The sequence below is a fragment of the Pseudomonas sp. LABIM340 genome (assembly GCF_040017195.2).
GTDB lineage: Bacteria > Pseudomonadota > Gammaproteobacteria > Pseudomonadales > Pseudomonadaceae > Pseudomonas.
On the sequence record NZ_CM200227.1, the window covers coordinates 1 to 56,446 of the forward strand.

The following is a 56,446-nucleotide window of genomic DNA, read 5'->3' on the forward strand; positions in this document are numbered from 1 at the left end:
GTGTCCGTGGAACTTTGGCAGCAGTGCGTGGAGCTTCTGCGCGACGAGCTGCCGTCCCAGCAATTCAACACCTGGATCCGACCTTTGCAGGTCGAGGCCGAGGGTGAGGAGCTGCGCGTCTACGCACCCAACCGCTTCGTACTCGACTGGGTCAATGAGAAGTACATGGGGCGCCTGCTCGAATTGCTGAGTGAGCGTGGCAATGGCCAGATTCCGGCGATTTCGCTGCTGATTGGCAGCCGACGCAGCCGTACACCGCGCCCTGCCCTGGTTCCGACGCCGCAGGTCAATGTCCAGCCGGCTCCCGTTGCCGCTGCGCCTGCACCAGTGACCGCGCCTGCGCCGGTGGCTCTCTCCATGCCCGAGCCGCAGCCGATCCAGGTCGCGCCGGTGCAGGCCATCGTTGATCTCGACGAATCCAGCCCGGGTATCGATCCGATGGCGGCCGCCATGCCGGCCGCGGCAGTGCGTACTGAGCGCAACGTGCAGGTAGAAGGTGCGCTCAAGCACACCAGCTATCTCAACCGCACCTTCACCTTCGAGAACTTCGTCGAAGGTAAATCCAACCAGCTGGCCCGCGCAGCCGCCTGGCAGGTGGCGGATAACCTCAAGCACGGCTACAACCCGCTCTTCCTATATGGTGGCGTCGGCCTGGGTAAAACCCACCTGATGCACGCTGTGGGTAACCACCTGCTGAAGAAGAACCCCAATGCGAAGGTCGTGTACCTGCATTCGGAGCGATTCGTCGCGGACATGGTGAAGGCGCTGCAGCTGAATGCTATCAACGAGTTCAAGCGCTTCTATCGTTCGGTGGACGCACTGCTGATCGACGACATCCAGTTCTTCGCCCGCAAGGAGCGTTCCCAGGAAGAGTTCTTCCACACCTTCAACGCCCTTCTCGAAGGCGGCCAGCAGGTCATCCTGACCAGCGACCGCTACCCGAAGGAAATCGAAGGCCTAGAAGAACGCCTGAAGTCTCGCTTCGGCTGGGGCCTGACGGTGGCCGTGGAGCCGCCGGAGCTGGAAACCCGTGTGGCAATCCTGATGAAGAAGGCCGAGCAGGCCAAGGTCGAGCTGCCACACGACGCCGCGTTCTTCATCGCCCAGCGCATCCGCTCCAACGTGCGTGAGCTGGAAGGCGCGCTGAAGCGCGTGATCGCCCACTCCCACTTCATGGGCAGGCCGATCACCATCGAGCTGATCCGCGAGTCGCTGAAGGACCTGTTGGCTCTGCAGGACAAGCTGGTCAGCATCGACAACATCCAGCGCACCGTCGCCGAGTACTACAAGATCAAGATCGCCGACCTGCTGTCCAAGCGCCGCTCGCGCTCGGTGGCACGTCCGCGTCAGGTTGCCATGGCACTCTCCAAGGAACTGACCAACCACAGCCTGCCTGAGATCGGCGTGGCCTTCGGCGGTCGGGATCACACCACGGTGCTGCACGCCTGTCGTAAGATCGCTCAACTCAAGGAATCCGACGCGGATATCCGCGAGGACTACAAGAACCTGCTGCGTACTCTGACCACCTGACGCAGCCTCACGAGGCAAGGGACTAGACCATGCATTTCACTATTCAACGCGAAGCTCTGTTGAAACCCCTGCAACTGGTCGCTGGCGTTGTCGAGCGCCGCCAGACGCTGCCGGTTCTTTCCAACGTCCTGCTGGTCGTCGAAGGCCAGCAACTGTCGCTGACCGGCACCGACCTGGAAGTCGAGCTGGTAGGTCGCGTCGCCCTGGAAGATGCTGCCGAGCCGGGCGAAATCACCGTGCCGGCGCGCAAGCTGATGGATATCTGCAAGAGCCTGCCCAGCGACGCCGTGATCGACATCCGCGTTGACGAGCAGAAGCTCCTGGTGAAGGCCGGCCGCAGCCGTTTCACCCTCTCCACCCTGCCGGCCAACGACTTCCCTACCGTGGAAGAAGGCCCGGGTTCGCTGACCTTCAGCCTGGTGCAGAGCAAGCTGCGTCGCCTGATCGACCGCACCAGCTTCGCCATGGCGCAGCAGGACGTCCGCTATTACCTCAACGGCATGCTGCTGGAAGTGGGGGGCGGTACCCTGCGTGCCGTGGCCACCGACGGTCACCGCCTGGCCATGTGCTCGCTGAGCAACGGGGTTCCGGAAGCGCAGGATCGCCACCAAGTGATCGTACCGCGTAAAGGCATCCTCGAACTGGCTCGCCTGCTCACCGAGCAGGACGGCGAAGTATCCATCGTCCTCGGTCAGCACCATATCCGTGCGACTACCGGCGAGTTCACCTTCACCTCCAAGCTGGTGGACGGCAAGTTCCCGGATTACGAGCGCGTACTGCCCAAGGGCGGTGACAAGCTGGTCATCGGTGACCGCCAGGTGCTGCGCGAAGCGTTCAGCCGTACCGCGATCCTGTCCAACGAGAAGTACCGTGGCATTCGCCTGCAGCTTTCCAACGGCCTCCTGAAAATCCAGGCGAACAACCCGGAGCAGGAAGAGGCGGAAGAAGAAGTGCAAGTCGACTACAACGGCGGCAGCCTGGAAATCGGCTTCAACGTCAGCTATCTGCTGGACGTCCTGGGTGTCATGGGTACCGAGCAGGTGCGCATGATCCTCTCCGACTCCAACAGCAGTGCGCTGCTGCAGGAAGCGGACAACGACGATTCTGCCTACGTCGTCATGCCGATGCGCCTCTGACGCGTATCGATGTCCCTTACCCGCCTTTCGGTCACCGCGGTGCGCAACCTGCACCCGGTGACCTTCTCCCCCTCCCCCCGCATCAACATCCTCTACGGCGAAAACGGCAGCGGCAAGACCAGTGTGCTGGAAGCCATCTACCTGCTCGGTCTCGCCCGCTCCTTCCGCAGCATGCGCCTGCAACCTGTCATCCAGTACGAAGAACCGGCTTGCACGGTGTTCGGACAGGTACGTCTGGGCAATGGTTTCGATAGCAGCCTGGGGGTTTCACGAGATCGTCAGGGCGAGTTCCAGATTCGCATCGACGGCCAGAATGCGCGCAGCGCCGCTCAGCTTGCCGAGACCTTGCCGCTCCAGTTGATCAACCCGGACAGTTTCCGCCTGCTGGAAGGGGCGCCGAAGATTCGCCGGCAGTTCCTCGACTGGGGAGTGTTCCACGTGGAACAACGCTTCATGGCCGCCTGGCAGCGACTGCAGAAGGCGCTGCGGCAGCGGAACTCGTGGCTCCGGCATGGTAAACTGGACGGTGCTTCGCAGGCTGCGTGGGACCGGGAATTGTGCTCGGCGAGCGACGAAATCGACGCGTATCGGCGGTCCTATATTCAGGCCCTCAAGCCCCAGTTCGAGCGGACCCTGGCCGAGCTGATCCAGATCGATGACCTGACGCTCAGCTATTACCGGGGATGGGACAAGGAGCGCGACCTGAGCGAAGTGCTGTCTTCCAGCTTGCTGCGCGATCAGCAGATGGGGCACACCCAGGCCGGACCGCAACGGGCGGACCTACGAATTCGCCTGGGGGGACACAATGCCGCGGAGATACTTTCCCGTGGCCAACAGAAACTGGTGGTCTGCGCTTTGCGGATCGCCCAGGGGCACTTGATCAACCAGGCCAAGCGCGGGCAATGCGTCTACCTGGTGGATGACCTCCCCTCCGAATTGGATGAGAAGCATCGGCTGTCTTTGTGCCGGCTTCTCGAAGATCTGGGTTGCCAGGTATTCATCACCTGCGTCGATCCGCACTTATTGAAAGACGGCTGGCAAACGGAAACGCCGGTGTCGATGTTCCACGTGGAACATGGGCGCGTCTCTCAGGACACTACCATCGGGAGTGAAGAATGAGCGAGAACACCTACGACTCTTCCAGTATCAAGGTACTGAAGGGACTGGATGCCGTACGTAAGCGTCCGGGCATGTACATCGGTGATACCGACGACGGCACTGGCCTGCACCACATGGTCTTCGAGGTCGTGGACAACTCGATCGACGAAGCGCTGGCGGGCTACTGCAGCGAGATCAGCATCACCATTCACACCGATGAATCCATCACCGTGCGCGACAACGGTCGCGGCATTCCGGTGGATATCCACAAGGAAGAAGGGGTCTCCGCGGCCGAGGTCATCATGACCGTCCTTCACGCCGGCGGTAAGTTCGACGACAACAGCTACAAGGTCTCCGGCGGTCTGCACGGCGTGGGTGTGTCGGTGGTGAACGCCCTCTCCCACGAACTGCGCCTGACCATCCGCCGTGAAGGCAAGGTCTGGGAGCAGGTCTACCACCACGGCGTCCCGCAGTTCCCGCTGCGCCCGGTGGGTGACACCGATGGCTCTGGTACCGAGGTGCACTTCAAGCCGTCCCCGGAAACCTTCCACAACATCCACTTCAGCTGGGACATCCTGGCCAAGCGGATCCGTGAGCTGTCCTTCCTGAACTCCGGCGTCGGCATCGTCCTGCGCGACGAGCGTGCCGGCAAGGAAGAGCTGTTCAAGTACGAGGGTGGCCTGCGCGCTTTCGTTGAGTACCTGAACACCAACAAGACTGCGGTGAACCAGGTCTTCCACTTCAACTGCCAGCGCGAAGAAGACGGCGTCGGCGTGGAAGTCGCCCTGCAGTGGAACGACAGCTTCAACGAGAACATCCTCTGCTTCACCAACAACATTCCCCAGCGTGACGGTGGTACCCACCTGGCGGGCTTCCGCTCGGCCCTCACCCGTCACCTGAACAACTACATCGAGCAGGAAGGCCTGGCGAAGAAGTTCAAGATCGCCACCACCGGCGACGACGCCCGTGAAGGTCTGACCGCGATCATCTCGGTGAAGGTGCCGGATCCGAAATTCAGCTCGCAGACCAAGGACAAGCTGGTTTCCTCGGAGGTGAAGACCGCCGTGGAACAGGAAATGGGCAAGTACTTCGCCGACTTCCTGCTGGAGAACCCGAACGAAGCCAAGGCCGTGGTCGGCAAGATGATCGACGCCGCCCGTGCCCGTGAGGCCGCGCGCAAAGCTCGTGAGATGACCCGCCGCAAGGGCGCTCTGGATATTGCCGGTCTGCCGGGCAAGCTCGCCGACTGCCAGGAGAAGGACCCCGCCCTCTCTGAACTGTACATCGTGGAAGGTGACTCCGCGGGCGGTTCTGCGAAGCAGGGCCGTAACCGCAAGACCCAGGCGATCCTGCCGCTCAAGGGCAAGATCCTCAACGTCGAGAAGGCTCGCTTCGACAAGATGCTGTCTTCCCAGGAGGTCGGCACGCTGATCACCGCGCTGGGCTGTGGTATCGGTCGCGAGGAGTACAACATCGACAAGCTGCGTTACCACAACATCATCATCATGACCGATGCTGACGTCGACGGTTCGCACATCCGTACCCTGCTGCTGACCTTCTTTTTCCGTCAGCTGCCGGAGCTGGTCGAGCGTGGCTACATCTATATCGCCCAGCCGCCGCTGTACAAGGTGAAGCGCGGCAAGCAGGAGCAGTACATCAAGGACGACGTGGCCATGGAGGAATACATGACCCAGTCGGCCCTCGAGGAAGCCAGCGTACACGTCAACGAAAGCGCTCCGGGCCTGTCCGGCGAAGCGCTGGAGAAGCTGGTCAACGAGTACCGCGGTGTCATGCGTACTCTCTCCCGCCTGTCCCGTCTGTACCCGCAGGACCTGACCGAGCACTTCATCTATCTGCCGCGCATCGAAGCTGAAAAGCTGGGCGACGAGGCCACCATGCAGTCCTGGATCGAGCAGTTCCAGGCGCGCTTGAAGGCCGTCGAGAAATCCGGCCTGACCTACAAGGTCAGCCTGCGCGAAGACCGCGAGCGTCACCTGTGGCTGCCGGAAGTCGAGATGGTTGCCCACGGTCTGTCGAACTACGTCACCTTCAACCGCGACTTCTTCGCCAGTAACGATTACCGCGCGGTAACCGAGCTGGGCAGCAAGTTGAACAGTCTGCTGGAAGACGGCGCCTACGTGCAGAAGGGCGAGCGCAAGAAGTCGGTCAGTACCTTCAAGGAAGCCCTCGACTGGCTGATGACCGAAGGCACCAAGCGCCACAGCATCCAGCGATACAAAGGTCTGGGCGAGATGAACCCGGATCAGCTGTGGGAAACCACCATGGACCCGAACGTGCGCCGCATGCTGAAGGTAACCATCGAGGACGCCATCGCGGCCGACCAGCTGTTCAACACCCTGATGGGCGATGCCGTGGAGCCGCGCCGCGACTTCATCGAAAGCAACGCCCTGGCAGTGTCGAACCTGGACGTCTGATCCGGAAAAGCTGCAGGCAAAAAGAAAGGGCCCTTCGGGGCCCTTTTCTTTTGTCTGCGGGAAGGCGCTGTGTCAGGACGCCTCGGCCACCGATTGAGGCGTGGCGTCGGCCGGCAGCTCACCCATGTCGCGCAGGGTCTGGGTGACCCAGTTCTCGGCGCGCTGGTTCAGCTCGGTGATTGCGCGTGCGCCCTCCCCTTCGGCGTACATGGCCGGGCCGATCACTACCTGGATGGTGCCGGGGTATTTCGCCCAGCCGTTCTTCGGCCAGCAGTGGCCTGCGTTGTGGGCGATCGGCAGTACCGGCAGGTTGGCGTTGACCGCCAGGGAGGCGCCGCCGCGGGAGAACTTGCCGATCTGGCCGGTGGGAACGCGGGTGCCTTCCGGGAAGATCAGGACCCATGCGCCCTTCTTGAGGCACTCATCGCCCTGCTTGGCGATCTGCTTGAGGGCCACCTTGGGCTGCTCGCGGTTGATGGCGATAGGCTTGAGCAGTGCCATCGCCCAGCCGAAGAACGGCACGAACAGCAGCTCGCGTTTGAGCACCAGCGCCAGCGGCTCGAAGTAGCCAGTGAGGAAGAAGGTTTCCCAGGTGCTCTGGTGTTTGGCGAGGATCACGCAGGGCTGGTCGGGGATGTTCTCCGCGCCCTTGAGTTCGTAGCGCACGCCGACCACCCAGCTGGCAAGCCAGACGGCGAATTTGCACCAGGCCTGGGCAATGAAACGATAGCGCGCGCGGTACGGCAGGACGGGCGCAATGAGCAGGCTGAGGGTGCCCCAGACGAAAGCGCTGAACGACAGCAGCAGGTAGAAGAGTACGGTTCTGATGGCCTGCACTATCGACATGGGGGATGGGTCCTCAGGAAAGAAGTTGGTCGGCTACTGCCGCCAGATCGTCGAATACCAGCGTGCCTTCGGGCAACGGCTTGGTCAGGGTTCGCTCGCCTTTGCCGGTCTTTACCAACACTGGCTGACAATCGACGGCCAGCGCGGCGTCCAGGTCACCCCGGCTGTCACCCACGAACCAGGTGCCGTGTAATTCCACGCCATAGTGCTGGGCGATCTGCTGCAGCATACCGGGTTTCGGCTTGCGGCAGTCGCAGCCCTCGTCGGGGCCATGGGGGCAGTAAACGACCAGGCCGAGTTCACCACCCTGCTCTGCCACCAGTTCGCGCAGGCGCTGGTGCATGCTTTCCAGGGTGGCCAGATCGTAATAGCCGCGGGCGATGCCCGACTGGTTGGTGGCCACGGCCACGGTCCAGCCGGCCTTGCTCAGGCGGGCGATGGCGGTGATCGCGCTGGGGATCGGAATCCACTCGTCGAGGGATTTGATGTAGGCGTCGGAGTCCTGGTTGATGACACCGTCGCGGTCGAGGATCAGTAGCTTCATGGGTGATTCGGCAAGTCAGACGCTTTCGATAAGTCGGAAATGAAAAAGCCGGGAGTCCGTCACGGCGAACCGTTGCGAACTCCCGGCTTTCAGGCGGGCATCAACCCAGCAGCGAGATGTCGGCGACGCCGAGGAACAACCCGCGCAGCTTCGCCAGCAGCGCGTAGCGGTTGGCCTTCACGGCGTTGTCGTCGGCATTGACCAGGACTTCCTCGAAGAAGGCGTCCACCGGCGCGCGCAGGGCCGCCAGGCGGGCCAGGGCGGCGCGATAGTCGCGGGCCGCAGCCAGCGGAGCTACTTCGCTCTCGGCAGCTGCCACGGCGCTGCCAAGGGCCTTCTCGGCGGTCTCGGTGAGCAGGCTGGCGTTGACGGAAGCAGGCACGTCACCTTCGGCCTTGGCCAGGATGTTCGACACACGCTTGTTGGCGGCGGCCAGGGCCTCGGCTTCGGCCAGCTGACGGAAGGCCTGCACGGCCTGCACGCGTTGGTCGAAGTCCAGTGGAGCGGTTGGCTTGAGCGCGCGCACGGCCTGGTACACGGCCACGTTGACGCCTTCGTCTTCGTAACGGGCACGCAGACGGTCAAAGACGAAGTCCTGCACCTGTTCCGACAGACCCTCGGCCTTCACCTTGTCGCCGTATTGGGCCACGGCCACGCCAATGGCGTCGACCAGGTCCAGGTCCAGCTGCTTCTCGATGAGGATGCGCAGCACGCCCAGGGCGGCGCGACGCAGGGCGTATGGGTCCTTGCTGCCGGTGGGCAGCATGCCGATGCCGAAGATGCCGACCAGGGTGTCGAGCTTGTCGGCCACGGCCACCGCAGCACCGGTCAGGGTACCCGGCAGCTCGGCGCCAGCGCCGCGCGGCATGTACTGCTCGTTCAGCGCCAGGGCGACGTCCTTGGCTTCGCCACCGGCAGTGGCGTAGTAGTAACCGGCGATGCCCTGCATCTCCGGGAACTCGCCGACCATCTCGGTGGCTAGGTCGCACTTGGAGAGGATGCCGGCGCGGGCAGCGTTGGTGGCATCACCACCGATGCGTGCGGCGATGTAGGCGGCCAGCTTCGAGACGCGCTCGGCCTTCTCGTAGACGGTGCCCAACTGGGCCTGGAACACCACGTTTTTCAGACGGGCGTTGAAGGCTTCCAGCGGTTGCTTCTGGTCCTGCTTGAAGAAGAACTCGGCGTCGGTCAGGCGTGGGCGCACGACCTTCTCGTTGCCGGAGACGATGTGCTCCGGCGCCTTGCTCTCGACGTTGGCCACGGTGATGAAGCGCGGCAGCAGCTTGCCGTTGGCGTCCAGCAGGCAGAAATACTTCTGGTTGTCCTGCATGGTGGTGATCAGGGCTTCCTGCGGCACCGCGAGGAAGCGCTCCTCGAAGGAGCACACCAGCGGCACCGGCCACTCGACCAGCGCGGTCACTTCGTCCAGCAGGTCGGCCGGGACGATGGCGCTGCCCTTCTGCTCGGCAGCCAGTTCGGCAACGCGCTTGGAGATGATCTCGCGGCGCTCGGCGAAGTCCGCCAGCACGTTGGCGCTGCGCAGGTCTTCCAGGTAGTTGGCCGGTGCCGAGATGCGCACGTTGGCCGGGTTGTGGAAGCGGTGGCCGCGGGATTCGCGACCGGCCTTCTTGGTCAGGATCTCGCAGTCGACGACGTCGTCGCCGAACAGCATCACCAGCCATTGAGTCGGGCGCACGAACTCTTCACGGCGGGCCGCCCAGCGCATGCGCTTGGGAATCGGCAGCTCGTTCAGCGAGGCTTCGACGATGCCCGGCAGCAGGCCAACGGCGGGCTGGCCGGCGATGGTCTGGCTGAACTTGAGTTTCGGGCCGCTCTTGTCGATCAACTCCAGGTCCACGCCACACTTCTTGGCGAAGCCGAGGGCGGCCTGGGTCGGGTTGCCGTTGGCGTCGAAGGCAGCCTGCAGCGGCGGGCCGTCGAGGTTCACGGTGCGGTCCGGCTGTTGCACGGCGAGCTGGTCGATCTGCACGGCCAGGCGGCGCGGCGCGGCGTAGCAGCGCGCGGCGGCGTAGGTCAGGCCAGCGGCCTTGAGGCCCTTCTCGATGCCGGCCAGGAAGGCTTCACCGAGGCTTTTCAGTGCCTTGGGTGGCAGCTCTTCGGTGCCCAGTTCGACGAGGAAATCCTTCGCGCTCATTATTCGGCCTCCTTCAGCTTGGCCAGTACTTCGTCACGCAATGCGGGGGCGGCCATCGGGAAGCCGAGGCGGGCGCGGGCCTGCAGGTAGCTCTGCGCCACGGCGCGGGCCAGGGTGCGCACGCGCAGGATGTAGCGCTGACGCTCGGTCACCGAGATGGCGCGGCGGGCGTCCAGCAGGTTGAAGGTGTGCGAGGCCTTGAGGACCATCTCGTAGGTCGGCAGCGGCAGCTGCAGCTCGATCAGGCGGTTGGCTTCGCTTTCGTAGAAGTCGAACAGCTCGAACAGCTTCTCGACGTTGGCGTGTTCGAAGTTGTAGGTCGACTGTTCCACCTCGTTCTGGTGGAACACGTCGCCGTAGGTGACCTTGCCGAACGGACCATCGGCCCAGACCAGGTCGTACACCGAGTCGACGCCCTGGATGTACATGGCCAGGCGTTCCAGGCCGTAGGTGATTTCACCGGTGACCGGGTAGCACTCGATGCCACCGACCTGCTGGAAGTAGGTGAACTGGGTGACTTCCATGCCGTTCAGCCAGATTTCCCAGCCCAGGCCCCAGGCGCCGAGGGTCGGCGATTCCCAGTTGTCCTCGACGAAACGGATGTCGTGGACCAGCGGATCGATGCCGATAGCCTGCAGCGAGCCCAGGTACAGCTCCTGGAAGTTTTCCGGGTTGGGCTTCAGGACCACCTGGAACTGGTAGTAGTGCTGCAGGCGGTTGGGGTTCTCGCCGTAGCGGCCGTCGGTGGGGCGGCGGCTCGGTTGCACGTACGCCGCGTTCCAGGTTTCCGGGCCCACGGCGCGGAGGAAGGTGGCGGTGTGGAAGGTGCCTGCGCCTACTTCCATGTCGTAGGGCTGCAGCACCACACAGCCCTGATCGGCCCAGTATTTTTGCAGGGCGAGGATCAGGTCCTGGAAGGTGGGCACGGCGGGCGTAGTCTGGCTCACGAATTTCACCTGTGCTGGATATGCGACTAAAACCCGGCAGTATACCGCAAGACGCTTGCAGCTTGGGCTTCACAGCGATTTTTGAGCGACCGTTTGCACCCCAGGACAGGTACGAAAAATCGGTCAGATGACTGTATTTTTGTACAGCCTTCTGTCTATAGTCAGGACCTCCCCGAATCGAAGGCCGACTGCCATGCCCCGCTGCTTCTGGTGTAACGACGATCCGCTGTACATCGCCTACCACGATGCCGAGTGGGGCGTGCCCCAGCGTAATGCTCGCGCGCTGTTCGAGATGATCATCCTCGAGGGCGCCCAGGCCGGCCTGTCGTGGATCACCGTGCTGAAGAAGCGCGAGCGCTACCGCGAGGTGCTGTTCGGCTTCGACCCCGAGCGCCTGGCCCGCATGACCGACGAGGAAATCGAGGAGCGCATGCAGGACCCGGGCATCATCCGCAATTTCGCCAAACTCAAGGCCGCGCGGCAGAACGCCCAGGCCTGGCTGAAGCTGGACGACCCGGTGACCTTCCTCTGGTCCTTCGTCGGTGGCCAGCCCAAGGTCAACCACTTCAGCGGCCGCGGCGACGTACCGACGGTGACGCCCGAGGCCGAGGCCATGAGCAAGGCCCTGCGCAAGGCCGGCTTCAATTTCGTCGGCCCGACCATCTGCTACGCCTTCATGCAGGCCACTGGCATGGTGATGGACCACACCGTCGACTGCGACCGCTACACCCAGCTGACCCGCGCCTAAGGCAGCGGGCTGGCCACCGTGATCGCCTGCCAGGGCCCGGTGGAGTGGCCGGACAGCGCCGACCAGTACCAGGCCGAGGTATCGGAGAAGGACTGGCCGGCGGCATCCTCGATGTAGTCGCAGACCTGTAGCCGCGTGCCCTCGCGCGTCACCACGAAGCAACGCTGCATACCTTGCGTTCCGGGGCGCTGACGCAGTTGCGTCTGCTCGATGCGATAGCCCAGCGCGCGGAAGCAGTCCTCTGCCGGGTGCAGCTTGCGGGTCGGCCGCAGCACCTGGCGTAGCACGATGCTGCGCTGGCCATCGGTGAAGCGGCCAAGCTGGCCGGGGAAGTCCTCGACGAAGCGCTGCTCCACTGGCGAAAGCGCCAGCGGCCGCAAGGCCCGACCTTCGAACCGCACCGGCCATTCATGAGCGACTCGAGCTGCTTCCGACGCGGTGGTGTCCGGCGTTAGCAAAGGCCAGAGCGCCGCTAGCAGCAGGGCACCAAGCAGGCTGGCGGTAAAACGACTCGAAGCGTCGGCTCGCTCAGTTTCCACCGACGTCGAGAGCGCAAAAGCGCGCCGGCCGATCACCCGGAAAATCATCCCGCAGACTCCGACGAACACCAGTAGCCCGACCGCCTCATGGGCCCAGCCGGGAAACCCGCTCGCCCCGCTCTCGCCCCACACCAGCAGCGTGTTGCGCAGGATATTGCCGCCCAGCACCAGCAGTCCCACCAGCGGAAGGCGGCGCAGCAGCAGGCCGTCCGGTAGCCGCAGCCACGCCGCCAGCGCGCAGGCGGTGAAGTAGCCGACCCAGGCCATCTGGATACCCGAGCAGGGCGCATCGACCATCACCCACTGGCCGTCCACCAGCAGCGCACTGCCCTGCCGCTCCACCGTCCAACTGCCCAGGCGCAGCAGCCACGCGCTAACCTCGGCGGTGACGACCCGCAGTGGATATCCGACGAAAAACTGCAGCGAAGACAGCAGCGGCAACGACAGCACGCCCAGCCCCAGCCCGGCCAGCCAGGGCTGTCCGGGGGCGCGCAGGCTGAGGATCACCAGCAGCAGCGCCAGCACCGATACCAGCCCGCGCAGCAGCGGCGGCAGGATCGATTGGGAAAGCGCCCCGACAACCAGCAGCAGCGCTGCCGCACCCAGCCAGCGCGAGCGCGGTTGCGCGCGCAGGCTGTGACGGTCGCGCCAGAGCAGCACTCCGAGTGCCGCCAGCGCGATGATTCCCAACGGATCATCCGAGCCATCACTGAGCCGCCGTGCCGCCCACAGCCAGCTCGGCCAGGCCGCCAGCGTGGCGACCAGCAGCCAGCTCCAGCCGGGAAGGCGGCGGATCATGCGACTTTCCTCCGCCAGAACCAGGCCCCCAGCGCGGCCAGCAACAACATGGCCCATACGCCCGGTTCCGGCGTGCCGGGCACGGTGCTGCCGATGGCGTTGTTGCTCACGCCCTGGGGCATCGGCAGCGGTTGATCGACTGTCTTGCTCGCCTGCGGGTCGGGATTTCGCACCTGCTGGTCGACGGCGATGAACGAGGTGTAGGGCGTGAGCAGCTGGTACTTCAGGCCGAGGTCGAGGATCTGCGAGCTGAACTCGAAGCCGCCGTCCAGCGCCTCCTGGTCCATCAGGCTGGCGAGGCGTTGGCGCGCCCACAGGTGGGCGAGCGCAGCGCCGCTGTCGGTGAGGTTGCCAGCGCTGATTGGCAGCCGCACCTGGAACGGGCCGTCGGCGGCGTGGGCGTCGAGGCGCAGCTCGCCGTGCGGCTCGCCCTTCCACTTGCCGAACAGCACCAGCGGGCGATTGGCGAACAGGTCGGGCAGTTGCAACGGCTCCACGTCGTAGACGTCGAGTCCCTCGAAGCGGGTCTGGATGCCCTTGAGCAGCGGACTGTCGATCATCTTGCGGAAGCGCTGCGCCGCCTTGCTCGCCTGCTCATCATCGGTCACCACGAATGGCTCGCCCTGCCCCGCCCGCGCCAGGCCTTCGATCAGGCTGCGGTTCACCGCGCTGCCGATGCCGAAGGCGAACAGATTGGCCTTGCTCAGGTTCTCGCGCACCAGCTTGTAGGCGCTGCTCTCGACGGTCACGTAGCCGTCGGTGACCACCACGAAACTGCGCGAGCGCTCCGGATCGGTGGGCATCGCCAGTGCCTCGCGCAGGGCCGGCATCAGCTCGGTGCCGCCGGCGCCGACCTGGCTGTCCAGCAGCTCGATGGCAAGGCGGATGTTATCCGGCGTGGCGGGGAGCGAACGCTCCGCCAGCTTGCGGTTGTCGCCGGCGAACAGCAGCAGGTTGAAGGTATCGCTGGGGCGCAGGCGGCCGATCAGGTCGCGCAGCAGGGTTTTCGTGGTGTCCAGTGGGAAGCCGTTCATGGAGCCGGAGACATCGACCACGAAGACATAGTCGCGCGGCACGATGAGCCGGGCGTCCGGCGCGCGCGGCGGGGAGACCATGGCGAGGAAGAAGTTCTCCTGCTCGCCGCGCGACAACAACAGGCCGCTCTGCACGGACTCGCCGCCGAGTTGGTAATCGAGGATAAAGTCGCGGTTGCCGGCGGTGGCATCGTCAGCCGCTATCTGCGCGGTAGCGCGCCGGCCGTCACGCTGAATGGTCAGGCGATGGGAAGGCGAGGCGATCTCGCCGATCTGCACCGGCGCCAGCAGTTCGACCTGCAGGGCGAACGTCGTGGCCGAGGGCTGCCCGGCCGGCAGGTACGGTGACTCGATCCACTGCTGCTTGCCGCTGCCGGACTCACCGCGACCGTTGTAGCGCGGCCCGACCACCGTGGGGAAGACGAACTGGAAGCGCCCGTCGGTGGGCACCAGCAGCTCGCTGTAGCGCAGTTCCACCTGCACCACGTCGCCCGGAAGGATGTTGGCGACGTTCATCTGGAACACGTTCTCGCGCTCCTGCTCCAGCAGCGCGGCGGTCTTGCCGTCCTGCTTGGCCTGCTGGTACTCGGCCTTGGCCTTCTGCTTCTCGCGGATCTGCGCCTGGATCACCCGGTCACCCAGGTGCACGGTCATGCCGTGGACGGCAGCGCGGGTCGAGGCGGGGAACACGTAGCGCGCCTCCAGCGGCGTCTTGCCCTGGTTGCGGTACTCCTGGGTCACCGTCACTTCGGCGATGTTGCCCAACACGCGGGCGTCGACGCGGGTTGCCTTGAGCGGGAGGGCGTCGACGGCCGGGTCGGCGTTCTCGACGAAGAAGTACGGGCTGGAGCTGCTGTCATCTGCCGCCAGTGCCGCCAGGCTGGCGCTCATCGCCAGCAACAGGCAGCACAGCCGTCCAAGGAAGGTTGGGGTACGCATCGCGGGCCTCCGGGCCAGTGGATCGAATGGCCGCAGGTTGCGCGCGCGCCGTGGGCGCAATGTGCTCGCCGGGTGGAGATTGTGTGGAGCCGCGATGGCGCCCGATTTACCGGCGCGAGCGGCTACAATGGCCGCCATCTGCTTGAAGGAGTTTTCCGTGGAGAAATTCAAGGGCGCACTGGTGGTGGGCTTCCTGCGGTTGTTCGCGATGCTGCCGTGGCGCGCGGTGGGCGCATTGGGCGCCGGCATCGGCTGGCTGATGTGGAAGCTGCCCAACCGGTCCCGCGAGATCGTGCGGATCAACCTGTCGCACTGCTTCCCCGAACTGTCCGAGGCCGAGCTGGAGAAACTCGTCGGCCAGAGCCTGATGGACATCGGCCGCACGCTGACCGAGAGCGCCTGCGCCTGGATGTGGTCGCCGCAGAAGTCGCTGCAGTACATCCGTGAAGTCGAAGGCATGGAAGTGTTGGAAGAAGCGCTGGCATCCGGCGATGGCCTGGTCGGCATCACCAGCCACCTGGGCAACTGGGAAGTGCTCAACCACTTCTACTGCTCCTACGCCAAACCGATCATTTTCTACCGCCCGCCCAAGCTCAAGGCGGTGGACGATCTGCTGAAGAAGCAGCGCGTACAGCTGGGCAACCGCGTCGCGCCCTCGACGCCCGAAGGCATCAAGAGCGTGATCAAGGAAGTGAAGAACGGCGGCTGCGTCGGCATCCCCTGCGATCCGGAGCCGGACCTGGGCTCGGGCCTGTTCGTGCCCTACCTGGGCACCACTGCGCTGACCAGCAAGTTCGTGCCCTCGCTGCTCTCGCGCGGCAAGGCTCGTGGCGTGTTCTTCCACGCCGTGCGCCTGCCCGATGGCAGCGGCTACAAGGTGATCCTCGAAGCCGCGCCGGCGGACATGTACGACAAGGACATGGAAGTATCGGTGGCCGCGCTCAGCCGCGAGCTGGCCAAGTACGTCCGCGCCTATCCCAGCCAGTACATGTGGACCATGAAGCGCTTCAAGAAGCGGCCCGAGGGCGAGGCCCGCTGGTACTGAGCACGCCCGCTCAATCGACCCGATAGGCACGGCGCCCCTGGATTGTTGATGCCCGGGGCGTCAGGCTGAACGTCCCACGCTCCCGGAATCTCTCCCCATGCTCGGCCTGCCGACCACCGCCACTGCGCCGTTCTGTCCCTCGGAAGTCAAAGGCAGCATCCAGGTCGCGGCTGGCGCGCCGTTGTGGAAGCGCATCCTGCAGTTCGCCGGCCCCGGCCTGCTGGTCTCCATCGGCTACATGGACCCGGGTAACTGGGCCACCGCCATCGAAGCCGGCTCGGGCTTCGGCTACCAGCTGCTGTTCGTGGTGCTGCTTTCCAGTCTTGCGGGGATGGTCCTGCAGTGCCTGGCGATGCGCCTGGGGATCGTCACCGGCCAGGACCTGGCGCAGCTCTCGCGCAGCCACTACAGCCTCGGCACGGCGCGCCTGCAATGGCTTCTGGCGGAGTTGTCGATCGTCGCCACGGACCTTGCCGAAGTGCTCGGCTGCGCCCTGGCCTTCCACTTGCTGCTGGGCGTCGACCTGGTCACCGGCGTGATCCTCACCGCCTTCGACACGCTCATCGTGCTCGGCCTCAAGGGCCAGCGCTTCCGCCACCTGGAAGCGATCATGCTCGGCCTGATCGTCACCATCAGCGGCTGCTACCTGATCGAGCTGATCCTCATCAAGCCCTACTGGCCCGACGTCGCCGCCGGCTTCCTGCCCAGCTGGGACGCGGTGACCCAGCGCGAGCCGTTGTACCTGGCGATCGGCATCCTCGGCGCCACGGTGATGCCGCACAACCTCTACCTGCACTCCTCCATCGTGCAGACGCGGCAGGTCAGCGGCAGCAACGGCAAGGCCGCGGCGATCCGCCTGACGCGCATCGACACCGTGGTCTCGCTGAGTCTCGCGCTGCTGGTCAACGCGGCAATCCTGATTCTCGCCGCCGCGGCCTTCCACGAGACCGGCCACACCGGCGTCACCGAAATCCAGGACGCCTACCGCCTGCTCGAACCGCTGGTGGGCACCGGCCTGGCGGCGATCCTCTTCGGCGTCGCCCTGCTCGCCTCCGGGCAGAGTTCCACCTTCACCGGCACCATCGCCGGGCAGGTGATCATGGATGGCTTCCTGCAGATGAAGATTCCCTGCTGGCAACGCCGCCTGATCACCCGTGCCCTGGCACTGATCCCGGCGCTGATCGGGGTGGTGATGCTGGGCGACAAGGCGGTGGGCAAGCTGCTGGTGTTCAGCCAGGTGGTGCTCAGCCTGCAGCTGCCGTTCGCGCTCTGGCCGCTGATCCGCTTCACCAGCGATCGCGCACTGATGGGCGAGTTCGCCAACTCCCTGCTGACCCGTGTGCTGGCCTGGGGCTTGTTCTGCGTCATCAGCGCCGCCAATCTCTGGCTGCTCGCGCAATTGCTGGCTTGACCTGACCCCCGGGTTTCAGGCCCATTAGTGCGCTGACATTCAGGACGGATGCCACTCATGTCGAACCAAAGGCAGTACCCGCGTACCCCGATGAAGTGCCGGATCAAGATCAGCCATGCCAGCTTCGGTGATGTGTTCGGCCATACCCGTGATCTGTCCGACGGCGGCGTCTACGTTCGTCATGAAGTGCTCGCGGCGCTGCCGGCCGGCACCCGTGTGACCGGGCAGGTGCAGGACATGCCTTTCGATGCGCCGATCCTGGAGATGGAAGTGATGCGCACCGATGCCGAGGGCGCGGGCTTCCGCTTCGTCGGCAACGCCTGATATCTACCTGTAGGAGCGCCCCATGGGCGCGATCGCGGGCGTGGCCCGCTCCTACAGAAGTCCAGTCAATTCGCCTCGTTCACCGCACTCAGGAAGGCCCGCGTCCGCTCATGCTGCGGGTGGCCGAAGAACTGCTGCGGGCTGCCCTGCTCGAGGATGTTGCCCTGGTGGAAGAAGCACACGCGGTCGGCGAACTCGCGGGCGAAGCCCATCTGGTGGGTGACCATGAGCATGGTCAGGTTGTGCTCGGCGCCCAGCTTGCGCACCACGTTGAGCACCTCGCCGCACAGCTCCGGGTCCAGCGCCGAAGTCACCTCGTCGAACAGCATCACCTTGGGCCGCATCGCCAGCGCGCGGGCAATCGCCACGCGTTGCTGCTGGCCGCCGGAAAGCTGTGACGGGTAGTGGTCGAGCTTGTTGCCCAGGCCGACCATCTCCAGCAACTCCACCGCGCGCTCGCGGGCCTCAATGCGGCGCATGCCGAGCACTTGCACCGGCGCCTCCATCACGTTGCGCAGCGCACTCATGTGCGGGAACAGGTTGAAGCACTGGAACACCATGCCGATCTTGCTGCGCACCTTGCGCACGTGGCTCTCCGGCGCGCGCACCAGGGCATCGTTGCGCTTGAGGTGGGTCAGCGGCTCGCCATCGACTTCGATCAGGCCGCTGTCGATGGTCTCCAGGGTCATCAGTGCGCGCAGCAGGGTGGATTTGCCCGAGCCGCTGGGGCCGATGATGGCGACCTTCTCGTTGGCCTTCACCTCCAGGTTGAGGTCCTTGAGCACGCTGAAGCTGCCGTAGCTCTTGCACACGTTGCGGAAGCTGACCATCGGCTGGGCCGTCTCGGCGCGCGCGGCCGGGGCATCCTGGCTGGCCACGCGGGGTGCAGACTGTAGGGAGTGAACGGACATCGGAGTACCTCCAGAAGAGTCGGTCATGGCAGCGCCGTACGTTTTTCCACCTGGCGCACGACACTCGCCAGGCCGATGGAGATGAGCAGGAAGAACACACCGACCAGGGTGATCGGCTCCAGGTAGCGGAAGCTGTCGGAACCGATGTTCTTCGCCTGCTGCATGATTTCCACCACGGTGATCGCGGAGAGCACCGGGGTGTCCTTGAACATGGCGATCAGGTAGTTGCCCAGCGCCGGCAGCACCGGGCGGATCGCCTGGGGCAGGATCACCTCGCGGTAGGCCTTGAACGGCGAGAAGTTCAACGCGGTGACCGCCTCCCACTGCCCGCGCGGCACCGCTTCGAGACCGGCGCGGTACACCTCGGCGGTGTAGCAGGCGTAGTGCAGGGCGATGCCGAGCGTGCCGGCCACCAGGGCGGTCATGCTCAGCCCGTAGGTCGGCAGGACGTAGAACAGGAAGTACACCTGGATCAGCAAGGGTGTGCTGCGGATGAACTCGATCAGCCAGGCCGCCGGCCACGACAGCCAGATGTGCCGGCTGCGCCGGGCGATGGCGAAGAGCAGGCCGAACACCACCGCCAGGGCGAAGCCCACCAGGGTGATGGCGATGGTCCGCAGCGAGGCGTGCAGCAACTGCGGGAGAATCTGCCAGGCGAAGTCCCAGTCGAAGAATTTCATCACAGGCCTCCGCGGATTCGGCCGTGCCCCAGCCAGCGTTCGAGGCGGCGCATGAGGAAGACGATGACCTGGGCCATGACGAAGTACAGCACCAGCGTAAGCAGGAAGATCTTCATGGTCTCGAAGGTCGCCTGGTCCAGCTGGCGGGCGCGGAAGGTTAGGTCCGAGAGGGTGATCAGCGACACCAGCGAGGTGTTCTTCAGCAACTCGATCAGCAGGTTGGTACCCGGCGGGATCGCGCAGAGCAGCGCCTGCGGCAGGATGATCCGGCGGAAGCGCGTGAAGGGCGACATGTTCAGCGCCAGCGAGGCTTCGTATTGCCCCTTGGGCACCGAGCCGATGGCCCCGCGCATCACTTCCGCGCCGTAGGCGCCGATGTGCAGGCCCAGCCCGATGATCGCCACGCTGTAGGCGCTCATTTCCAGGTTGAACGGCGGCAGCGGCAGTACGAAGTACAGCCAGAACAGCTGCACCAGCAACGAGGTGCCGCGGAACAGCTCGATGTAGGCGATGGACACCCAGCGTACCGCCGGCCACGGCGAGAGTCGGCCGAGTGCGGCGATGATGGCGGCGGCGACCGCCAGCAGGGAGCCGAAGACGGTCACCTGGACGGTGATCCAGGCGCCCTCCAGCAGCAGAGGAAGCAATTCACCCATGGTACGTATCCCGTAGCGACAGGTTCGACCAAACGGCCGGGCAGGCGCGTCCTATGCCAGCGATGCGCCTAGCGCGGTCACTGTTTGCAGAGCTCGGCGGCGGTCTTGTCGGTGACGTTGGACTTGTCGAAGCCGAACGGCTTGACCGTCGCCAGGTGCTCGGCGCCGCCCAGCCATTGCTTGAGCTGGGCGTTGACGGCATCGCGCAAGTCCTTGTCGTCCGGGCGGAAGGCCAGGGCGCCGTACCCGATGTGCGACGGGTCGTCCTTGAAGTCGGTGATGGCTTCCACCGAGTCGCCGCCTTTCGCCGCGAGGCCCTTCATGGTCAGCGCAGTGCCGACGCTGGCATCGGCTCGGCCGGCGCGCACGGCCTGCAGCTGCGCGGTGGTGTCGGGTACCTGGACGATCTGCTCTTCCGCCACGCCCTCGGCGCGGGCGTAACCCAGCTCGGCGGTGCCGGACATGATCGCCAGCTTCACCTCCGGGTTGTTCTTCACGTCGGCGTAGCTGTGCAGGTTCTTCGGATTGCCCTTCTTCACCAGCAGCGAATCGGGAATCTGGTAGTGCGGGTCGGTGAAGATCACCTGCTGGCAGCGCGGCGGGGTGATGTACATGCCGGCGGCGATCACGTCGAAGCGCCCGGCGCGCAGACCGGGGATCAGTGCGCCCCATTCGGTCAGCACCGGCTCGATCTTCTTCACACCCATTTTCGTGAAGATCTGCGTGGCGATTTCCGGGGATTCACCGGTGACCTTGCCGGAGGTCTCGGTGTAGGCGAACGGTGCTTCGTTGGCGTAGCCGATGCGCACGGTGCCGGTGCTCTTGATGCGTTCCAGGGTGGTTTCGGCGTAGCTGCCGGCGCTGGCGACAGCGCAGGCCAGCAGGGTGCAGGCAAGACTCAGGCGGCGCAGGAAAACAGGGGCGGTACTCATCTTCGGATCTCCTGATCTTCTCTTGCCGAACGCGGATGGCGCACGGCGATGGATGGCAGGTAGCAATGTCGTACGACTGTTGTTCTTGTAGGTCGGGCCCCAGGGGGCCTTCCGAAGTTCTTGCGCCGCTGTCGATGGCGACGGCGACAAGCTCGACGCCAGACTATGCTGCGGCGCCTTGCGGCTGTTCCTGATCGACAACCCCGCGGCGGGAAAAAGCCACCGTCGCGACGAACGCATCCGCAGGTTTTTTCTGCGCGGGCCTGACAATGCGGCCCGATGTGCTGCCCGGTGTACTGACAGGTGCACGGCTGTATGTCTTGCGCCCGAGCATACAAAAGGGGTCGAAGCGGCGACATTGCACTAGGACAATTGCCGCCGGTGTGCGCGTCCGTCACTCTGGACCCCTGACCAGACGGAGCGCTGAAGATGGAAGCCTGGCGTCGCGCCCTGGCCGACCTGCGGGTCGGCGAATCCAAGTACAAGACCCTGGTGCAGGCCATTGCCGGCGACATCGAGCAGGGCCGCCTGAGCGACGGCCAGCGCCTGCCGCCGCAGCGCCACGTCGCCGATGGCCTGGGCATCAGCGTGCAGACCGTGACCAACGCCTACAAGGAACTGGAACGCCAGGGCCTGGTGCGTTGCGAGGTCGGCCGCGGCAGCTTTGTCACGCGGCGGATGACCGAGGGCATGGCCCACTACATGGTCGATCACCCCGAGCGCGCGCTGGTGGACTTCTCCATCGCCAGCATCGTCCACACCCGCGAGCACGACCGCCTGTGGCAGGACAGCTGCCGTGAGCTGGCGCAGGAAACCGACCAGCCATGGATGCGCGCCTGCCGCCCGGTGGCCGGCTTCGATTCGCACCGCGATGCCGGGGTGAAATGGCTGGCGCAACTGGGCCTCAAGCGCGAGCGCGACGACGTGCTGATTACCAATGGCGCGGCCCACGGCATCTTTCTTGCCCTCGCCTCCCTCGCCGGGCCGGACGACGTGGTGCTCTGCGAGCAGCTCACCGACCACGGCGTGATCGGCAATTCCCAGGTGCTCGGCTTCACCCTCAAGGGCGTGGAGATCGACAAGGAAGGTATCGACCCGGAGCACTTCGAAGACCTCTGCGCCAACGAGCGCATCACCGCGCTGGTGTGCACGCCCAACCTGAACAACCCGACCTCCTGCCTGATGCCCGACACGCGCCGGCGCGAGATCGCCGCCATCGCCCAGCGCTATGGCGTCTACGTGATCGAGGACGACGTCTACGGCCCGCTGCTCGGCGAGCGCCGTCCGCCGCCGCTCAGCCATTACCTGCCGGACCTGTCGTTCTACTGCACCAGCTTCACCAAGAGCGTGCTCACCGGTCTGCGCATCGGCTACCTGGCCATGCCGCGACGGCTGGCGCTGCGCACCGAGAGCATCCTGCGGGTGAACAGCTGGATGGGCACGCCGCTGCTGGCGGAAGTGGCGGCGCGCTGGATCCACAACGGCAACGCCGCTGCGCTGATCGGCCTGCAGCGCCGTGTACTGGAGAAGCGCCAGGGGCTGGTGCGCGAGTACCTCGGCGAGCATCTGCGCGGGTGTGATCCGCATTCGCTGAGTGCGTGGATCGGCATCCCCGAACACTGGGAGCTGGACAGCCTGGTGCGCGAGCTGCGCCACCGGCACATCGCCGTGACGCCGCCCGATCCGTTCATGGTGCGCGGCACCCCGCGACCGCGCGCGGTGCGTCTGTGCATGGGCGCCGAATGCAGCGACGAGCGCATGGCCAGCGCCCTGGAAGACATGCGCGAACTGTTCGGGCAGTACCCGAAGATTCACGACTTCTGACACCGGCCCCCCCCTGTAGGAGCACCCCACGGGCGCGATCGCGGGCATGGCCCGGCTCCTACAGGGGACGTCGATGCTTGCGCTAGGCCTATTCGTAGGGCGCATAACGCGCCAGCGTTATCCGCCGCAGGGTGGACGGCGGATAACCTGTTCCAGGTTATGCGCCCTACGGCCTGCACCCAGCTTTCCCTCAGGAGCGGACTCTGTCCGCGATGGGGCTGCATCGCGCGGGAGGCTATCGCGGACGGAATCCGCTGCTACGTAAAACACCTCCGCGAACTACATCGTCCTAGTACATTCATTGCGACAATTTCCCGCCCCTACACTCGGCCCCACTGCATTCCCCGGAGGCCGAGATGGAGCCGATTTCCCCCGTCGAGCTGTACCGAGCACGCCAGCGCATCCAGGGCCTGGTGCGGCAGACGCCGCTGGAATACTCGCCCAGCCTGTCGCGCCTGCTCGGCGCGCCGGTGTACCTCAAGCTCGAATCGCATCAGATCACCGGCAGCTTCAAGCTGCGCGGTGCAAGCAATGCGATTGCCCAGCTCGACGACGAGCAGAAGGCCAGGGGCGTGGTCGCCGCCTCCACCGGCAACCACGGCCGGGCGCTGGCCCACGCCGCGCGGGTGCTCGGCGTGCACGCCACCATCTGCCTGTCTCAATTGGTGCCGGCGAACAAGGTCCAGGCGATCCGCGAGCTGGGCGCCGAGGTGTGCATCGTCGGCCACAGCCAGGACGACGCCCAGGCCGAAGCCGAACGGATTGCCCGCGAGCAGGGCGCGGCACTGCTGCCGCCCTTCGACCACCCGCAGATCATCGCCGGCCAGGGCACCCTCGGCCTGGAAATCCTCGAACAGCTGCCGGACGTGCGCCAGGTGCTGGTGCCGCTCTCCGGCGGCGGCCTGTTCGGTGGCGTGGCGCTGGCGCTCAAGCATGTCGACCCGAGCATCCGCGTGCACGGCATCAGCATGCGCCGTGGCGCCGCCATGGCCGCCAGCCTCGCTGCCGGCCATCCCGTCGAAGTGGAAGAGCTGCCGACCCTGGCCGACTCCCTCGGCGGCGGCATCGGCCTGGACAACCGCTACACCTTCGCCCTGGCCCGCGACTACTGCGACCAGCTGCACCTGCTCGACGAGCCCTCCATCGCCGCCGGCATCCGCCACGCCTACCGCGAGGAACGGCAGGTGGTGGAAGGCGCCGCCGCCGTCGGCATCGCCGCGCTGCTGGACGGCCTGATCGCTCCGGTTGGCCCGGTGGTGGTGATCGTCAGCGGCCGCAACATCGCCATCGAACAACACCAGCAAGTCCTCGAGGAATCCGCCCATGGCTGACGTCACCCTGCTCAGCGAAGCCGACCTGCGCGCCTGCGTGGCCATAGACCGGGAGAGTCTCGACGCCGTCGAACAGGCCTTCCGCCTGCTGGCCACCGCGCCGGTGGCGATGCCGCCGATCCTTCGCCTGGACGTGCCCGAGCACAACGGCGAAGTCGACGTGAAGACCGCGTACCTGCCCGGCCTGCCGCGCTTCGCCATCAAGGTCAGCCCCGGCTTCTTCGACAACCCCAAGCTCGGCCTGCCCAGCCTCAACGGCATGATGATGCTGCTTTCCTCGCGCACCGGCCTGCTTGATGCGCTGCTGCTGGACAACGGCTATCTCACCGCCGTGCGTACCGCTTGCGCCGGCGCAGTGGCGGCCAAGTGGCTGGCCCGCGAGAACTCGCGGCAGGTCGCGCTGATCGGCGCCGGTGAACAGGCGCGGCTGCAGCTCAAGGCACTGTGCCTGGTGCGGCCCATCGAAGGTGCCAGCGTCTGGGCGCGGGACCTCGACAAGGCGCGGCACTGCGCGCAGGAGCTGAGCACCAGCCTGGGCATCGCGGTCAGCGCCTGCGCCAGCATCGACGAAGCGCTGGAAGGCGCCGACATCGCCATCACCAGCACGCCCAGCCGCGAGCCGCTGATCCACAAGAAGCACCTGCGCCCCGGCCTGCACATCACCGCCATGGGCTCGGACGCCGAGCACAAGAACGAGATCGCCGCCGACGCGCTGGCGGCGGTGGACTGCTATGTCGCCGACCGCGTCAGCCAGACCCTGGTGCTGGGCGAGCTGCACCACGCGGTGCAGGCCGGCGACGTCAGCCGGGATGACGATTTCGCCGAGCTGGGCCAGGTCATCGCCGGGCAGCGCGAAGGCCGCCGCCGCGCCGAAGACATCACCCTCTGCGACCTCACCGGCACCGGCGCGCAGGACACCGCCATCGCCGGCCTGGCCTTCCAGCGGGCGCAGCGGATGGGCAAGGGATTCCGCTTCAGCAGCTGAAAAAATTTCGTCCCGCTTCGCGGGAAGAGCGCCCTCACCCTAACCCTCTCCCGTACACGGGAGAGTGAATCGATCGGAGCAGGATGACGCCAAGGTTTCAGCCGGCTCGGACTGCCCCCTCTCCCTCAGGAGCGGGGCGCGCAGCCAGGGCTGGGGTGAAGGGATTGCACAGGCACGGGTTGTCCGGAAGAGGCCCGCAACAGGTTCCCCCAAGAGGATTTCCGCATGTCCGAAATCGTCGTCAACCTCCCCTTCAGCCGGGAGGAATATGCCCAGCGGATCGCCAAGGTCCGCGCCAGCATGCAACAGCGCGGCATCGAGCTGTTGCTGGTCACCGATCCGTCGAACATGGCCTGGCTCACCGGCTACGACGGCTGGTCCTTCTACGTGCACCAGTGCGTGCTGCTGGCGCTGGAGGGCGAGCCGGTCTGGTTCGGCCGTGGCCAGGACGCCAACGGCGCGCGGCGCACGGTGTTCATGCAGGCCGACAATATCGTCGGCTACCCCGACCACTACGTGCAGTCCACCGAGCGCCATCCGATGGACTACCTGTCCCGCGAGGTCATCGCCGCGCGCGGCTGGGCAGGCAAGGCCGTCGGCGTGGAGATGGACAACTACTACTTCAGCGCCGCCGCTTTCCGCTCCCTGCAGGCCAACCTGCAGAGCGCGAAGTTCGTCGACGCCACCGCGCTGGTGAACTGGCAGCGCGCGGTGAAATCGCCGCGCGAAATCGAGTACATGCGCGTCGCCGCGCGCATCGTCGAGAAGATGCACGCGCACATCGTCGAGCGCATCGAACCGGGCATGCGCAAGAACGAGCTGGTGGCCGAGATCTACAGCACCGGCATCCTCGGCGCCGACGGCCATGGCGGCGACTACCCGGCCATCGTCCCGCTGCTGCCCACCGGCGCCGACGCCAGCGCACCACACCTGACCTGGGACGACACGCCCTTCGAACGCGGCGCCGGTACCTTCTTCGAGATCGCCGGCTGCTACAAGCGCTACCACTGCCCGCTGTCGCGCACAGTGTTCCTCGGCAAACCGCCCAGGCACTTCCTCGACGCGGAAAAGGCCGTGGTCGAAGGCATCGCCGCCGGCCTGGACGCGGCCAAGCCCGGCAATACCACGGGGGATATTGCCCGCGCCTTCTTCGACGTGCTGGAGAAATTCGGCATCCACAAGGACAGCCGCTGCGGCTACCCCATCGGTATCAGTTACCCGCCGGACTGGGGCGAACGCACCATGAGCCTGCGCCCGAGCGACAACAGCGTGCTCGAACCGGGCATGACCTTCCACTTCATGCCCGGCCTGTGGATGGACGACTGGGGCCTGGAGATCACCGAAAGCATCCTCATCACCGAGCGCGGCGTGGAGACCTTCTGCGACTACCCACGCCAGCTGTTCGTGAAGGAGTGAGACGATGACCCATGCACTCGACAAGCCGCTGCGCGAGAACCCCATCGCCGCCAGCGTCGATTTCCAGCGCGACGGCGTGCAGCACGGCCATCTCAAGCTGCCGTACTCGCGTGACGATTCGGCCTGGGGCGCGGTGATGATCCCCATCTGCGTGGTGAAGAACGGCGACGGCCCCACCGCGCTGCTCACCGGCGGCAACCATGGCGACGAGTACGAAGGCCCGGTGGCGCTCAGCCGCCTGGCCCAGGAGCTGCGTGCCGAGGATGTGAGCGGCCGGGTGATCATCGTGCCGTTCATGAACACCCCGGCGTTCCTCGCCGGCAAGCGCACCTCGCCGATCGACGCCGGCAACCTCAACCGCAGCTTCCCCGGCCGCCCGGACGGCACGGTGACGCAGAAGATCGCCGACTACTTCCAGCGCACCCTGCTGCCGCTGGCGGACGTGGTGCTGGATATCCATTCCGGCGGCCGTACCCTCGACTTCCTGCCCTTTGCCGCCTGCCACGTGCTGCCGGACAAGGCCCAGCAGGAGGCGAGCGAGGCGCTGATGCGTGCCTTTGCCGCGCCCTTCTCCATGCGCATGCTGGAGCTGGATGCGGTGGGCATGTACGACAGCGCCGCCGAGGAGCAGGGCAAGCTGTTCGTCACCACCGAACTGGGGGGCGGCGGCAGCAGCAGCGCGCGCACGGTGGCCATCGCCCGGCGCGGCGTGCGCAACGTGCTGGTGCAGGCCGGCATCCTGCGCGGCGACGTGGAACCGGCGCAGTCGGTGATGCTCGACATGCCCGACGGCGACTGCTTCGTCGCCAGCCAGCACGGCGGGCTGCTGGAGATGTGTCGCGACCTGGGCGAGAAGGTCGAGCGTGGCGAAGTGCTGGCGCGGGTGCACGACGTGTTGCGCACTGGCGCGGCACCCGTGGAGTACCGCGCCAAGCGCAGCGGCATCCTTGCCGCGCGGCACTTCCCTGGACTGGTGCAGAGCGGCGACACCCTCGCGGTGGTCGCCGAGGTGCTCGACTGAGCCGTCCGGGAGGCAAGCATGATCAAGCTCGACCGTTATGACCTGAAGATCCTGCGCATCCTCGCCGGCGACGGGCGCATCACCAAGTCGAGCCTGGCCGAGGCGATCAACCTCTCGGTCAGCCCGGCCTGGGAGCGCGTGCGCAAGCTGGAGGAGGCCGGGCTGATCAAGGGCTACCGCGCACAGATCGATTGGCCGGCATTGTTCAAACAGCAGCAGGTGCTGGTGGAAATCACCCTGGCGCGGCACACCGCGCAGGATATGAAGCGCTTCGAGCAGCGCCTGCATCAGGCGCCGGAGGTGGGCTTCTGCTATGCCACTGGCGGCGGTGTGGACTACATCGCGATGATCCAGGCCCGTGACATCGACCATTATCAGCGCTTCATCGACCAGCTGCTGCTGGAGGACGTGGGCATCGAGCGCTACTTCACCTACATCGTCACCAAGGTGATCAAGACGCTGGATGCGGCGATTCCCGCCGAGGCGCAGGAGCAGAGCCTTTCGTAGGGCGAATAACCTGGAACAGGTTATCCGCCGTTATCCATCCGGAGGAAACTCATGCGGCGGATAACGCTGACGCGTTATGCGCCCTACGACGCTCCTACATAAACGCCCGTCAGAGGTTGAACAAAATTCGCCCAACAAATCCTGACTTCCAGGTCCGGATCGTATACAATGCGCGCCGCTCGGCATGGTGCCGGGCATGGGTTCCCTCACCCCATTGACGAAAAAGGCCCAAAGCATGTCGGCATCCCTTCCGGCGGCAAGGCGCGGCGCACTCGCCGGCCTGGTCGCGTTCCACATCCTGATCATCATCGCCAGCAACTACCTGGTGCAGCTGCCAATGACCCTCTTTGGCTGGCACACCACCTGGGGCGCGTTCAGCTTCCCGTTCATCTTCCTGGCCACCGACCTCACCGTCCGCCTGCTCGGCAAGCGTCCAGCGCGTCTGGTCATCGCGCGGGTGATGATCCCGGCGCTGCTGGCGTCCTACGTGATCTCGGTGATCTTCCAGGAAGGCGCCTTCAGAGGCTTCGCTTCCCTGGGCGAATTCAACACATTCGTCGCGCGGATTTCCCTGGCCAGCTTCCTCGCCTACGTGTTCGGCCAGATCCTCGACATCCAGGTCTTCGACCGCCTGCGCCGCATGCGCCAGTGGTGGATCGCCCCGGTGGTCTCGACCCTGTTCGGCAACCTGCTGGACACCTTCACCTTCTTCTCCATCGCCTTCTGGCACAGCGACAACGCCTTCATGGCCGAGCACTGGGTGGAGATCGCCTGGGTCGACTACGGTGTGAAGCTGGCGGTCATGCTGATGCTCTTCGTGCCGCTCTACGGCATGCTGCTCAGCGCCATCACCCGCAATCTGCGTCGTGCCGCAACGGCCTGACGCCACCCGAAAAAGCCCAACAGCGGCGGCAGAACTGCGAAAAGATTTGCCGCCGCCATCCCCAGCTTAGGAAAAAACCGCGCGCCTCCGGCCCCTAGCATGGTCTCCATGCCAACCGTCCGGGAGCCGCCGCCATGTCCTTTGCCCATCCCCTGCTGTTCAAGTCGCTCTGCTATGTGAACGGCCACTGGCTGCACAGCGCCAGCGGCACCAGCATCGCCGTCGACAACCCCGCTACCCGCGAAGCCATCGGCCATGTGCCGCTGCTCGACCGCGAGCAGATCGTCGCCGCGGTGGGCGCCGCCGCTGCCGCCTTCCCCGCCTGGCGAGCCCGCACGCTGGATGAGCGTGGTGCGCTGCTGCGGCGCTGGGCCGAGCTGATTCGCCAGCACCGCGAAGACCTCGCGCAGATTCTCAGCCTGGAACAGGGCAAGCCGCTGGCCGAAGCCCTCGGCGAGATCGACTACGCCGCCAGCTTCATCCCCTGGTTCGCCGAGGAAGCGCGGCGGTTGAACGGCCGCAACATTCCCAGCCACATCCCCAACGCACACCTGGGCACGGTGGTCGAGCCGGTCGGCGTCGCTGCCCTGCTGACGCCGTGGAACTTCCCCTCGGCGATGATCACCCGAAAGGCCGCCGCTGCCCTGGCGGCCGGTTGCAGTGTGGTGGTCAAACCGGCTCACGAGACGCCCTACTCCGCCTTCGCCCTGGCGCAGCTGGCGGAAGAAGCCGGCTTCCCCGCCGGGGTGTTCAACGTGGTGCTCGGCGAGCCGCAGATGGCCATGGAAACCCTGGTCGGCGACAGCCGCGTGCGCGCCGTGAGCTTCACCGGCTCGACCCGGGTGGGGAAACTCGTGTTGCAGGCCGCCGCCCACGACGTGAAGAAAGTCGCCCTGGAACTGGGCGGCAACGCGCCCTTCATCGTGCTGCCCGACGCCGATCTGGAGCAGGCGGTGCAGTTCGCCCTCGACGCCAAGTTCCAGACCTCCGGGCAGGACTGCTGCGCAGCCAACCGCATACTGGTCGCCCGCGACCTCTACGAACCCTTCCTGCAGCGCTTCGCCCGCGCCGTGCGTGACCTGCGCGTCGGCCCGGCCAGCGACTCGCGCAGCCAGATCGGCCCGCTGATGCACCAGGGCGCCTTCGACGTCACCTGCGAGCGCGTGCAGGATGCCATCGCCCAGGGCGCGCGCCTGCTCGCCGGCGGCGAGCCCCATGCATTGGGCGGCTGGTTCCATCAGCCGACCGTGCTGGCCGATGTCACGCCGCCGATGCGCATCTGGCGCGAGGAAAACTTCGCCCCCATCGCCGGCGTCAGCGCGTACGACGACCTGGACGAAGCCGTCCGACAGGCCAACGACACCGAATACGGCCTGGCCGCCTACCTTTGTGGACAACGCCTGGATCACATCTGGCCGCTGATGCGGCGCCTGGAGTTCGCCATGGTGGCGGTCAACGGCGCCAGGTTCACCGGCCACCCCATTCCCTTCGGCGGCATGAAGGCTTCTGGCCTGGGCCGCGAAGGCGGCAGCGAGGGCTTCGAGCCCTTCGTCGAAACCAAGTACTTCGCCCTGCACCACGGCGCCATCTGACCGGGAGACCATCGCCATGACCGACTACGCCCAACTGTTCGAAGACGACCGCGCGCACTTCATGCACCCCTCGACCCACGCCCACGACCACGCCAGCGGCGCGCTGCCGGGGCGCATCATCACCGGCGCTTCCGGCGTGCGCATCCGCGACCACCAGGGCCGCGAACTGCTCGACGCCTTCGCCGGTCTGTACTGCGTGAACATCGGCTACGGCCGCACCGAAGTCGCCGACGCGATCCATGCGCAAGCCACGCAGCTGGCCTACTACCACACCTACGTGGGCCACTCCTCCGAGGCGATCATCGAGCTGTCCGCGCGGATCATCCGCGACTGGGCGCCGGCGGGCATGAAGAAGGTCTACTACGGCCTCTCCGGCTCCGACGCCAACGAAACCCAGGTCAAGCTGGTGCGCTACTACAACAACGTGCTGGGCCGGCCGCAGAAGAAAAAAATCATCTCGCGCCAGCGCGGCTACCACGGCTCGGGCATCGTCACCGGCAGCCTCACGGGGCTTGCGAGCTTCCACCAGCACTTCGACCTGCCGGTGGAGGGCGTCAAACACACCCTCTGCCCGCACTTCTACAAGGCCCCGGCCGGCATGGACGAGGCCAGCTTCGTGCGCCACTGCGCCGAGGAGCTGGAGAACCTGATCCTCGCCGAAGGCCCGGACACCGTGGCGGCCTTCATCGGCGAACCGGTGATGGGCACCGGCGGCATCATCGTCCCGCCCAAGGGCTACTGGGAGGCGATCCAGGCGGTGCTGGCGAAATACGATGTGCTGCTGATCGCCGATGAGGTGGTCTGCGCCTTCGGCCGCGTCGGCGACAAGATGGGCAGCCAGCGCTACGGCATGCGCCCGGACCTGATCACCACCGCCAAGGGCCTGACCAGCGCCTACGCGCCGCTGTCGGCGGTGATAGTCGGTGAGAAGGTGTGGGACGTGATCGACAGCGCATCGAGCCGCGAAGGCGCCATGGGTCACGGCTGGACCTATTCCGGCCACCCGATCTGCGCGGCGGCGGCGCTGGCCAACCTGAACATCCTCGAGCGGGAGAACATCACCGCCAATGCAGCGGAAGTCGGCGGCTACCTCAACCAGCAGCTGCGCCAGACCTTCGAGGGCCACCCGCTGGTGGGCGAGGTGCGCGGCGACGGCATGCTGGCGGCGCTGGAATTCATGGCCGACCGCGAGGCGCGCACGCCTTTCGACCCGTCCCTGAAAGTCGGTCCGAAGGTTTCGGCGGCCTGCCTGGAACGCGGCATGATCGCCCGCGCCATGCCCCACGGCGACATCCTCGGCTTCGCCCCGCCGCTGGTGCTGACCCGCGCCGAAGCGGACGAGATCGTCGGTATCGCCAAGGCGGCGGTGGATGCGGTGGCCGCCGAGGTGCTGTGAAGCCTCCTCGTAGGAGCGGATTCATCCGCGATGTGCCACCGGCCAGCTCGGAGCGGCCGGGAGTCGATCGCGGACGAAGTCCGCTCCTACCCTGAGCTTCTGCGCTCGGATCTGCCCTCACCCTAACCCTGGCTGCGCGCCCCGCTCAGAGGGAGAGGGGACCGTTCGGTGCAGGATGAAACTACAGCGTCAGCCGGCACAATCTGCCCCCTCTCCCTCCGGGAGAGGGTTGGGGTGAGGGGGAAACGTCGGCACAGACTTGCCAGAAAGAAGACAGTTGCTCCTACGCGCCCTTTGTCTTGTCCAGCTTGCGCAGGAACACCGTCATTTCCTTCTCCGCCTGCTTGTCGCCATGGGCTTGTGCGGCGGCCAGGCCGTCAGTCCAGGCGGTACGGGCGCCATCCAGGTCGCCCTGGGCCTGCAGCGCCTTGCCCAGCAGTTTCCAGGCGGCGGAGTACTTCGGGTCCTGCTCCACGCAGCGGCGCAGGTGCTCGGCAGCCCTGGCGGCGTCGCCGGCGTCCAGGTAGCCCTTGCCCAGGCCGAAGCGCAGCAGCGAGTTGTCCACGCCCTTGGCGAGCATCTTTTCCAGCGAGTCGATCATGGCGAGCCTCCGTCAGCAGGCCGTCATTGTGCCTGATTCAAGTGCGCCAGAACGCGGGCGTCAGCAGGATCAGCAGGGAGAACACCTCCAGTCGCCCCAGCACCATCGCCAGGCTCAGCACCAGCTTGGCGCTGGCCGGCAGGCTGCCATAGTGCACCGCAGCCTCGCCCAGCGCCGGGCCCAGGTTGTTCAGGCAGGACGCGAGGGTGGAGAACGCGGTGAGCTGATCCACACCCAGCGCCAGCAGCACCAGCATCAGGGTCACGAAGGTCAGCAGGTAGATCGAGAAGAACGCCCACACCGACTCCACCACACGATCGGGTACGGTGCGTCGCCCGAGTTTTACCAGGAACACCCCGTTGGGATGCAGCAGACGCAGGAATTCGCGCATGCCCTGGCGGTATACCAGCAGCATGCGCATCACTTTCATGCCGCCGCCGGTGGAGCCGGCGCAGGCGCCGATGAAGGTGCTGTACAGCAGCAGATAGGGCAGCAGGGTCGGCCAGCTGCTGAAGTCGGCGAGGCCGAAGCCGGTGGTGGTGGCCACCGAGACCACCATGAACGCGGCGTAACGGACCGATTGCAGCGGCGTGTCGTAGTGGTGCTTGAGGATCAGCGTCGCCGCAGTGATCAGGAACAGCACCAGGAGGATGCCCAGGTACGCCCGGCACTCGGTGTCCTTCAGGTAGTGCCGCAGGCTGCGTCGGCGCCAGGCGAGGAAGTGCAGGCTGAAGTTGATCCCGGAAATCACCAGGAAGGTCATGCAGATCAGCTCGATCAGCGGGCTGTCGAAGTAGCCGATGCTCGCGTCATGGGTGGAAAAGCCACCGATGGCAATGGTCGAGAAGCTGTGGCCGACCGCGTCGAACAGGTTCATGCCGGCCGCCCAGTAGGCCAGCGCGCAGGCCAGGGTCAGGCCGCAGTAGAGGAACCACAGGGTCTTGGCGGTATCGGCGATGCGCGGCGAAAGCTTGTGGTCTTTCAGCGGGCCGGGCATCTCCGCGCGGTACAGCTGCATGCCGCCGATGCCGAGCATCGGCATCACTGCCACGGCCAGCACCACGATGCCCATGCCGCCCAGCCATTGCAGTTGCTGGCGGTAGTAGAGGATCGCGTGGGGCAGCGTATCGAGGCCGGTGAGCACGGTGGCGCCGGTGGTGCTGAGGCCGGAGAAGGACTCGAACAGCGAATCCACCACACCCATGTGCGGCGCGTCCGACAGAGCGAAGGGCAAGGCGCCGAACGATCCCAGGACGATCCAGAACAGCGCCGTCACCAGGTAGCCGTCGCGGATGCGCAGGTCCTGCTTGTGCCGGCGGCACGGCCACCAGATGGCGAAGCCGGTCAGCAGCGTGACCAGGAACGACAGCGCGAAGGGCTGCCACGAGCGCTCGGCGTAATGAAGGTCCACGAGCAGTGGCGGCAGGTGCGTGGCGCTGAACAGCATCAGCAGCACGCCGAGGATTCGACCGATGGAGGAGTAGCGCATGACCGGAAGCAGGCAAGCTGGAACAGGCCGCGCAGGGTGACAAGGGAAGCGGGCTGGCGCAGTAGGACCTGTCTGAAACCGCCTCGGATTGATCTGGCGGGCCACCAGACGGTGGCCCGCCGCAGGATCAGAAGAAGGTCAGGCCGGCCTGGAACAGCCGTTCGACGTCGCGGATGCGCTTCTTGTCGACCACGAAGAGGATCACGTGGTCGCCGGACTCGATCTGCGTCTCGCCGTGGGCGATCAGCACGTCGTCGTCGCGGATCACCGCGCCGATCGTAGTGCCCGGCGGCAACTGCACCTCGTTGATCTTGCGGCCGATCACCTTGCTCGACTTGGCGTCGCCATGGGCGACCACCTCGATGGCTTCGGCGGCGCCGCGGCGCAGGGAGTGCACGCTTTCGATATCGCCGCGGCGCACGTGGGTCAGCAGGGTGCCGATGGTGGCCAGCTGCGGGCTGATGGCGATGTCGATCTCGCCGCCCTGCACCAGGTCGACGTAGGCGGGGTTGTTGATCAGCGTCATCACCTTGCGCGCGCCCAGGCGCTTGGCCAGCAGCGAGGACATGATGTTGGCCTCGTCGTCGTTGGTCAGGGCGAGGAACAGGTCGGTGTCGCCGATGTTCTCTTCCAGCAGCAGGTCGCGGTCCGAGGCGCTGCCCTGCAGCACGATGGAGCTGTCCAGGCTGTCGGACAGGTGCCGGCAGCGGGCCGGGTTCATCTCGATGATCTTCACCTGGTAGCGGCTCTCGATGGCCTCGGCCAGGCGCTCGCCGATGTTGCCGCCGCCGGCGATGATGATCCGCTTGTAGCTGTCCTCGAGCCGGCGCATCTCGCCCATCACGGCACGGATGTGGGCCTTGGCGGCAATGAAGAAGACCTCGTCGTCGGCCTCGATCACCGTGTCGCCCTGGGGAATGATCGGCCGGTTGCGCCGGTAGATCGCCGCCACGCGGGTGTCGGCATTGGGCATGTGCTCGCGCAGCTGGCGCAGCTCCTGCCCCACCAGTGGGCCGCCGTAGTAGGCGCGGATGCCCACCAGCTGCGCCTTGCCCTCGGCGAAGTCGATCACCTGCAGGGCGCCGGGGTATTCCACCAGGCGCCTGATGTAGTTGGTCACCACCTGCTCGGGGCTGATCAGCACATCGACCGGGATCGCCTCGTTGTCGAACAGGCCGGCGCGGGTCAGGTACGCCGCCTCGCGCACGCGGGCGATGCGCGTGGGGGTGTTGAACAGGGTGTAGGCGACCTGGCAGGCCACCATGTTCACCTCGTCACTGTTGGTCACCGCCACCAGCATGTCGGCATCGTCGGCGCCGGCCTGGCGCAGCACGGTGGGGAACGAGGCCTTGCCGTGGACGGTGCGGATGTCCAGGCGGTCGTTGAGGTCGCGCAGGCGTTCGCCGTCGGTATCGACGACCGTGATGTCGTTGGCTTCGCTGGCGAGGTGCTCGGCCAGAGTGCCGCCGACCTGGCCGGCACCGAGGATGATGATCTTCATGGAGCGGCGTGCTTTCCGTTTCGATCCGTAGGGAGTCGGCGCCTGTTACTTGGCCGAAATCTTGATGAGCTTGGCATAGTAGAAGCCGTCATGCCCGCCGTCCTGCGGCAGCAGCTGGCGACCATGGGGCTGCTTGACGCCCCACGGACCGGGCAGGTCCAGCTCACGGGCGCCGGCGGTGCGACCGAGGAATGCCGCGATCTGCTCGCTGTTCTCCTGCGGCATCACCGAGCAGGTCGCGTAGACCAGCACCCCGCCGACTTCCAGGGTCGCCCACAGTGCGTCGAGCAGTTCGCCCTGTAGCTGCGCCAGCGCCTCGATGTCCTCGGCGGTGCGGGTCAGCTTGATGTCCGGGTGACGGCGGATCACACCGGTGGCGGAGCACGGCGCGTCCAGCAGGATGCGTTGGAAGGCCTTGCCGTCCCACCACTTGGCGGTATCGCGGGCATCGGCGGCGAACAGTTCGGCCGAAAGCTGCAAGCGGGCGAGGTTCTCGCGTACGCGCACCAGGCGGCTTTCTTCCAGGTCCACGGCAACCACGCCGGCCAGCGCCGGCTCGGCTTCCATCAGGTGGCAGGTCTTGCCGCCGGGGGCGCAACAGGCGTCCAGCACGCGCTGGTTCGGCGCCAGCTCCAGCAGGTCGGCGGCCAGTTGCGCGGCCTCGTCCTGCACGCTGACGCGGCCTTCGGAGAAGCCCGGCAGCTCGCGAACGTCGCACGGCTGCACAAGATTGATGCCGTCGCGGCTGAACTCGCAGGCAGTCGCTTCGAAGCCGACGCGGTTCAGCTCCTCCAGATAGGCATCGCGGCTGCCATGGCGGCGGTTCACCCGCAGGGTCATCGGCGGGTGCGCGTTGTTGGCGGCGCAGATCGCTTCGAACTGCTCCGGCCAGGATTTCTTCAGTGCCTTCTGCAGCCAGCGCGGGTGCGCCAGGCGCGCGGCCGGGTCCTTGTCGACCTCGGCCAGCAGGGTTTCACTCTCGCGCTGGGCACGGCGCAGCACAGCGTTGAGCAGGCCCTTGGCCCACGGCTTCTTCAGCTTGTCCGCGCAACCGACGGTCTCGCCGATGGCCGCGTGCGGGGGAATGCGGGTGTAGAGCAACTGGTACAGACCGACCAGCAGCAGGGCCTCGACGTCACGGTCGCCGGCCTTGAACGGCTTCTGCAGCAGGCGTGCGGCGAGGGTGGACAGGCGCGGCTGCCAGCGGGCGCTGCCGAAAGCCAGCTCCTGCACCAGACCACGGTCGCGCGGCTCGACGTTTTCCAGCTGGGTCGGCAGCGAGCTGCCCAGCGAGGCGCGGCCGGCGAGCACGGCTGCCAGCGCGCGGGCGGCTGCCAGACGGGGATTGGTACTCATGCGCCCAGCACCTGTCCTGGCGCGAACTGCTCGCGACGGCTGTTGAACAGGTCGGCGAAGGCCAGCGGTTTACCGCCGGGCAGTTGCAGGCGGGTCAGCAGCAGCGCGCCTTCACCGCAGGCGACCAGCAGGCCGTCGCGGCTGGCGTCGAGTATCTTGCCGGGCTCGCCCTTGCCCTCTGCCGGCTTGGCGCCGAGTACTTTCAGCGCGGCTTCGCCGAGGGTGGTGTGGCAAACCGGCCAGGGCGTGAAGGCGCGGATGCGGCGCTCCAGTTCGTCGGCTGGGCGCGACCAGTCGATGCGCGCCTCTTCCTTGTTCAGCTTGTGCGCGTAAGTGGCCAGGGCGTCGTCCTGCACCTCGCCCTTGAGCGTGCCGGCTGCGAGGCCCGCGATGGCCTCGACCACGGCTTTCGGGCCGAGCTCGGCGAGCCGGTCATGCAGGCTGCCACCAGTGTCGTCGGCGGATATCGGCGTGCTGACCTTGAGCAGCATCGGCCCGGTGTCCAGGCCCGCTTCCATCTGCATCACGGTCACGCCGCTCTCGGCGTCGCCGGCTTCCACCGCGCGCTGGATCGGCGCGGCGCCGCGCCAACGCGGCAGCAGGGAGGCGTGGCTGTTGATGCAGCCCAGGCGGGGGATGTCCAGCACCACCTGCGGCAGGATCAGCCCGTAGGCCACCACCACGATCAGGTCCGGCTTGAGCGCGGCCAATTCGGCCTGGGCAGCAGGATCGCGCAGGGTCGGCGGCTGCAGCACCGGCAGGCCGTTCTCCAGGGCGAGCTGCTTGACCGGGCTGGGCATCAGCTTCTGGCCGCGGCCGGCCGGGCGATCCGGCTGGGTGTAGACGGCGACGATCTCATGGGGAGTATCGAGCAGGGCCTTGAGGTGTTCGGCGGCGAATTCCGGGGTGCCGGCGAAGACGATGCGCAGTGCTTGGCTCATTGGGGGCTCACAAAAAACAAAAGGCTTGCCGGGGCAAGCCTTTGGGGGATGGGGTCACGCCTGTTGCCGGTGCTGCTTTTCCAGCTTCTTGCGGATGCGGTCGCGCTTGAGGTTGGACAGGTAGTCGACGAACAGCTTGCCGTTGAGGTGATCGCATTCGTGCTGGATGCACACCGCGAGCAGGCCCTCGGCCTCTTCCTCGAACGGATTGCCGTCGCGGTCCTGGGCCTTGATCCGCACCTTCTGCGGACGGTCTACATTTTCATAGAAGCCGGGCACCGACAGGCAACCTTCCTGGTACTGGTCCATTTCCTCGGTGAGGAATTCGAACTCCGGGTTGATGTAGACCCGGGGTTCGGACTTGTCCTCGGACAGGTCCATCACCACGACGCGCTTGTGCACGTTGATCTGCGTGGCGGCCAGGCCAATGCCCGGTGCCTCGTACATGGTCTCGAACATGTCGTCGATCAGTGTGCGCAGGGCGTCATCGAAGACCGTGACGGGCTTGGCGATGGTCCGCAGGCGCGGATCGGGGAATTCGAGAATGTTCAGAATGGCCATATACGTTTGTGATGCACTTGTGGAATAAAGTCAAAATCGGCTGCTAATATGCTGAGCAGCATCGAAAAACGCTGGAAAGCGCGGTAGGGGCGGCTTCCAGGCGTTTCATGTGTACACATAATAAAGGGATTCACCGCATGAGGAAAACACTACTCGCCCTGCTGCTGCTCGCCGCAGGCGGGGTGGCGCAGGCTGCCGTGCAGCTCAAGGAAGGCCATCCGGATCGCTATACCGTAGTGAAGGGCGACACCCTCTGGGACATCTCCGGCAAGTTCCTCAGCAAGCCGTGGAAGTGGCCGGAAATCTGGCAGGTGAATCCGCAGATTCAGAACCCGCACCTGATCTATCCGGGTGACGTGCTGAGCCTCACTTACATCGACGGCCAGCCACGCCTGATGCTCAACCGCGGCGAATCGCGCGGGACCATCAAGCTGTCGCCGCGGGTACGCAGCACCCCGATCGCCGAGGCGATCCCGACCATCCCGCTGGACAAGATCAACGCCTTCCTGCTGTCCAACCGCATCGTCGACAGCTCTGACGAATTCGCCAACGCCCCCTATGTGGTTGCGGGTGACGCCGAAAGCGTGATCAGCGGTGCCGGCGACCGCGCCTACGCTCGCGGCAACTCGCTGTCCGAAGAGGGCAGCTACGGCATCTTCCGTCAGGCCAAGGTCTACACCGACCCGGAAACCAATGAAGTGCTGGGCGTCGACGCCATGGATGTCGGCAGTGCCAATGTCACGGCGAAGGAACGCGATATCGCTACCCTGAACCTGACCCGCTCGACCCAGGAAGTCCGTTCGGGCGACCGCCTGTTCCCCACCGAGGAGCGTGCGATCACTTCGACCTTCATGCCCAGCGAGCCGAGCACCCCGATCAAGGGCACCATCATCGACGTGCCGCGCGGCGTGACCCAGATCGGCAAATACGATGTGGTGACCATCGACAAGGGCGCCCGCGATGGCCTGGCCGAAGGCAACGTGCTGGCGATCTACAAGCTGGGCGAAACCGTGCGCGACCGCGTCACCGATGACATGGTGAAGATCCCGGACGAGCGCTCGGGCCTAGTGATGATCTTCCGCACCTACAACCGCCTGAGCTACGGCCTGGTGCTGACCGCCACCCGTTCGCTGGAAGTCAACGACCGCGTCCTCAATCCCTGATCGACGTGTGAGTTGAAGAAAACCCCGCTCCGGCGGGGTTTTTTGTGGGCGCGATCCGGAAGGGTCCGACAGCGGGGGCGTCAGCCAGCGCGGCATAGTCCGGGTGTCTTCCCCACGCCAAGGACTGCGCCATGCCCGTTGACCCGACTCTCTCCCCGTCCGAACTCGAAGCGCGGCTGCGCCTGCACGGTCTGCCCGAACTGGGTCCCCGTCGATTCCGCCGCCTGCTGGGGGCCTTCGGCTCGGCATCCGCTGCCTTGAGCGCGCCGGCGCCTGCCTGGCGCTCCCTGGGGTTGCCTGCCGCCTGCGCGGAGCCGCGCCGCGATGCGTCCATCCGTGAACAGGCGGCTCAGGCGCTGCGCTGGCTGGAGGCGCCGGAGCATCATCTGGTCATGTGGGACGCCCCCGGTTACCCCGCTCTGCTGGCCGAGCTGGATGATGCGCCACCACTGCTGTTCCTGGCGGGCGATCCGAGCCTGCTGGAGCGCCCGCAACTGGCGATGGTCGGAAGCCGCCGGGCCAGCAAGCCGGGGCTGGATACCGCACGGGCCTTCGCCCGCAGCCTGGCCGGCGGTGGCTTCGTGATCACCAGCGGTCTGGCGCTGGGCATCGATGGCGCGGCCCATGAGGGGGCGCTGGAAGCTGGCGGCAAGACTGTCGCCGTGCTGGGCACAGGTCTGGAGCATCTCTACCCGCGTCGTCATCTCGGCTTGGCGAAACGCATCGTCGAGCAGGGAGGCGCGGTGATCTCCGAGCTGCCGCTGACCTGTGCGCCCCAGGCCTCGAATTTCCCAAGGCGCAACCGGATCATCAGCGGCCTCTCCCTGGGCACGCTGGTGGTGGAGGCCAGCCCGTCGAGCGGGTCACTGATCACGGCGCGACTGGCCGCCGAGCAGGGCCGTGAGGTCTATGCGATTCCCGGCTCCATCCATCACCCCGGCGCGCGCGGCTGCCACGAGCTGATCCGCCAGGGAGCGATGCTGGTGGAGACGGTCGAGCATATCCTCGAAGGCCTGCAGGGGTGGACGCACGGCGCACCGACGGTGGAGGTCGCGCCCGTATTGCCGTCTCACCCTCTGGTCGACCTGCTGCGCGCCGCGCCGCAAAGCAGCGAGCAACTGGCGTTGCGCAGTGGCCTTGAGCTGCCGCAATTGCTGGCGGAACTCACCGAACTGGAGCTGGACGGGCGGGTGGCCTGCGAGGCCGGCGTCTGGGTGCATCGCGCCCCCTGAGCACGTAAACTGCCGCGCATCGCAGATCCGAGGAAATCACGATGTACAGCAACTGGCGAACCCAGCGTATGGCCCAGGTCGTGCGCGACGGCGGTGTGATCGCTTACCCGACCGAAGCCGTCTGGGGCCTGGGCTGCGACCCGTGGAGCGCCGACGCCGTGTACCGCCTGCTGGCAATCAAGGCTCGCCCGGTGGAAAAGGGCATGATCGTGGTGGCCGGCGACATCCGCCAGTTCGACTTCCTCCTCGAAGACCTGCCCGAAGCCTGGCAGGACAAGCTTGCCGCCAGCTGGCCCGGCCCGAATACCTGGCTGGTGCCGCACCAGGGCCGTCTGCCCGAGTGGGTGACCGGCGAGCACGAGACCGTGGCCCTTCGCGTCACCGACCACCCGCTGGTGCGCGAGCTGTGCCGCTTCACCGGCCCGCTGATCTCCACCTCCGCCAACCCCGCCGGCCGCCCGGCCGCGCGCAGCCGCCTGCGCGTCGAGCAGTATTTCCGTGGCGAGCTGGATGGCGTGCTCGGTGGCGCCCTGGGCGGGCGCCGTAATCCGAGCCTGATCCGCGATCTGCGCACCGGCGAGACCGTCAGACCCTCCTGACCCTTCAGGAGCGTCCCGTGGACGCGATCGCGGGCATGGCCCGCTCCTAAAGGGATAAGTACCGTTACGGCAGCAGGATGGTCGAGCCGGTGGTGCGCCGCGCCGCCAGCTCGGTCTGTGCCTTGGCGGCGTCGGCCAGGGCAAAGCGCTGGTTGATCTCCACCTTCACCTTGCCGCTGGTGATCATGCCGAACAGATCATCGGCCATCGCCTGCAGACGCTCCGGCGTGCTGGCATAGCCGAACAGCGTCGGACGGGTGACGTAGAGCGAGCCCTTCTGCGAAAGGATGCCCAGGTTCACCCCGTCCACCGGGCCGGAGGCGTTGCCGAAGCTAACCACCAGGCCGCGCTGGGCGGTGCAGTCCAGCGAGGTCAGCCAGGTGTCCTTGCCCACCGAGTCGTAGACCACCGGGCACTTCTTGCCGTCGGTGAGTGCGAGCACGCGTTCGACCACGTTCTCGTGGCTGTAGTCGATGGTTTCCCAGGCACCGTGGGATTTCGCCAGCTCCGCCTTGGCCGCCGAACTCACGGTGCCGATCAGGTGCGCGCCGATGGCCTTCGCCCACTGGCAGGCGATCAGCCCGACACCGCCGGCCGCCGCGTGCCAGAGGATGGTCTGACCCGGCTGCACGTTGTACGTCTGGCGCAGCAGGTACTGCACGGTCAGGCCCTTGAGCATGACGGCGGCGGCCTGCTCGAAGGTGATCGCATCCGGCAGCTTCACCACACTGGCCGCCGGCAGCGTGTGCTGCTCGCTGTAGGCGCCCAGCGGGCCGGTGGCGTAACCGACGCGGTCGCCGACCTTCACGCTGGTCACCGCGCTGCCCACCGCTTCCACCTCGCCGGCGCCTTCGGTGCCGACGCCAGATGGCATGCTCGGCGCGGGATACAGGCCGCTGCGGTAGTAGGTGTCGATGAAGTTCAGGCCGATGGCGCGGTTGCGCACCCGCACCTCGTTCGGGCCGGGCTCGGCCGGGGTGTAGTCGACGATCTCGAGGACTTCCGGGCCGCCGGTCTTGGCGAATTGAACACGCTTGGCCATGTCGCTCTCCTGAGGGCGCGAGGCTCTGCCTCGCCGGGGAAAAGACTTTCATCCAAGCCGCACACATGACGGGCGTCAAGACCAGCTTTGCCGTCGGCGATGGTATGCTGGCGCCCGTTTTCATACCTGAACCCCGCTCCGGCCCGCGCCACGCGTGGCTTTCCCGCTCCAAGGTGATTCTCGTGACCGACCGCATCGAGGCCGTGAAGGCCTACCTGCTCGACCTGCAAGACCGCATCTGCGCCGCACTCGAAGCCGAGGACGGCAGCGCTCGTTTCGTCGAGGACGCCTGGCAGCGCCCGGCGGGCGGCGGCGGTCGGACGCGGGTGATCGGTGATGGCGCGCTGATCGAGAAAGGCGGTGTGAACTTCTCCCACGTGTTCGGCGCCGGCCTGCCGCCAAGTGCCAGCGCGCACCGTCCGGAACTGGCCGGGCGCGGCTTCCAGGCGCTGGGCGTGTCGCTGGTAATCCACCCGACCAACCCCCACGTGCCGACCTCCCACGCCAACGTGCGCTTCTTCATCGCCGAGAAGGAAGGCGAGGAAGCGGTCTGGTGGTTCGGTGGCGGCTTCGACCTGACGCCCTACTACGCCCATGAGGAAGACTGCGTGCTCTGGCACCAGGTCGCCCGCGATGCCTGCGCGCCCTTCGGCGAGGACGTCTACCCGCGCTACAAGGAATGGTGCGACCGCTACTTCCACATCAAGCACCGCAACGAACCGCGCGGTGTCGGCGGCCTGTTCTTCGACGACCTGAACCAGTGGGACTTCGACACCAGCTTCGCCTTCCTGCGCGCCATCGGCGATGCCTACATCGACGCCTACCTGCCCATCGTGCGCAAGCGCAAGGACACCCCGTACACCGAGCAGCAGCGCGAGTTCCAGGCCTTCCGCCGCGGCCGCTACGTCGAGTTCAACCTGGTCTACGACCGCGGCACCCTGTTCGGCCTGCAGTCGGGCGGGCGCACCGAGTCGATCCTCATGTCGCTGCCGCCGCAGGTGCGCTGGGGCTACGACTGGAAGCCGGAGCCCGGCAGCGAGGAAGCGCGCCTGACCGAGTACTTCCTCACCGATCGGGACTGGCTGGCGCAGGCCTGAGTCGAATTCACGCGAACCTGCAGGAGCGCCCCGTGGGCGCGTTCGCGGGCATGGCCCGCTCCTACAGGGTGGGTACGCTGGTGGTAACCCGGCAATCCCAAGCCCTTTCCTCCAATATTTACGTTCCAGGATTCTGAATGGACCGCTACTGCGTCTTCGGCAACCCCATCGGCCACAGCAAGTCGCCGCAGATCCACCGTCTGTTCGCCGAACAGACCGGCCAGGCGCTGAGCTATGACACGCGACTGGCGCCGCTGGACGACTTCGCCGGGAGCGCCCGCGAGTTCTTCGCCGATGGCCTGGGTGGCAACGTCACCGTGCCGTTCAAGGAAGACGCCTACCGCCTGGCCACTGAGCTGAGCGAGCGCGCGCGCCGGGCTGGCGCGGTGAACACCCTGAAGAAACTCGACGGCGGCGGGCTGCTGGGCGACAACACCGACGGCGCCGGGCTGACCCGCGACCTCACGGTGAACCACGGCGTCGTCCTGCGTGGTGCGCGCATCCTGGTGCTGGGAGCCGGTGGTGCTGTGCGCGGAATCCTAGAACCCTTCCTCGGCCAGCAGCCGGCCTGCATCGTCATCGCCAACCGCACGGCGGCCAAGGCCGAGCAACTGGCGGAAGCCTTCAAGGACCTGGGCCCGGTGAGCGGTGGCGGTTTCGACCTGCACGCCGAGCCCTTCGACCTGATCGTCAACGGCACCTCGGCCTCCCTGGCCGGCGAGCTGCCGCCCATCGATCCTTCGCTGATCCAGCCGGGGCATACCGTCTGCTACGACATGATGTACGGCAAGGACGTGACGGCCTTCAACCGCTGGGCCGCCGAACATGGCGCGGCGCGCTGCATCGACGGGCTGGGCATGCTGGTCGAGCAGGCGGCGGAAGCCTTCCTGCTGTGGCGCGGCGTGCGCCCGGATTCGGCGCCGGTGCTGGACGAATTGCGCCGTCAGCTCAAGGGCTGATCAGCGCTCCTACCGGATACTCCTGCGCTCGGATCGCCCCTCACCCTAACCCTCTCCCAAGGGGAGAGGGGACCGTTCGGTGCAGGATCAAGTCATGGCGTCAGCCGGCACGATCAGCGCCCTCTCCCTGAGGGAGAGGGCTGGGGTGAGGGGAACAGCGCAAGCACGGAATCATCCGGTGAAGGACGGTCGCTCCTGTAACGGGGCACCCCAACCCCAAAGGTGTGAAGCAAAAGCGCACACCTACTCCTCGACCAGCAGCACCCCGCCCTTCCCCATCTGCTTTTCCAGCTCCGCGCGCACCCGTGGCCGGGCGTTGCGCAGCACCAGGCTGCGGCCTTCGCCGGCGAGGCGGCGGGCTTCCTGCTGGAGCATCTGCGCGCCGGCGAAGTCGATGAAGTTCACGTGGTGGGCGTCCAGCACCAGGCGTTCGCCGCGGCTGTGCTGCATCAGCTTCTGCAGGTAGTCGCAGGCGCCGAAGAAGATCGAGCCTTCGATGCGCAGCACTTCCTCGTCCTCCTTCTCCCACTGCTGCACGCGCGGCTGCGAGGTGCGCTTGAGGTAGAAGAACAGCGAGGCCAGCACGCCCGCGTAGATGGCGTTCTGCAGCGGCAGCAGCAGGGTGGCGGCGAGGGTCAGCAGCATCACCAGGGATTCCGCGCGGCTGCCTTTCCACAGCGCGCGCAGCGCCGGGCGATCCACCAGGCTCCAGCAGATCAGCAGGATGCCGGCGGCCATCGCCGGTAGCGGGATATGGGTGATCAGGCCGGCGCCAGCCACGGCGAGAAGTGCGACCCACATTGCCGAGAAAACCCCGGCCAGCGGCGTGCGTGCGCCCGCTTCCTGGTTCAGCCCGGAGCGGGTGAAGGAGCCGGCGGACAGCGTGCCCGACAGCCAGGGTCCGATCAGGTTGGACAGCCCCTGCGCGCGCACTTCCTGGTTGGCGTCCAGCGGCTGGTGCGAGCGCGCGGCCAGGGCGCGGGCAATCGACAGGCTGGTGACCAGCCCGAGCATGCCGCAGGCCACGGCGGCGGGGAGCAACTGGGCGATGGCTGTCAGGTCGAACGACAACGCGCTGAGCGGCGGCAGCGCGCTGCGGAAGGCGGCCACCTTGGCAACGTCGGAGAAAGTCGTCGGCATCGCCCAGACCAGCGCACTGGCGCCGAACAGGCCGACCAGCAGCGCCGGCCCGCGCCGCCACAGGCGTTTGACGATCAGGCTCAGTACCAGGCTGAACAGGCCCACCAGCAGCGATGGCCCGTGGAACTGCGGCAGCTTCCACCAGAGCGCGGCGGCGCTGGTCAGCGCCGTGCCCTGCCCCGCTGCACTGATGCCGAGCAGGTACGGCAACTGGCCGATCACGATCACCAGCGCGGCGCCGCAGGTGAAGCCGAGCAGCACCGAGTGCGAAACGAAGTTAACCAGCACGCCGAAGCGCAGCATGCCCAGTAACCACTGGAACAAGCCGGCGAGGAAGGTCAGCAGCAGCGCGTACTGGATGAACTGCGCGCTGCCCGGCGGCGCCAGCGGGGCGATGGCGGTGAACAGCACCACCGAGATCGCCGCCGTCGGTCCGCCGACCATGTGTTTCGACGAACCCCACAGGCAGGCGATCAGCACCGGCAGCATCGCCGCGTAGAGCCCGTATTCTGCTGGCAGTCCGGCGATCAGTGCGTAGGCCATGGACTGCGGCAGGGCGAGCACCGCGCCGGAAAGGCCCACACCCAGGTCACGGCGCAGGTCGCGAGCGCTGACCTGGGGCAACCAGACGAGGAACGGCAGCAGGCGGATCAGGCGCTCCATCGACGGCCTACAGCTTGGCCTTCACGGCGGCCAGCGCGTCCCCGCCGTCGCGGGTCTTCACGCCTTGCAGCCAGGTGTCGAGGCTCTGCGGGTTGGCCTTGATCCAGGCTTTCACGGCGTCGGGGTTCTTCACGTTCTTCTCCAGAACCTCGGCCATGATGGCGTTCTCCATCTTCAGGTCGAAGGACAGGTTGGCCAGCAGCTTGCCGCTGTTCGGGCACTGCTCGGTGTAGCCGTTGCGGGTCACGGTGAACACGCTGCCGGTGCTGCCGAAATACTTCTCGCCGCCGGTGAGGTACTTCATGTCGTACTTCACGTTCATCGGGTGCGGCGTCCAGCCGAGGAACACCACCCAGCGCTCGCGCTTCACCGCGCGGCCGACCTCGGCGAGCATCGCCTGCTCGCTGGATTCCACCAGCTTCCAGTCGCCCAGGCCGAACTCGTCGCCTGTGATCATCTTCTGGATCGACTGGTTGGCCGGCGCGCCGGAACCGATGCCGTAGACCTTCTTGTTGAACTGGTCGGCGTGCTTGTCGAGGTCGTCGAAGGTTTTTACCCCGGCGTTCCACACGTAGGTCGGTACGGCCAGGGTGAACTCGGTGCCCTGCAGGTTCTTCGCCAGCTGGGTGACCTGCTTGCTGGCGATGAACTGGTCGTGGAAGCCCTGCTGCGCCGGCATCCAGTTGCCGAGGAAGGCGTCCACCTGGCCGTCGCGCAGGCCGCCGTAGGTGATGGGCACCGACAGGGTGTCGATCTTCACCTTGTAGCCCAGGCCCTCGAGGAGGAAAGCGGCGATGCCATTGGTGACGGCGATGTCGGTCCAGCCCGGATCGGCCAGCTTCACCGTACTGCAGGCTTCATCTTCGGCCCGGGCCAGCGGGCCGCCCAGCGCCAGTGCGCTGGCCAGCAATAGTGCGGATGCTTGTCGTACGGTGCGCTTGGTCATGCTCCCTTCCCCTTCGGCGTGTTGTGGTTGTTATTTCGGTTGCGGATAGCGGGCGCGGCGCTCCAGATCGTCGAGGTCGATGTGGTTGCGCATGTACTGCTGGCTGGCGTCGACCAGGGGCTGGTGGTCCCAGCTTTTCAGCGTGCCGTGAGTCAGCGCGTCGGCCACCAGCCGGCGGCGGCGCTGGCTGGCCAGCACCTGCCGGGTGATGGCTGGCACGTCCCAGCGCGCGCGCGCTTCACCCAGCAGGTCGCGTACCAGGTTGGCGTGGGCCGGCGAATCCATGAGGTTCTGCAGCTCGCGCGGATCGTTGGCGACGTCGAACAGCAGGCATGGGTCCTGTTCGGAGTAGATGAACTTGAAGTCGCCGCGGCGGATCATCATCAGCGGGCTGACGGTGCCTTCGGCGGTGTATTCGCCGATCACTTCGTCGTGCCCGCCGGCGCCTTGCAGATGCGGCAGCAGCGAGCGGCCATCGAGATCGACGCCGGGCTCGACCTGCCCGCCGGCCAGTTCGACGAGGGTGGGCAGCAGGTCGACGGTGGACACCGACTGGCTGACCCGATGCGCGGCGAAACGCTTGGGCGCGTGCACCAGCAGCGGCACGCGGGCGGCCATCTCGAACCAGTGCATCTTGTACCAGAGGCCGCGCTCGCCAAGCATGTCGCCGTGGTCGCCGGAGAACACGATCAGGGTGTCATCGGACAGACCGCAATCCTCCAGGGTGCGCAGCAGCGCGCCGATCTGCGCGTCGACATAGCTGCACGCGCCGAAGTAGGCGCGGCGCGCGGCGCGCACCTTCTCTTCGGGCATTTCCTGGCCCCACAGGTCGATCACCTTGAGCAGCCGCTGCGAGTGCGGGTCCTGCTCGTCCTGGGCGATCTGCACCGAGGGCAGTGGGATGTCCTCGTCGCGGTACAGGTCCCAGTATTCGCGCGGGATGGTGTAGGGGTCATGCGGGTGGGTCATGGACACGGTGAGGCAGAACGGCTGCTCGGGGTGTTCGCGCACGTGGTCGTAGAGGTACTGGCGCGCCTTGAACACCACTTCCTCGTCGAAGTCGAGCTGGTTGGTGCGCACGCAGGGTCCGGCCTGCAGCACCGAAGACATGTTGTGATACCAGCTCGGGCGCACGTCCGGCTCATCCCAGTTCACCGCCCAGCCATAGTCGGCCGGGTAGATGTCGCTGGTCAGGCGCTCCTCGTAGCCGTGCAGCTGGTCCGGGCCGCAGAAGTGCATCTTGCCCGACAGCGCGGTGCGGTAACCGAGGCGGCGCAGGTAGTGCGCATAGGTGGGGACGTCGGCGGCAAAATCCGCGGCGTTGTCCCAGGCGCCGATCTTGGTCGGCAACTGGCCGCTCACCAGGGTGAAGCGCGAGGGCGCGCAGAGCGGGCTGTTGCAGTAGGCCGAGTCGAAGACCACGCCTTCACCGGCGAGGCGCGAGAGGTTGGGCAGCTTGATGGGCGACTGGGCGTCGTAGAAGGGCAGGAGCGGCGCGGCCATCTGGTCGGCCATGATGAAGAGGATGTTCGGGCGCTGGCGCTTCATGGCGTTGGGCTTATCCTGTTGGCGCTGTTATGGGATGCTGTGCGGTACGAGTCTGTTGGCTGCTGGATTAGGGGTAAAGCGCATGGCGCAGCATGCTTCGGATAACACATGCTTATGCGAGAGCAAGCCATGAGCGTGCCGCTGGAGCTGCTGCGTGTGTTCGAATCCGCCGCGCGGCTGCTCAGCTTCACCGCCGCCGCCGGCGAGCTGGGCACCACCCAGCCGGCGGTCAGCCAGCAGATCAAGCGCCTGGAGAAACTCCTCGCCGTGCGCCTGTTCGACCGCATTCACCGGGGCATTGCCCTCACCGAGAGTGGACAGGTGCTGCAGCAGCACGTTCAGGCCGGGTTGGAGAGCATCGACGCCGGTATCGCCGCGGTCACCGCGCGACATCCCCACGAAGTGCTGCAGGTCGCTACCGACTTCGCCTTCGCCGCGTACTGGCTGATGCCGCGCCTGCCGCGCTTCCGCCAGGCGCATCCGGAGCTGGATGTCGGCCTGATCAGCAGTGACCGCAGCCCTGTTTCCCTGCGTAGCGACATCGATGTGGCCATCGCCTTCGGCGACGGGCGCTTCAAGCATGGCGAGGCGCTGCGCCTGTTCAGCGAGGAAGTCTTCCCGGTGTGCAGCCCGCGCCTGCTTGAAGGCCGCGAGCTGCCGCTGTCGCCCCAGGCACTCACCGAATTGCCGCTGCTGCACCTCAAGCCCGAAGCCTCCAGCCGCTGGTTCGACTGGGGCGGGGTCTATCGCGCGCTGGGGATCGACGGCGCGCCGGCGCCGGCCGGGCTGCGTTTCGACAACTACACCCTGCTGGTGCAGGCGGCCATCGCCGGGCAGGGTGTGGCCATCGGCTGGCGGCATCTGGTCGACGAACTGCTGGAACAGGGGTTACTGTGCCGGCCCATCGCCGGATCGCAGCAGTCGCGCTTCGGCTATTACGCCGTGCTGCCCGAGCGCAAACGGCGGATGCGCCTGGTGCAGCGTTTCGTCGACTGGCTGCAGGCGGAACTGGAGCAGGACCGATGAGCGAGATTCAGGACTTCCACGCCCACGTCTATTTCGACGCCGGCAGCATCGAGCGCGCCCGCGCGCTGTGCGAGGAGGCGGCGCGCCGCTTCGGCGCGAAGATGGGCCGCGTCCACGAGCGGCCGGTCGGCCCGCACCCGGACTGGAGCTGCCAGCTGGCCTTCGACAATGCCACCTTCGCCACCCTGGTGCCGTGGCTGGCGCTGAACCGCGACGGCCTGGTGATCCTGGTCCACCCCAATACCGGCAACGACCTGCGCGATCACCGCGACTACGCCATGTGGCTGGGCGAGGTGCGGCCGCTGGATCTCTCGCAGTTCACGAGCTGACACTTTTTTGCATTCGATAATAATTCTCGATTCGGTGTATGCTGCCCACCCTTCGTATCGGCCTGACAGACGTTGGCCGATTTTCCAGGGTATTTCGGCCATCATGCGGCGCTTCGCCTCTTCCTCCCTGCTGCAGAGCTTCCAGGCGCACTACGCGGACCTGATGCGCTTCCTCGCCCGCAGGCTGGGGGACAACCAGCGCGCCGCCGACGTTGCCCAGGACACCTGGCTGCGCCTGGCGGACCACCCCGCCGAATCCGAGGTGCAGGACCCGCGCGCCTACCTGTTCCGCGTGGCCGGCAACATCGCCATCGACAACCTGCGCCGCGAGGGCCGGCTGGCCGAGCTGCACGTCGACGAAACCGCCGCCAACGACCTGAGCGATCCCGCGTCCGGGCTGGAGCACCGCCTGCTCGCCCATGAGGCGCTGGAACATCTGGACGCTGCCCTCGACCAGTTGCCGACGAACGCCCGCGAGGCGCTGCTGATGAACCGCCTCGACGGCCTCACCCACGCGCAGATCGCCCAGCGCCTGGGCGTGTCCGAGAGCATGGTGGGCAAGTACATCGTCCAGGCCATGCGCCACTGCCGCGACTGGGCGCAGCGCCAGGAGGGCACGCCATGAGCCGCGTGGAGCTATCCCTCTCGGATCAGGCCATCGAGCGCCTGGTGCAGCTGCAGTCGGGCAGCGCCGGGGCCGCCGAGCGCATGGACTTCCTGCGCTGGCGCGGACAGAGCGCGGAGCACGAACTCGCGGCTCGCGAGGCCGAAGCCCTGTGGGGCGCCTTGCCGGAAACCCGCAGCGCCCAGCGCTATCGCCAGCGTGCGCGGCGCCCTCGTCGCCTGCTGGCGCTGGCCGCCGCTGCGTGCGTGGCCGCCATCGCGGTGACCATCGCCCTGCCCGAGCCGCTGGCCGGGCTGTATTCCGACTATGCCACCCGCACCGGCGAGCGGCGGATGCTGGAGCTGGCCGACGGCAGCCGCGTCTGGCTGAACAGCGACAGCGCGTTGTCCGTGGACTTCAGCCCGCAGCAGCGGCGCCTGCGGCTGCATGGCGGCGAGGCGTTGTTCGAGGTGGCCAAGGACCCGGCACGGCCCTTCATCGTCGAAGCCAGGGGCGGCGAAGTGCGTGCCGTGGGGACGCGCTTCGATGTCGACAGCCGTGGGCCGCAGGTGCGCGTGGACGTGACCGAAGGTGTGGTCCAGGTGAACAGTGCCGGCAGCGCGCCGGTGCGGCTGTCCGCCGGCGAGCGCCTGAGCTACCGCGACAGCACCGTACCCGAGCCGGTGCAGCCGCTGGACCTGTCCAGCGCCAGCGCCTGGCAGCGCGGCAAGCTGATCTTCAACCAGCGCCCGCTGGGCGAGGTGCTCGATGAACTGGAACGCTACGTGCCCGGCCGCATCGTGCTGACCGACAGCGCCCTGCGCCAGCACAAGGTCAGCGGCGTGTTCGACCTGCAGGACCCCGGCGCCCTGCTCAAGACCCTGGAGCGGTTGCAGCCGGTGACTGTGACCCACCTGCCCTGGCTGGTACTGATCCGCCCCGCGCCGAAAGCCTGAAGCACTCTGTAGGAGCGCGCCATGCGCGCGATCGCGGGCATGGCGCGCTCCTACAAGGGGTCGCCCGTGGTGAGCGGTTCGCGAGCAATTACTAGGCGTCCCCCTCCCTCCTACAGGGGATGCTGGGCGGGGCCGTAGGGCGAATAACGCCCCGGCGTTATCCGCCGCGCACGCCGTGACGGCGGATGAAGCGTGCCGCTTCATTCGCCCTACGAGAGCGATGACCGTCCGCTCACACAAGAAAATGAAAATTTTTTGCATTTAGCACTGCAAGGTTTGCCTAGCCGTTTCGTCGTAGGCAGGAACGCGAAAAATTCTCAATACGCGACCCTGCCCACACAAGAACGGATTTCACCCGCATGCATTACCGTCCTTCCCCGCTGCACCGCGCGCTGTTGCTGGCTTCCCTGCTCGGCACCGTCGCTCCCCTGGCCCATGCGGCCGGTTCCGCCGCCGTCGAACTGCACATCGCCCCGCGCAGCCTGGACAGCGCGCTGACCCAGTTCGCCGACCAAGCCGGGCTGCACCTGCTGTTCAACTCCGAGGACATCCAGGGCCTGCAGAGTGAAGGGCTGGACGGCACCTACAGCACCGAGGAAGCGCTGAACCAGTTGCTCTCCGGCAGCGGTGTGAGCTGGCGCTTCACCGACGAGCGCACCGTGCTGCTCAAGCGCGAGAAGGACGACTCCGCCGCCCTGAGCCTGGCGCCGATGCAGATCAGCGTGGCGGCGCGTACGCCCACCGAGATCAGCTCGATCCCTGGCACCGTCTGGGTGGTCGACCAGACCCAGCTGCGCGAACAGCTGGACACTGGCGTCAGCCTCAAGGAAGCCGTGGGCAAGCTGGTCCCCGGCCTCGACCTGGCGCCGGAAGGCCGTACCAACTACGGCCAGAACATGCGCGGGCGCAACGTGCTGGTGATGATCGACGGCGTCAGCCAGAACAGCTCGCGTGGCCTGTCGCGCCAGTTCGACAGCATCTCGCCGTTCAACGTCGAGCGCATCGAGGTGCTCTCCGGTGCCAGCGCCATCTACGGCGGCGGCGCCACCGGCGGCATCATCAACATCATCACCAAGAAGGGTGCGGCCGGTGATGCGCGCTTCGAGACGCAGCTGGGCGCCACCAGCGGCTTCAACAACAGCGACGACCTGTCGACCCGCGCCGCCCAGTCCATCAGCGGCGGCAACGACAGCGTGGTCGGTCGCCTGGGCGTCTCGGCGGAGAAGAACGAAGCCTTCTACGACGGCGCCGGCAACCAGATCTTCATCGACAACACCCAGACCGACCTGCAGTACAACCGCACCGTCGATGTGATGGGCAACCTCACCGCGCAGTTCACCGACGAGCAGAGCCTCGACCTGCTGGCGCAGTATTACGACTCGGGCAACGACGGCAGTACCGGCATCTACTTTCCCAACCTGAAGTACCAGGGCCCGTCGAACCTGGAAGACGCGGAGATTCGCAGTGGTCTGGATACCGATCTGGAGCCGCGCTCGCGCCGCGTACTGCTCAACGCCAACTACCACCACAGCAACCTGCTGGAGCAGGACTTCTACCTGCAGGCGTACTACCGCAAGGAAGACGACAACTTCTATCCCTTCCCTTACTACAACACCGGCAAGCCCACCGGTTCCAAGGGCGTGTACTTCGCCGGCTCGCAGCAGAATTTCGAGGTCAGCGGCCTCAAGGGCCTGTTCAGCAAGCAGTGGGATTCGCTGAAGTTCACCTACGGCGTGGACTTCGACCACGAGCGCTTCAACGCCGAGCAGAAGGTCTTCGACCAGCGCCTGTCCTCCGAGAGCGGCGGCCTGGACCTGGAAACCGCCAGCAGTGCGCCACGCTACCCCAGCTACATCGTCGACGGCCTGTCGGTCTACGGCCAGCTGGACTGGAAGGCCACCGACAACCTGACCATTTCCGGCGGCGCGCGCCACCAGAAGATGGACGTCGAAGTGGACGACTTCAAAGGCGTGCCCGGCGGCAGCAACGACTACCAGGTCAACCTGTTCAACCTCGGCGCGATCTACGACTTCAAGAACGGCCACCAGGTCTGGACCAACTACAGCGAAGGCTTCGACCTGCCCGACCCGGCCAAGTACTACGGCAAGGCCGGCCTGTCGGTAGACGACAACCCGTTGGCCGGCATCAAGAGCCGCCAGGTCGAGACCGGCTGGCGCTACAGCGACCTGCAGTGGCAGGCGCAGGCGGCGGTCTACTACATCTGGTCCGACAAGATCATCACCACCGACGCGGCGACCCTGACCATCGACGTGGAAGACCAGAAGAGCCGCGATTTCGGCTTCGAGGGCGCGGTCACCCGCTACTTCGACAATGGCTGGCAGGGCGGCACCACGCTGCACCTGGTGCGCTCGGAAGAAGAGGACGCCGATGGTGACTGGATCAAGCGCGATGCGCGCTATGCGTCGCTATCCAAGTCCACCGCGTTCGTTAGCTGGGGCGATGGCGAGCGCAGCGCCCGTCTGCAGGCCCAGCATGCGTTCAACCTGAAGGACGACGCGGACCATGAGATCGACGGCTACACCACCTTCGACCTGATGGGCGAGCACAAGACCGGCTTCGGCACCTTCAGCGCCGGTATCCAGAACCTGCTGGACAAGCAGTACAGCACCGTCTGGGGCCAGCGCGCCGCGCTGTTCTATTCGCCGACCTACGGGCCGGCCTACCTCTACGACTACCAGGGGCGCGGTCGTACCTTCACCCTGGGCTGGAGCCTGGAATACTGAGGGCCTGAAAGCTCTCTACCTGAAAAGACTCAGGCCACCTTTCCGGTGGCCTGATCGAGGGTTTCCACTATGCCGCCGCTGAGGCTTCGGCAGTGGCATAAAAGCACTTCGCCGAGCAGTTGCAACGAGGGCGTGGCGAAGTAGTCCAGCAGCGCCTCCTCGTCCTTCCAACTGCCCTGCAGCAGCCACGGCTGGCCGTTCTCACGGGCCACCAGCTGGCAGCGCAGGCATCCCGGCGCGCGGCGTGCGCCGTCGACCAGGTTGTCGATCAGGGCACCCAGCTCCGCCTCGTGGCCTAGCCGGGGGTGGATCTGCAATTCGTGTTCGATGGGTGTTTGCCAGTGCATGTCCTGTCCTCCGCGATCCAGGAAGAAGCCCGAGGTGGCTCCTCGGACGACTGACAGGAAGCTTACGGCGCGGCCAGGGCCGGGCGTTATCCGGATGCTGTCGCCTTCTTGCCTGATCCTGCGGGACCTTCGCCATGCTTTGAAACCGGGTATTTCTGGCCCTTGCACCGCCACGGTGCGCGACCCGATGCCGGGATGGCTTGTCCATTCCTGCCGATTGCTTGCCTGATCCTCCAGCGGCTGCCTTACTGTCACACGCGCGCATGCGTCGTGGGCGTAAGCTTCGTGCGCCGCCACTGGAGGTCCTGTGCATGTCCCAGTCCGTTCCCGCTTTCGATCCCATCGCCGCCGGCCGCCAGGAGCTGGCCGACATCATCCAGCGCCACTGCCAGGGTGAAGGTCTCTTCGAAACCGCCATCGACTCGCTGCTCGTCGCCCGCGGCGACTGTCCCAACGAAGGCCGCATGCCGACGCTCTACCGACCGGCCCTGTGCGTGATCGCCCAGGGCTGCAAGGAAGTGCGCCTGGGCAGCGAGGTCTATCGCTACGACGAGCTCAACCTGCTGGTGGTGTCGGTGACGCTGCCGGTTTCCGGCCAGGTCATCGAGGCCTCGCCGGAGAGGCCCTACCTGTCCATCCGCCTGGACATCGACCCCGGCGAGCTGACCCGGCTGATCGCCGAGGCCGGCCTGGCCGGCACTGCGCCGCGCCCGGCCAGCCGCGGCATCTACCTGCAGCGCCTGGATTGCACCGTGCTTGACGCCTTGCTGCGCCTGATGCGCCTGCTGGATACCCCGCGCGACATCGAGATGCTGGCACCGCTGTTCGTCCGCGAAATCCTCTACCGCCTGCTGCGCGGCCCGCAGGGCCACCTGCTGCACGATCTGGCGATGACCGACAGCCAGACCCACCGCGTCACCCGTGCCATCGAGTGGCTCAACCGCAACTACGACAAGTCGCTGCGCATCGAGGACCTGGCCCGCGAGGTGAACCTCAGCGTGTCCACCCTGCACCACCGCTTCAAGGAAGTGACCGCGCTGAGCCCGCTGCAGTACCAGAAGCAGCTGCGCCTGCAGGAAGCGCGGCGGTTGATGCTGTCCGAAGGACTGGAAGTGGCAGTGGCCGGGCATCGTGTCGGCTACGAGAGCCCGTCGCAGTTCAGCCGCGAATACAGCCGCCTGTTCGGCGCACCGCCGCTGCGCGACCTGGCGAGCCTGCGCGGGGCGTTGGGCAGCGAGGCGGTGCCGGCCTGAGTCGGTGTCGGTTGGCGGACTCCTCTTCCGTGCGGTTCGCGAGCAAGCTCGCTCCTACGAAAACGTCAGCTGGGCGCTCAGCGCTCGTAAAGCTCCAGCGGCAGGTCATCCGGATCGGCGAAGAAGGTGAAGCGCTTGCCGGTCAGTTCGTCGTCGCGGATCGGCTCGCAGGCCACGCCATGGCTCTGCAGATGGGCCACGGCGCTCTCCAGGTCATCCACGGCGAACGCCAGGTGGCGCAGCCCCTGCGCCTCGGGATAGGAAGGCCGTGTCGGCGCGCCGGGGAAGGAGAACAGCTCCAGCCGCGCATCGCCCAGTTCCAGGTCGAGCTTCCACGAGTCGCGGGCGGTGCGGTAGGTCTCGGCGACCACCTTCAGGCCCAGCACCTGGGTGTAGAAGTGCCTGGAGCGCGGGTAGTCCGAGCAGATCAGGGCGACATGATGGAGGCTGTGCAGCAGGGCCATGGGCGGTTCTTCCCGGTGGGTCGGAGCGCTCTATCCTGACAGCCGTGCCCCGACGGTCAATGCTGGCGCTGTGAAGTCGGTCGCCAACGGCGCTGGAGTGATGGCAGTGCGCCTGCTAGCATCCCGCCGCCCACTCCCATAAACGGTCGACAGGATGTCCCCCGTACGGCCGCACCTGAAAGGACTCAGCATGAAAAAGACCGCCCTGGCCATCGCCATTCC

At 66.3% G+C, this 56,446-nt stretch carries 50 protein-coding genes and 1 pseudogene (1 of these 51 cut by a window edge); 29 read left to right on the forward strand and 22 right to left on the reverse strand.

Features of this window, described 5'->3' with window-relative positions; translation table 11 throughout:
- The 4 genes and pseudogenes from dnaA to gyrB all read left to right on the forward strand — a co-directional run bounded on the left by dnaA (position 1) and on the right by gyrB (position 6,199).
- The gene (gene dnaA, locus ABKS89_RS00005; RefSeq protein WP_138213457.1) at positions 1-1,530 is read left to right on the forward strand and encodes a chromosomal replication initiator protein DnaA; all 1,530 of its coding nucleotides are present in this window, start codon (positions 1-3) and stop codon (positions 1,528-1,530) included.
- Between the two features lie 29 nt (positions 1,531-1,559).
- On the forward strand, positions 1,560-2,666 hold the full coding sequence (gene dnaN, locus ABKS89_RS00010; RefSeq protein WP_138213456.1) for a DNA polymerase III subunit beta: 1,107 nt from the start codon (positions 1,560-1,562) through the stop codon (positions 2,664-2,666).
- A gap of 9 nt (positions 2,667-2,675) precedes the next feature.
- Positions 2,676-3,778 (forward strand): annotated as a pseudogene (gene recF, locus ABKS89_RS00015) (DNA replication/repair protein RecF).
- Positions 3,779-3,781: 3 nt separating this feature from the next.
- Positions 3,782-6,199, forward strand: coding sequence for a DNA topoisomerase (ATP-hydrolyzing) subunit B (gene gyrB / locus ABKS89_RS00020; RefSeq protein WP_138213454.1), 2,418 nt, complete (start codon positions 3,782-3,784; stop codon positions 6,197-6,199).
- Between the two features lie 72 nt (positions 6,200-6,271).
- On the opposite strand, the gene ABKS89_RS00025 is transcribed toward gyrB, so the two are convergent.
- The 4 genes from ABKS89_RS00025 to glyQ form a co-directional block, all read right to left on the reverse strand.
- On the reverse strand, positions 6,272-7,045 hold the full coding sequence (locus tag ABKS89_RS00025; protein ID WP_348588777.1) for a lysophospholipid acyltransferase family protein: 774 nt from the start codon (positions 7,043-7,045) through the stop codon (positions 6,272-6,274).
- Positions 7,046-7,058: 13 nt separating this feature from the next.
- Positions 7,059-7,589 carry a D-glycero-beta-D-manno-heptose 1,7-bisphosphate 7-phosphatase gene (gmhB, locus tag ABKS89_RS00030; RefSeq protein WP_348588776.1) on the reverse strand — a complete coding sequence of 177 codons (531 nt, stop codon included), beginning with the start codon at positions 7,587-7,589 and terminating at the stop codon, positions 7,059-7,061.
- A 100-nt stretch (positions 7,590-7,689) separates the two neighbouring features.
- On the reverse strand, positions 7,690-9,744 hold the full coding sequence (gene glyS, locus ABKS89_RS00035) for a glycine--tRNA ligase subunit beta (protein WP_348588775.1): 2,055 nt from the start codon (positions 9,742-9,744) through the stop codon (positions 7,690-7,692).
- On the reverse strand, positions 9,744-10,691 hold the full coding sequence (glyQ, locus tag ABKS89_RS00040) for a glycine--tRNA ligase subunit alpha (protein ID WP_138213450.1): 948 nt from the start codon (positions 10,689-10,691) through the stop codon (positions 9,744-9,746). The genes glyS and glyQ overlap by 1 nt, the downstream gene beginning before the upstream one ends.
- A 193-nt stretch (positions 10,692-10,884) precedes the next feature.
- On the opposite strand from glyQ, the gene ABKS89_RS00045 reads away from it, so the two are divergent.
- Positions 10,885-11,439: a DNA-3-methyladenine glycosylase I gene (locus tag ABKS89_RS00045; RefSeq protein WP_348588774.1), complete on the forward strand. Its 555-nt coding sequence runs from the start codon at positions 10,885-10,887 to the stop codon at positions 11,437-11,439.
- On the opposite strand, the gene xrtQ is transcribed toward ABKS89_RS00045, so the two are convergent.
- The gene (gene xrtQ / locus ABKS89_RS00050) at positions 11,436-12,776 is read right to left on the reverse strand and encodes an exosortase Q, long form (RefSeq protein WP_348588773.1); all 1,341 of its coding nucleotides are present in this window, start codon (positions 12,774-12,776) and stop codon (positions 11,436-11,438) included. The two genes, ABKS89_RS00045 and xrtQ, sit on opposite strands and share 4 nt — an antisense overlap.
- The gene (locus ABKS89_RS00055; RefSeq protein ID WP_348588772.1) at positions 12,773-14,749 is read right to left on the reverse strand and encodes a VIT and vWA domain-containing protein; all 1,977 of its coding nucleotides are present in this window, start codon (positions 14,747-14,749) and stop codon (positions 12,773-12,775) included. The genes xrtQ and ABKS89_RS00055 overlap by 4 nt, the downstream gene beginning before the upstream one ends.
- 157 nt (positions 14,750-14,906) lie before the next feature.
- On the opposite strand from ABKS89_RS00055, the gene ABKS89_RS00060 reads away from it, so the two are divergent.
- From ABKS89_RS00060 to ABKS89_RS00070, 3 genes are all read left to right on the forward strand, one after another.
- Positions 14,907-15,794 carry a lysophospholipid acyltransferase gene (locus tag ABKS89_RS00060; protein ID WP_088420863.1) on the forward strand — a complete coding sequence of 296 codons (888 nt, stop codon included), beginning with the start codon at positions 14,907-14,909 and terminating at the stop codon, positions 15,792-15,794.
- A 97-nt stretch (positions 15,795-15,891) separates the two neighbouring features.
- A complete protein-coding gene (locus ABKS89_RS00065) occupies positions 15,892-17,205 on the forward strand; it encodes an Nramp family divalent metal transporter (protein WP_348588771.1) in 1,314 nt (437 codons plus the stop codon).
- 57 nt (positions 17,206-17,262) lie between these two features.
- Positions 17,263-17,529, forward strand: a complete 267-nt coding sequence (locus ABKS89_RS00070) for a PilZ domain-containing protein (RefSeq protein WP_081518975.1) — start codon at positions 17,263-17,265, stop codon at positions 17,527-17,529.
- Positions 17,530-17,594: 65 nt separating this feature from the next.
- On the opposite strand, the gene ehuA is transcribed toward ABKS89_RS00070, so the two are convergent.
- From ehuA to ehuB, 4 genes are all read right to left on the reverse strand, one after another.
- Positions 17,595-18,440: an ectoine/hydroxyectoine ABC transporter ATP-binding protein EhuA gene (ehuA, locus tag ABKS89_RS00075; RefSeq protein WP_518300978.1), complete on the reverse strand. Its 846-nt coding sequence runs from the start codon at positions 18,438-18,440 to the stop codon at positions 17,595-17,597.
- A 23-nt stretch (positions 18,441-18,463) separates the two neighbouring features.
- Complete coding sequence (ehuD, locus tag ABKS89_RS00080) at positions 18,464-19,120, reverse strand: ectoine/hydroxyectoine ABC transporter permease subunit EhuD (protein WP_138213444.1); 657 nt, start codon at positions 19,118-19,120, stop codon at positions 18,464-18,466.
- The gene (gene ehuC / locus ABKS89_RS00085) at positions 19,120-19,776 is read right to left on the reverse strand and encodes an ectoine/hydroxyectoine ABC transporter permease subunit EhuC (protein ID WP_138213443.1); all 657 of its coding nucleotides are present in this window, start codon (positions 19,774-19,776) and stop codon (positions 19,120-19,122) included. The genes ehuD and ehuC overlap by 1 nt, the downstream gene beginning before the upstream one ends.
- Positions 19,777-19,853: 77 nt before the next feature.
- Entirely contained in the window at positions 19,854-20,708 is an 855-nt protein-coding gene (gene ehuB, locus ABKS89_RS00090; RefSeq protein ID WP_348588770.1) for an ectoine/hydroxyectoine ABC transporter substrate-binding protein EhuB, read from the reverse strand.
- A 429-nt stretch (positions 20,709-21,137) separates the two neighbouring features.
- On the opposite strand from ehuB, the gene ehuR reads away from it, so the two are divergent.
- The 9 genes from ehuR to ABKS89_RS00135 all read left to right on the forward strand — a co-directional run bounded on the left by ehuR (position 21,138) and on the right by ABKS89_RS00135 (position 31,663).
- Positions 21,138-22,532, forward strand: a complete 1,395-nt coding sequence (ehuR, locus tag ABKS89_RS00095; protein ID WP_348588769.1) for a MocR-like ectoine utilization transcription factor EhuR — start codon at positions 21,138-21,140, stop codon at positions 22,530-22,532.
- Positions 22,533-22,888: 356 nt separating this feature from the next.
- Positions 22,889-23,863, forward strand: coding sequence for a hydroxyectoine utilization dehydratase EutB (eutB, locus tag ABKS89_RS00100; RefSeq protein WP_138213440.1), 975 nt, complete (start codon positions 22,889-22,891; stop codon positions 23,861-23,863).
- Entirely contained in the window at positions 23,856-24,848 is a 993-nt protein-coding gene (locus ABKS89_RS00105) for a cyclodeaminase (protein ID WP_348588768.1), read from the forward strand. The genes eutB and ABKS89_RS00105 overlap by 8 nt, the downstream gene beginning before the upstream one ends.
- A gap of 225 nt (positions 24,849-25,073) precedes the next feature.
- Positions 25,074-26,264, forward strand: a complete 1,191-nt coding sequence (gene doeA / locus ABKS89_RS00110) for an ectoine hydrolase DoeA (RefSeq protein ID WP_348588767.1) — start codon at positions 25,074-25,076, stop codon at positions 26,262-26,264.
- Between the two features lie 4 nt (positions 26,265-26,268).
- Positions 26,269-27,285, forward strand: a complete 1,017-nt coding sequence (gene doeB, locus ABKS89_RS00115; RefSeq protein ID WP_348588766.1) for a N(2)-acetyl-L-2,4-diaminobutanoate deacetylase DoeB — start codon at positions 26,269-26,271, stop codon at positions 27,283-27,285.
- An 18-nt stretch (positions 27,286-27,303) separates the two neighbouring features.
- Positions 27,304-27,792 (forward strand): Lrp/AsnC family transcriptional regulator, encoded by a 489-nt coding sequence (locus ABKS89_RS00120; RefSeq protein ID WP_348588765.1) that lies wholly within the window; start codon positions 27,304-27,306, stop codon positions 27,790-27,792.
- Between the two features lie 235 nt (positions 27,793-28,027).
- On the forward strand, positions 28,028-28,675 hold the full coding sequence (locus tag ABKS89_RS00125; RefSeq protein ID WP_054907568.1) for a 7-cyano-7-deazaguanine/7-aminomethyl-7-deazaguanine transporter: 648 nt from the start codon (positions 28,028-28,030) through the stop codon (positions 28,673-28,675).
- 134 nt (positions 28,676-28,809) lie between these two features.
- Entirely contained in the window at positions 28,810-30,267 is a 1,458-nt protein-coding gene (locus ABKS89_RS00130; RefSeq protein WP_348588764.1) for an NAD-dependent succinate-semialdehyde dehydrogenase, read from the forward strand.
- Positions 30,268-30,283: 16 nt separating this feature from the next.
- Entirely contained in the window at positions 30,284-31,663 is a 1,380-nt protein-coding gene (locus ABKS89_RS00135; RefSeq protein ID WP_348588763.1) for an aspartate aminotransferase family protein, read from the forward strand.
- A 283-nt stretch (positions 31,664-31,946) separates the two neighbouring features.
- On the opposite strand, the gene ABKS89_RS00140 is transcribed toward ABKS89_RS00135, so the two are convergent.
- From ABKS89_RS00140 to def, 6 genes are all read right to left on the reverse strand, one after another.
- Entirely contained in the window at positions 31,947-32,264 is a 318-nt protein-coding gene (locus ABKS89_RS00140; protein WP_348588762.1) for a tetratricopeptide repeat protein, read from the reverse strand.
- Positions 32,265-32,301: 37 nt separating this feature from the next.
- Positions 32,302-33,753, reverse strand: coding sequence for a TrkH family potassium uptake protein (locus ABKS89_RS00145; RefSeq protein ID WP_348588761.1), 1,452 nt, complete (start codon positions 33,751-33,753; stop codon positions 32,302-32,304).
- Positions 33,754-33,880: 127 nt separating this feature from the next.
- Positions 33,881-35,254 (reverse strand): Trk system potassium transporter TrkA, encoded by a 1,374-nt coding sequence (gene trkA, locus ABKS89_RS00150; protein WP_348588760.1) that lies wholly within the window; start codon positions 35,252-35,254, stop codon positions 33,881-33,883.
- Positions 35,255-35,299: 45 nt separating this feature from the next.
- Entirely contained in the window at positions 35,300-36,610 is a 1,311-nt protein-coding gene (rsmB, locus tag ABKS89_RS00155; RefSeq protein ID WP_138213429.1) for a 16S rRNA (cytosine(967)-C(5))-methyltransferase RsmB, read from the reverse strand.
- Positions 36,607-37,551 carry a methionyl-tRNA formyltransferase gene (gene fmt, locus ABKS89_RS00160; RefSeq protein WP_348588759.1) on the reverse strand — a complete coding sequence of 315 codons (945 nt, stop codon included), beginning with the start codon at positions 37,549-37,551 and terminating at the stop codon, positions 36,607-36,609. The genes rsmB and fmt overlap by 4 nt, the downstream gene beginning before the upstream one ends.
- Before the next feature lie 54 nt (positions 37,552-37,605).
- Complete coding sequence (def, locus tag ABKS89_RS00165; protein ID WP_045213670.1) at positions 37,606-38,112, reverse strand: peptide deformylase; 507 nt, start codon at positions 38,110-38,112, stop codon at positions 37,606-37,608.
- Positions 38,113-38,249: 137 nt separating this feature from the next.
- Between def and ABKS89_RS00170 the strand changes: the two genes are divergently transcribed.
- From ABKS89_RS00170 to tsaC, 3 genes are all read left to right on the forward strand, one after another.
- Positions 38,250-39,275: a LysM peptidoglycan-binding domain-containing protein gene (locus ABKS89_RS00170; RefSeq protein WP_138213427.1), complete on the forward strand. Its 1,026-nt coding sequence runs from the start codon at positions 38,250-38,252 to the stop codon at positions 39,273-39,275.
- 131 nt (positions 39,276-39,406) lie between these two features.
- Positions 39,407-40,507 carry a DNA-processing protein DprA gene (gene dprA, locus ABKS89_RS00175; protein WP_348588758.1) on the forward strand — a complete coding sequence of 367 codons (1,101 nt, stop codon included), beginning with the start codon at positions 39,407-39,409 and terminating at the stop codon, positions 40,505-40,507.
- 41 nt (positions 40,508-40,548) lie between these two features.
- Complete coding sequence (tsaC, locus tag ABKS89_RS00180) at positions 40,549-41,106, forward strand: L-threonylcarbamoyladenylate synthase type 1 TsaC (RefSeq protein WP_045213663.1); 558 nt, start codon at positions 40,549-40,551, stop codon at positions 41,104-41,106.
- Between the two features lie 64 nt (positions 41,107-41,170).
- Here the strand turns inward: tsaC and ABKS89_RS00185 are convergent, their stop codons facing one another.
- Positions 41,171-42,148, reverse strand: a complete 978-nt coding sequence (locus ABKS89_RS00185) for an NADPH:quinone reductase (protein ID WP_138213425.1) — start codon at positions 42,146-42,148, stop codon at positions 41,171-41,173.
- Positions 42,149-42,330: 182 nt separating this feature from the next.
- Between ABKS89_RS00185 and hemF the strand changes: the two genes are divergently transcribed.
- Together hemF and aroE are read left to right on the forward strand one after the other, a co-directional pair.
- Positions 42,331-43,245, forward strand: a complete 915-nt coding sequence (gene hemF, locus ABKS89_RS00190; protein ID WP_081518953.1) for an oxygen-dependent coproporphyrinogen oxidase — start codon at positions 42,331-42,333, stop codon at positions 43,243-43,245.
- Between the two features lie 137 nt (positions 43,246-43,382).
- Positions 43,383-44,204 carry a shikimate dehydrogenase gene (aroE, locus tag ABKS89_RS00195; protein ID WP_348588757.1) on the forward strand — a complete coding sequence of 274 codons (822 nt, stop codon included), beginning with the start codon at positions 43,383-43,385 and terminating at the stop codon, positions 44,202-44,204.
- A gap of 243 nt (positions 44,205-44,447) precedes the next feature.
- Here the strand turns inward: aroE and ABKS89_RS00200 are convergent, their stop codons facing one another.
- Genes ABKS89_RS00200 through betC form a run of 3 tightly spaced genes read right to left on the reverse strand, consistent with a single transcriptional unit; the run spans position 44,448 to position 48,501 of the window.
- Positions 44,448-46,007 (reverse strand): SulP family inorganic anion transporter, encoded by a 1,560-nt coding sequence (locus ABKS89_RS00200; protein WP_348588756.1) that lies wholly within the window; start codon positions 46,005-46,007, stop codon positions 44,448-44,450.
- 7 nt (positions 46,008-46,014) lie between these two features.
- Entirely contained in the window at positions 46,015-46,953 is a 939-nt protein-coding gene (locus tag ABKS89_RS00205; RefSeq protein WP_348588755.1) for a choline ABC transporter substrate-binding protein, read from the reverse strand.
- 30 nt (positions 46,954-46,983) lie between these two features.
- A complete protein-coding gene (gene betC / locus ABKS89_RS00210) occupies positions 46,984-48,501 on the reverse strand; it encodes a choline-sulfatase (RefSeq protein WP_348588754.1) in 1,518 nt (505 codons plus the stop codon).
- Positions 48,502-48,630: 129 nt separating this feature from the next.
- Between betC and ABKS89_RS00215 the strand changes: the two genes are divergently transcribed.
- The 5 genes from ABKS89_RS00215 (at position 48,631) to ABKS89_RS00235 (ending at position 54,160) form a co-directional block, all read left to right on the forward strand.
- On the forward strand, positions 48,631-49,527 hold the full coding sequence (locus tag ABKS89_RS00215) for a choline sulfate utilization transcriptional regulator (protein ID WP_138213419.1): 897 nt from the start codon (positions 48,631-48,633) through the stop codon (positions 49,525-49,527).
- Positions 49,524-49,856 carry a DOPA 4,5-dioxygenase family protein gene (locus ABKS89_RS00220; protein ID WP_138213418.1) on the forward strand — a complete coding sequence of 111 codons (333 nt, stop codon included), beginning with the start codon at positions 49,524-49,526 and terminating at the stop codon, positions 49,854-49,856. Before ABKS89_RS00215 ends, ABKS89_RS00220 begins: the two co-directional genes overlap by 4 nt.
- A gap of 103 nt (positions 49,857-49,959) precedes the next feature.
- Positions 49,960-50,481, forward strand: a complete 522-nt coding sequence (locus ABKS89_RS00225) for a sigma-70 family RNA polymerase sigma factor (protein WP_348588753.1) — start codon at positions 49,960-49,962, stop codon at positions 50,479-50,481.
- On the forward strand, positions 50,478-51,416 hold the full coding sequence (locus ABKS89_RS00230; RefSeq protein WP_348588752.1) for a FecR family protein: 939 nt from the start codon (positions 50,478-50,480) through the stop codon (positions 51,414-51,416). Before ABKS89_RS00225 ends, ABKS89_RS00230 begins: the two co-directional genes overlap by 4 nt.
- Positions 51,417-51,775: 359 nt before the next feature.
- The gene (locus ABKS89_RS00235; protein WP_348588751.1) at positions 51,776-54,160 is read left to right on the forward strand and encodes a TonB-dependent receptor; all 2,385 of its coding nucleotides are present in this window, start codon (positions 51,776-51,778) and stop codon (positions 54,158-54,160) included.
- 29 nt (positions 54,161-54,189) lie between these two features.
- Here the strand turns inward: ABKS89_RS00235 and ABKS89_RS00240 are convergent, their stop codons facing one another.
- On the reverse strand, positions 54,190-54,507 hold the full coding sequence (locus tag ABKS89_RS00240) for an antibiotic biosynthesis monooxygenase family protein (RefSeq protein ID WP_138213414.1): 318 nt from the start codon (positions 54,505-54,507) through the stop codon (positions 54,190-54,192).
- Positions 54,508-54,818: 311 nt separating this feature from the next.
- On the opposite strand from ABKS89_RS00240, the gene ABKS89_RS00245 reads away from it, so the two are divergent.
- A complete protein-coding gene (locus tag ABKS89_RS00245; RefSeq protein ID WP_138213413.1) occupies positions 54,819-55,760 on the forward strand; it encodes an AraC family transcriptional regulator in 942 nt (313 codons plus the stop codon).
- A 77-nt stretch (positions 55,761-55,837) separates the two neighbouring features.
- Here the strand turns inward: ABKS89_RS00245 and gloA2 are convergent, their stop codons facing one another.
- On the reverse strand, positions 55,838-56,224 hold the full coding sequence (gene gloA2 / locus ABKS89_RS00250; protein WP_348588750.1) for an SMU1112c/YaeR family gloxylase I-like metalloprotein: 387 nt from the start codon (positions 56,222-56,224) through the stop codon (positions 55,838-55,840).
- Between the two features lie 190 nt (positions 56,225-56,414).
- Here gloA2 and ABKS89_RS00255 point away from each other — a divergent pair, with 190 nt between their 5' ends.
- Positions 56,415-56,446, forward strand: the 5' portion of a protein-coding gene (locus ABKS89_RS00255; protein WP_348588749.1) for a YdgA family protein. The gene runs 1,477 nt beyond the window's last position; 32 of the gene's 1,509 nt are visible here — the first part of the coding sequence; its start codon is at positions 56,415-56,417; its stop codon lies off the right edge, out of view.

Coding starts and splice junctions, on each gene's coding strand:
- ABKS89_RS00240 (WP_138213414.1), bottom strand. CDS start 54,507: ATGCACTGGCAAACACCCATCGAACACGAATTGCAGATCCACCCCCGG.
- doeA (WP_348588767.1), top strand. CDS start 25,074: ATGTCCGAAATCGTCGTCAACCTCCCCTTCAGCCGGGAGGAATATGCC.
- betC (WP_348588754.1), bottom strand. CDS start 48,501: ATGAAGCGCCAGCGCCCGAACATCCTCTTCATCATGGCCGACCAGATG.
- ABKS89_RS00170 (WP_138213427.1), top strand. CDS start 38,250: ATGAGGAAAACACTACTCGCCCTGCTGCTGCTCGCCGCAGGCGGGGTG.
- ABKS89_RS00205 (WP_348588755.1), bottom strand. CDS start 46,953: ATGACCAAGCGCACCGTACGACAAGCATCCGCACTATTGCTGGCCAGC.
- ABKS89_RS00125 (WP_054907568.1), top strand. CDS start 28,028: ATGTCGGCATCCCTTCCGGCGGCAAGGCGCGGCGCACTCGCCGGCCTG.
- ehuA (WP_518300978.1), bottom strand. CDS start 18,440: ATGTCCGTTCACTCCCTACAGTCTGCACCCCGCGTGGCCAGCCAGGAT.
- ABKS89_RS00055 (WP_348588772.1), bottom strand. CDS start 14,749: ATGCGTACCCCAACCTTCCTTGGACGGCTGTGCTGCCTGTTGCTGGCG.
- def (WP_045213670.1), bottom strand. CDS start 38,112: ATGGCCATTCTGAACATTCTCGAATTCCCCGATCCGCGCCTGCGGACC.
- ABKS89_RS00225 (WP_348588753.1), top strand. CDS start 49,960: ATGCGGCGCTTCGCCTCTTCCTCCCTGCTGCAGAGCTTCCAGGCGCAC.
- eutB (WP_138213440.1), top strand. CDS start 22,889: ATGGAGCCGATTTCCCCCGTCGAGCTGTACCGAGCACGCCAGCGCATC.
- gmhB (WP_348588776.1), bottom strand. CDS start 7,589: ATGAAGCTACTGATCCTCGACCGCGACGGTGTCATCAACCAGGACTCC.
- ABKS89_RS00185 (WP_138213425.1), bottom strand. CDS start 42,148: ATGGCCAAGCGTGTTCAATTCGCCAAGACCGGCGGCCCGGAAGTCCTC.
- glyS (WP_348588775.1), bottom strand. CDS start 9,744: ATGAGCGCGAAGGATTTCCTCGTCGAACTGGGCACCGAAGAGCTGCCA.
- ABKS89_RS00245 (WP_138213413.1), top strand. CDS start 54,819: ATGTCCCAGTCCGTTCCCGCTTTCGATCCCATCGCCGCCGGCCGCCAG.
- aroE (WP_348588757.1), top strand. CDS start 43,383: ATGGACCGCTACTGCGTCTTCGGCAACCCCATCGGCCACAGCAAGTCG.
- dnaN (WP_138213456.1), top strand. CDS start 1,560: ATGCATTTCACTATTCAACGCGAAGCTCTGTTGAAACCCCTGCAACTG.
- ABKS89_RS00215 (WP_138213419.1), top strand. CDS start 48,631: ATGAGCGTGCCGCTGGAGCTGCTGCGTGTGTTCGAATCCGCCGCGCGG.
- ABKS89_RS00235 (WP_348588751.1), top strand. CDS start 51,776: ATGCATTACCGTCCTTCCCCGCTGCACCGCGCGCTGTTGCTGGCTTCC.
- ABKS89_RS00045 (WP_348588774.1), top strand. CDS start 10,885: ATGCCCCGCTGCTTCTGGTGTAACGACGATCCGCTGTACATCGCCTAC.
- xrtQ (WP_348588773.1), bottom strand. CDS start 12,776: ATGATCCGCCGCCTTCCCGGCTGGAGCTGGCTGCTGGTCGCCACGCTG.
- ABKS89_RS00120 (WP_348588765.1), top strand. CDS start 27,304: ATGATCAAGCTCGACCGTTATGACCTGAAGATCCTGCGCATCCTCGCC.
- ABKS89_RS00230 (WP_348588752.1), top strand. CDS start 50,478: ATGAGCCGCGTGGAGCTATCCCTCTCGGATCAGGCCATCGAGCGCCTG.
- ABKS89_RS00140 (WP_348588762.1), bottom strand. CDS start 32,264: ATGATCGACTCGCTGGAAAAGATGCTCGCCAAGGGCGTGGACAACTCG.
- ABKS89_RS00145 (WP_348588761.1), bottom strand. CDS start 33,753: ATGCGCTACTCCTCCATCGGTCGAATCCTCGGCGTGCTGCTGATGCTG.
- gyrB (WP_138213454.1), top strand. CDS start 3,782: ATGAGCGAGAACACCTACGACTCTTCCAGTATCAAGGTACTGAAGGGA.
- fmt (WP_348588759.1), bottom strand. CDS start 37,551: ATGAGCCAAGCACTGCGCATCGTCTTCGCCGGCACCCCGGAATTCGCC.
- ehuR (WP_348588769.1), top strand. CDS start 21,138: ATGGAAGCCTGGCGTCGCGCCCTGGCCGACCTGCGGGTCGGCGAATCC.
- ehuC (WP_138213443.1), bottom strand. CDS start 19,776: ATGGGTGAATTGCTTCCTCTGCTGCTGGAGGGCGCCTGGATCACCGTC.
- ABKS89_RS00220 (WP_138213418.1), top strand. CDS start 49,524: ATGAGCGAGATTCAGGACTTCCACGCCCACGTCTATTTCGACGCCGGC.
- ABKS89_RS00025 (WP_348588777.1), bottom strand. CDS start 7,045: ATGTCGATAGTGCAGGCCATCAGAACCGTACTCTTCTACCTGCTGCTG.
- ehuB (WP_348588770.1), bottom strand. CDS start 20,708: ATGAGTACCGCCCCTGTTTTCCTGCGCCGCCTGAGTCTTGCCTGCACC.
- doeB (WP_348588766.1), top strand. CDS start 26,269: ATGACCCATGCACTCGACAAGCCGCTGCGCGAGAACCCCATCGCCGCC.
- ehuD (WP_138213444.1), bottom strand. CDS start 19,120: ATGAAATTCTTCGACTGGGACTTCGCCTGGCAGATTCTCCCGCAGTTG.
- ABKS89_RS00130 (WP_348588764.1), top strand. CDS start 28,810: ATGTCCTTTGCCCATCCCCTGCTGTTCAAGTCGCTCTGCTATGTGAAC.
- rsmB (WP_138213429.1), bottom strand. CDS start 36,610: ATGAGTACCAATCCCCGTCTGGCAGCCGCCCGCGCGCTGGCAGCCGTG.
- gloA2 (WP_348588750.1), bottom strand. CDS start 56,224: ATGGCCCTGCTGCACAGCCTCCATCATGTCGCCCTGATCTGCTCGGAC.
- ABKS89_RS00065 (WP_348588771.1), top strand. CDS start 15,892: ATGCTCGGCCTGCCGACCACCGCCACTGCGCCGTTCTGTCCCTCGGAA.
- ABKS89_RS00200 (WP_348588756.1), bottom strand. CDS start 46,007: ATGGAGCGCCTGATCCGCCTGCTGCCGTTCCTCGTCTGGTTGCCCCAG.
- ABKS89_RS00135 (WP_348588763.1), top strand. CDS start 30,284: ATGACCGACTACGCCCAACTGTTCGAAGACGACCGCGCGCACTTCATG.
- tsaC (WP_045213663.1), top strand. CDS start 40,549: ATGTACAGCAACTGGCGAACCCAGCGTATGGCCCAGGTCGTGCGCGAC.
- ABKS89_RS00070 (WP_081518975.1), top strand. CDS start 17,263: ATGTCGAACCAAAGGCAGTACCCGCGTACCCCGATGAAGTGCCGGATC.
- ABKS89_RS00105 (WP_348588768.1), top strand. CDS start 23,856: ATGGCTGACGTCACCCTGCTCAGCGAAGCCGACCTGCGCGCCTGCGTG.
- trkA (WP_348588760.1), bottom strand. CDS start 35,254: ATGAAGATCATCATCCTCGGTGCCGGCCAGGTCGGCGGCACTCTGGCC.
- dprA (WP_348588758.1), top strand. CDS start 39,407: ATGCCCGTTGACCCGACTCTCTCCCCGTCCGAACTCGAAGCGCGGCTG.